Consider the following 57,671-nt stretch of genomic DNA (forward strand, 5'->3'; position numbering starts at 1 on the left):
TCCCGTTTCCACCGGTTGCTCCCACCGCGCCACTTGGCGTATCAAAAACCGCCGAGGCTCTAATCGCTGCCGGATGAAAGTTCAGTGGCAGGTCAGTCGTCTTGCTTGTCGTAGTGAATAGCCCCGGGTTTCGTAGACACCCTCGGGTTAGACTTTCTGCTGCTTCTCGAACTCGATTGGCGACAGCATCCCGTTTCTGACGTGTTTGCGTTTCGGGTTGTAGAACATTTCGATGTAGTCGAACACGTCCTGGCGTGCTTCATCGCGTGAACGGTAAACCCTGCGACGTATCCGTTCTCGCTTGAGAAGATTGAAGAAGCTCTCGGCCACCGCATTGTCATGGCAATTGCCGCGACGGCTCATCCATTGCCCGGCAAGCGATACAAAGTATCGCTGAGAGGGGAGTGAACCAGATTGTGTTGCTTGAGGAACGAGGCCCAGTCCATGCTGGTGAACTGCGAGCCTTGGTCCGAGTGGATCAGCACCTTGTCCTTCGGTTTGCGTCGCCACACCGCCATGAGCAGAGCTTGTAGAACGACATCGGTGGTCTGGCGGCTTTGCATTGCCCAGCCGATCACACGACGGGAATAGAGGTCGATGACGACCGCAAGGTAAGCGAAGCCCTCGCAGGTTCGGATGTAGGTGATGTCCGTGATCCAGCCTTGTCCGGAGCCGCTACGTCAAATTGCCGGTCGAGCGTGTTGTCGATAGCGACGGCAGGCCTGCCGCCATAGATGCCGGGACGGCGCTTGTAGCCGATCTGCGCCTTGATCCCGGCGAGACGCGTCAGACGCGCGACCCGGTTCGGGCAGCACATCTCTCCCTGATCGAGAAGGTCGTCGTGCAGCTTGCGATAACCGTAGACCTTGCCGCTTTCTTCCCATGCCTTCAGGAGCAGATCGGTCTGTCGCTTGTCCTCGTTGGCTCGCCTGCTCAGCGGGTTCTTCAGCCAAGCGTAAAATCCACTCGGCTGAACCCGCAGGACACGGCACATCGTCCGCACCGAAAACTGCAAGCGATGCAGGGCAATGAACGCGTACTTCACTTTGCATCCCTGGCGAAATACGCGGCCGCTTTTTTTAGGATGTCTCGCTCCTCGGTGACGCGAGTCAGTTCCTTCTTCAGTCGCCTGATCTCCTCGGCCTCGTCGTTGCCTTTGCCGTTCGACGCAGCAAACTTCTTCTTCCACTCATACAGGGAATGCTGGCTCACGCCGAGGCGCTGAGAAACCTCCGCAACCGGATAGCCTCGTTCCGTGATCTGACGCACGGCGTCGCGCTTAAAATCTTCGCTGAAATTCGATTTGCTCATGATGCTCTTCCTGCCTCAAAATTAGGAAAGAAGGCGTCTACAAATCTCGGGGCTATTCACACTGCATGGCGATAACATCTATTTGTGGCCTATGAAAATCGAAATGTCTCCAACGTCCCTTATGGCGGCGAAGCGCTTCCCATCGTCAACATTCCGGCTCCAACGGGTCGCCGTTGATTTTCGTCTGAGAACTTCGTCGGTTTCGGCTTTCGATGACACCCCACACAAGCGACGCAAGGATCATTCCACTAAAGAGCAAAACTGCAATTGGGACTATCGCCATCAGCAAAAGACTGTCACGCATCCTCGGCTTTCCTACCACGGATATAATCCTTTTTGTCTCGTAGGTCTTTATGACCGATTGTGGGCCCATTGATCTTCAATTGTATTGTAGGCGCTCGTCACCCTGTTCAGTTCGCAAAGAGCTAATAAAAGCAATTTACAATTTGCACGGCGCCTATTGCCCTTTGTCGGTTATCTCAACCGCCAACTCTTTGAAAGGGTGAGTTGGCGCACCGCGAAGTTCGTCTTCCTGGGTAGCTTAGCGTACTCGCGGACGACTAGAGTTCACGAACGGCTGGTCCACAACGCCTACTGCATCAAACTTAGCGGCGAGAGCTTACGAAAGCAGCGTCGGGCACCATCCGACGCTGGACCGCACGACAATCCAGAACCATTCAAATAGGTCCTGTTGACAAGGCATGGCAGCCATATCTTTGGGGCGGCCATGGCGAGGAATGCTGAGAAGGATTTTCGGGTCTTGTCGTATCGGGTCGCAACGCGACGGAAGTGCTTGAGGAGGTCGAACATCCGTTCGGTGCGGTTCCGGTCCTTGTAAGCCCGGAAGTCGCAGGCAGGCGCGTTCTTTCGGTTGGCCTTGGGCGGAATGACCGGCCTGACCCCGTGCATCAAGAGTTGTTCACGCAGGAAGTCACCGTCGTAGCCTTTGTCGGCGATGAACAGCCTCGGCTTGCCAACAGGTGTCGCCAGCGATGGCGTTGTAATCAGAGGCCTCGCCACCTGTCAGGAAGAAGCCAAGACGGCGTCCCTAACCGTCTGCTCGGGCGTGGATTTTCGTCGTAAAGCCGCCGCGTGATCGATCAAAAGCCTCAAAATAATCCCCGTTTAGCGCCCGCAGCCTGCGAATGGCCGCGAACCGTGGTGCTGTCGATCCTGTGTTGCCAGGCAGCCATCAGTCCCAGTTCAACGAACATTTCAAGCAGAGCATTCCAAATTCCTTGTTCGGCTCAACAGCGGAAGCGCACCTACATAGAGTTCCACTTGCCGTAGCGTTCTTGCATGTGGCGCAGGGGCAACCGACGCGAATAACATGCAGCATACTGTCCAGGTACATCATCGTGCGAGGGCCGCGATTCACGGCCACGTTCGGTGGGCAACAGCCCCTAGATGATCCCCCATGCATATCCGTAAGGTCGCCGCGAGCCAAAACCGCCTCCTAAAGGGCAGTCTTGATGATGTGGATGCCCCTGCATCGACCGGCGTGGCTTATTATGCTGGCCGGCTGTTGGAAGCAGGAAATGGAGCGTTGAACATGACTATAATGACGATTGGCCTGGATCTGGCAAAAAGTGTGTTTCAGGCGCACGGCGTCGATGAGGCCGGACGTACGGTGTTGCTGAAGAAGCTGCATAGGAAACAAATGCTGCCCTTTTCTCAAAGCTACCACCTTGCCTGATCGGCGTGGAGGCGTGCGGCACTGCGCATGATTCGGCCCGAACCCTTGCAGCGACGGGGCATGAGGTTCGCCTTATTCAGCCGTGGTATGTGAAGGCCTATGTCAAGCGTGGGAAGAGCGATGCGCTTGATACCGAGGCAATCTGCGAAGCCGTGCAGCGACCGACAATGCGGTTCGCGCCGACAAAAACGGTTGAGCAGAAGGGCATGTTGATGGCCCGCCGCGCCCGCTCACTGCTCGTGCGTCAGCGGTCCATGGCGGCGAATGCGCAGCGGGGCCATCTGGGCGAGTTTGGCCTTGTATATCCCCGACTTGCTCATCTTGCGACGCTAGGCGAGCAAGCACTGGCCGATCGTGACGCATTACCACCTTACGCCCGTACCCCACTTGAGACACTGATCCGGCAGATCGTGGCACTAACGGGCGAGATCACGACGCTCGACCAGCAAATCGCCATCTGGCACGCGCAAAGCGAAGCCAGCCGCAGGCTCGCGGCAATTCCCGGTATCGGTATCGGGATCGTCACGGCAACGGCCATAGCGGCAAGCGTGTCCGACCCCGACCAGTTCATCTCGGGCAGACAGATCGCCGCCTGGCTCGGGCTGACCCCGCAGGAACACTCGACTGGTGGCAAAACTCGGTTAGGCGGGATGTCGAAGCGGGGCGATTGCTATCTTCGCCGGTTGCTTGTCATCGGGGCTACCGCTGTAATGCGCCACACCAAGGAAAAGACGACGCCTATGGCGAACTGGATCAGAAAGCTCATGGAGAAAAAGCCGTTCCGCGTTGTCTCCGTTGCGCTCGCCAACAAGCTTGCCCGGATCGCATGGGTCGTACTGACAGAGGAAGGAAGCCTATCGATCTGACGCACAGGTCGCATGAAACAATAAAGATCACCCGAATTGGTAGCGGTAGTCGATGATGAGTAACGATCGAGCCAATGGCGAGGCCAACCCTTCTGATTCAATGCGCTAAAAAAGTGCGCCATCTTGATCAGGGACCTCACCGACGGATTTCCATCAGGGCCAGCAGCGTATCCAAGCTACCAAACAAGCCGGACATATGAAAGCACCGATCAAAAACCCTTGCCATACGGGGCGTCCACATATGAATCATGCTTCTGCTGATTTGGGAACTTGTCAACAGGGCCTAGCGACCCCTGGGGAGGGTCGACTGGCCGGCTTCAAATCGGAATGGGTGCCGGGCTTCATCGGAATACGTAGTCACAGGGCCTGATGGGGCGTGCTTCGTCATTAAACTTTCAATGGAACACATTTCAGACGAATATTGCCAAGATGGTGACCGAAATGTTAAAAGCACATTATGGCTAGATTGAAGGAAGTACCGATTTCATCTCGTTATATCGCGCGCGCTGCATACGATTCCGAGCAGCGCGTCCTTGAGCTACAGCTGGCTGATGGCACCAAACGAACGCACCGACGGGTTCCGGAGTGGAAAGTCGATGGGCTTCGGAGCGCGTCTTCTCCAGGTGAATATTATCTGGATCATCTGGCGCCGATCTATCAACGCTACTGGTTCCGGAAAGCACTGATCGGAGCCATGCCTGTGTTGATGTTGTTCGGGGCCATTTTGTTGGTGCTGCTGAGATAAACCCGTACCGACAGCAAGGCATGGGCCCGTGCTGACTAAGCAGAGGTGTAACTCGACGCGCCGATTGCGGCGGCGTTGTATTCCTGTCGCATCATCGGCGAGAGCAATGCTCCAAGCATGTTGGTTTCCACGCGGAACTAAGCCGGTTCGGCGCATAAGGGGGTGCGGACGAAAACTTGGACCACCAAGGAGGTAGTTCATGTATTCCTACGCAGACAGACTTCGAGCGGTTGAACTCTATATCCGGCTTGGCAAGCGGCTTAACGCGACCATTCGCCAGCTGGGTTATGCCCACCAAGAATGCGCTGAGGGGCTGGAAGCCGACACGGCGCATGGTCTGCTTTCAGCAATTGAGCTCGCCGGAACGTGCTCGACTACATTAAGATGTACTAAAGCACGAAACGCCAACATATGTGCAACGGAATGCTGTTTCCGGTTAAGCTCGCGGAGCAGGTGAAAATTTAACTCGATGGTATCTAACAAACTCGTCGCTATTCACTGCGGCAAAAAAACAGGCTTCTGGTCGTAACGATCAATGTTAAGCATCGTGCCACGGTCAGATAAGCGATCTTTAGCAGCCTCGCAGAAGGGAATGCCGCGCTCAAGCTCGACCCAAAGGAGCGTCGTCAGGTACTTGAACTCTACGGAGCGGTTAACCTGCGCCGTAAAGTACCATACATCCAAGGCATAGCGTGCGAGTGGATTGCGTAGACCTTCAGCGACATCCCGGAGGGCGCTTATCTTTGTCACTATTTCCGCGACATCCTCAGCCGAAACCTGTTCCAGGAGGTTCCACCCGTAGAGGTCCTCAAACTGGTTTCTTGCGTCGGTGACAAGCGCCAGGAACTCCCCTTTTTCCGAGTTTGACAGGGAACCTGCTTTACGCACCAGGTCCTCGTACTCGGTCTGTATTCGCTCCTTGCCGAAAAGCCAATTTAGCAAACTCACGGTCGTATTTCCTTAATCCTGGACACTATTCCCTCTCGTCAGGTCGCTTAACAGTAGGGTCGTCTAAATTACAAAGCAGCCTCACCAGAACATTACCCTGCGTTCTTCAATCTGGTGTTAATACCTGACTAGAGATTGCCCGACATTGCAAAAATACCAGTGCCCGATGAATTTGACTCACGGGATTCCGTTTTCAGGCAAATCATGATTCAACGTGGCGGAAGGAGATTTCGCCATGGGAACGGCCCTCAGCATCCGTCAGGATTATACTGCTGATGATCTGCGTCAGCTTGCCAGAAAGAGCCGGGACGCGGACTGGTCTCGGCGATTGCTTGCTTTGTCGGTGATCTACGAAGGCGGTTCGCGGAACCAAGCCGCCTCTATGGGCGGGGTCGGTTTGCAGATAATCCGCGATTGGGTCGAGCGCTTCAACCAGCACGGTCCAGACGGCCTGAAGACCGGAAAGGCCAAAGGCCGTGAGCCGCTGTTGAACGACAAGCAGCGCAAAGGGCTCATCGAAGTCGTCGAGAAAGGTCCGGTTCCCTATCTCGATGGTGTCGTGCGCTGGAGACTTGTCGATCTGGTGCAATGGCTTTGGCAGGAGCATCGTATCTCGGTGAGCCGCCAGACGCTTGGGCGCGAACTACAGGCGTTGGGCTATCGCAAGCTCACGGCTCGGCCGAAGCATCATGCACAAGACCCTCAAGCCATTGAGGATTTTAAAAAAGCTTCCCCGCCGCAGTGGCAGAAATTGTCGCCGGAGCAGCCCGAGGTAAACGAGTAGAGATTTGGTTCCAGGATGAGGCTCGGATCGGCCAGAAGAACAAGATCACGCGCCGCTGGGCCAGACGCGGAACGCGGCCTTCAGCACCGCATGATCAACGCACAAGATCGGCCTACATCTTCGGTGCGATCTGCCCGAAGCTCGGCAAGGCGGCGGCGCTGGTCATGCCCTGGTGCGATACCCATGCCATGACCCAGCATCTGAGCGAAATCTCCCGCCATATCGCTGACGATGCGCACGCCATCCTCATCATGGATCAGGCTGGCTGGCACATGTCCAACACTCTCATCGTGCCCGAGAACATCACCATCCTGCCATTGCCGCCGAAGTCGCCCGAACTCAACCCGGTCGAAAACCTCTGGCAGTTCATGCGCGACAACTGGCTCTCAAACCGCGTCTTCAAATCCTACGACGACATCGTCGATCATTGCTGCGATGCCTGGCGAAAGCTCGAAAGCCAGCCTTGGCGCATCATGTCCCTCGGCCACAGAGGGTAGGCGCATGAGTTCTGATCATTGAGCGTTGGTATAAGACGACGGAAGCACGACGCGTGCTTCCCGACAGCATTATTGTTTTACCGTTGCCGATGCGCAGTTTTTGGACGCCTCAGTTTTCGTTGTTCGGATGAGAAACACCAGTTTAATGACAGATATTCGCAACCATCAATTCCAGAACAAGAGGCGCTTTCGCAGCAGAAAGGTCACAGACGAATTCAGGTTGCTCGATTAAAACAGCAGGAAGCAGCAGCCGCTATGCTTACATGGCCAAAGATCGACGTCGGCGTGGCTTCAATTGATGTACCAGTTCGTGCCACTGAGATCGATGTCTTCCCAGGTCCCGATCACGTATCCTGGCCGTAAACACTGGAGTCTTAAGAAGGCTTTGTCCAATCGATACACGTTACCAACCAAAGCATAGGTCGCAAATCGCATAGGAAGCTGAGTGTCCGCGGGAACTGAAAATGTCGGGACATCTTTTCCATCGGGCCGGAGGCCGATTTTCGTCTCGACGACATCAGGCTGCTGAACGCGGAGCTCAAGAACGCAATCTGACACATCCTTGGTGGACGCGTTCCAAACGTTTACATCAACGACGTAGTGCGTCGTATAGGTTCCGGTAATATAGCCGATAATGCTATCCTGTCGCTTATCGAGCCAGAGCGCTGCTGACGCAATAACCGGTGGCTCTAGGCGTGACATCGCGTTCAAGTCGTCCTCAGCCCTGGAATTTGGCCTTACTGGGGCTAGAAGAAGAGCGGCCAAGAGAGCCCCGCACGGTATCAGCCATAACCTTGAAACCATCTCTAGCGTCCCCACATGGTCGGAGCATCGCAAGCAACCGTCCAACATCTCTCAAGTGTTTTCTCAAGCGTGGCTGTTCTTGTGCATGGAAATTGTTGAAGGCCTATGCCGAGCTCTTGGTGTCGCGTTAAAACATAGCAGATAGCGGCTGTCCACTCCCGGCGCCAGCTATGGCTTGTCCTCGCCAAGTTTTCGATAGCGGATCGACAGTCAGCCTCCCCGGGTAGAACGCCTTGGTCGAGCCTTGTTGCGCATCCTCCCGCGGCCACTTCGAGGCGTCTTCAGCATGGCGTCGGATGGCACCTCATTCCGGTTGTGCAGTGCACGTGATGGGCAGTTCGTGCGCTCCAGGAAGGCAGCTGCGAAGCAAGTGAAAGCATGCAGCACGGGGGAGAAGAAATCCTACGGCTTTTGAATCGGTCTGGCAGTCAAGAGCAGGACTTAATTGCACCCGATGTTCGGTTAATAGCCGAACATCGAGGGCAGCCAGAGGACGGTCGACGGAACAAAGGTGACGATGGCGAGCGCGGCAATGAGTGCCACCAGGAATGGCAGGAGATCCGCCACGATCTCACCGATAGGCACGTCGCCCAGCCTCGAAAGGGTGAAAAGCAGCATCCCGAACGGCGGCGTGACCAGGCCGATCATGATGTTGATGGTGATGAGCACCCCGAAATGCACGGTGTTGATACCCAGCGCCTGAGTGGTCGGCAAGAGCAGCGGCACCAAGACAAGGATCAGAGTTCCGGTGTCGATCAGGCATCCCAGAAGCAGGAAGACAATGTTGACCGCGAGCAGGAATTCCAGCCGGCTGAAATCCGCGCCGATGACCCAGGCCGCCAGCAGCTTGTCTAACTGCTCGGCGGCGATAGCATAGTTCATCAGGAAGGCGCCGGCGATTAGCAGCATCACCGTCACCGAAGCTTGCATCGACTCTTTCAGCACGCCCCAAAGCCGTGCAAGTCCGAGCGCCCGATAGGCGAGGGAGGCAATCAGCATTGAGTAGATGGCAGCGATCGCCGCGGCCTCGGTCGGCGTGAAGGCGCCGGACCATATGCCGCCCAGGAGCACGACGGGGATCGTCATCGGCAGGGCAGCTCTTCCCAGCGACTTGGCGAGCGGGCGCATGCCGGCCCAGTCGCGATGGGGCATGTCGGAACGGCGAGCGACGTAGCTGACGGCAAGCATCAGGAAAACTGCCATCATCAGCCCCGGCACGATGCCACCGAGAAAAAGTGCTGCAACCGAGGCATTGGCATTCAGCGCATAGAGCACCATGGGGATCGATGGCGGGATGATCGGGGCGATCGTGGCCGAGGCAGCCGTCAGCGCCGCAGCGAAACCGCGGCGGAAGCCGCCGACATCGCGCATCATCTTGAGCGAAATCATGCCAGGACCTGCGGCATCGGCGATGGCGCTACCGCTCATGGAGGAAAAGATCACGGCCACCAGAATAGTAACATGGCCAAGCCCGCCGCGCACATGACCGACCGCCATGTCGGCCGCGCGCCAAAGCCGTTCCGAAATCGTGCCGGCGCTCATCACATTGGCCGCAAGGATGAACATCGGTACGGCCAGCAAGACATAGCTGGTGTTGAGCGAGTTCATGATCTGATCAGTGGCGATGCCGAGATCCTGCCCCGACATGGCGAGATACACGAAACCGCCGCCGATCATGGCGATGCCGAGCGGAACCTGCGCCAGGGACAGGGCGACGAAGGTCACCAGCAGAAAAATGAGAGGGGTCGTCACAGGGCCTCCTCGCTGGCGGACAGGCCGGCCTTGGTGGACTGGAAACCGGAGAGAACAAGGATGCCGCGCGCCAGGAGCGCCATGCCGGCCGCGCCCTGGAACAGCACGAAGCAGAAATAGGTGAAGCTGAGCGGCAGCCGCATGGCGGGGGTTACCTCACGACGTAGGAACATCACGTAGTCGAGCGTGGTCGGCAGGGCATAGAGAAAGATCGCCGCGGCGACCAGCGAGCCTAGGCCTACTGTGAGCCGGTTGGCCCGCCCCTTGAGGCGGGCGGTCACCAGGTCGACGGAGATGTGTTCGCTCGGCGCGACCGCGAGGCCCGCGCCGAACATGATGACCCACAGGAACAGGATGACGGCGATTTCGTCCGCATTCCTGGAGGGAACGCCGAAGATATAGCGGGATGTGACGCCATACGCGAATGCGACCACCACGAGCCCGAACAGCGCGGTGGTCACCGCTTCGCAAGTCACGCGGATCCAGCGGCCCGCCGTGAGCATGGAGGAAATGAGGCTCATGGCGCCGCTCCCGTTGGTTTGTTTCTACTTCGCCATGGCCTTGGCCATGAGGTCGGCATCCCAGGCCTTGGCGAGGTCGGATGCGCCGTAGACGGCATCGGCCTTGGCCTTGAACGGCGTTAGGTCTACTTTGTTGATCTTCAGGCCCTTGCTCTCCATCTCGGCCAGCACCTTGCCCTCGTCGGTGGAGCGGCCGGTATTGTTCTGGTCAGCGGCAACCTTTGCGGCGGCGGATACGGCGGCCTGTTGCTCCAGCGTCAGTTCGCTCCAGAACGGCTTGCCGATCGAGAAAAACACGGGCTGCACCAGATGGGCCGTCAGCACGATCTGCTTGGTGACTTCGTAGAACTTCGCCGCGTTGGTGATCGTCAGGGGATTTTCCTGGCCGTCAATGGCGCCGGTCTGCAGGGCGACATAGACCTCCGGCATGGCGAGCGGCGTGGGGGTAACGCCGAGGCTTTCGCCAAGCAGCAGCCATTCCGGCGACGACGGCATGCGCATCTTCACACCGGCCAGGTCCTCGGGCTTGCTGGCGGGACGATCCTCGCGCAAGTTGAGCTGGCGGGTGCCGAGATAGGCGGTGGACAGGATCTCGATATCCATGTCCTCGCTTACGGCCTTCTTCAGGGCCTCGCCGACTTCGCCGCCCATCACGCCCATCATCTGATCATAACTGCTGAACAGGAAGGCGCGGTTGAGGAAGCCGAAGCTCGGGATCTGCTGGGCGATCTCGAAGGTGGTCATCGTGCTCATTTCGAGATTGCCGCGCTGGAGTGCGGGCACTTCCGTTCCTTGCCGGAACAGACTGGAGGCCGGATAGACCTCAACCGTTATGTCGACGCCCGCTTTTTCGAGCTCGGTCTTGAAGGTCTCGCAGGCCTTGGAGAGGTAATCGGAGGCCGGTGCGGCCGTCGACAGCCGGATGCGCTTGTCGGCGGCCATGGCGGCTGAGGTTGCGGCAACGGTGGCACTGGCAACAATGAGGGCTACAATGGATGTCTTGAAGTTCATCTGGTTTTCCCTTCTGGCTGATCATTGAGCCGGCATCCTCTTGTCGGGACGTTCCGGCGACGAGGTATCTGCTAGTTCTTGATTGAGACTCTGAGGCGCCCGATGCCTTCGATCTCGGCTTCGATGCTGTCGCCGACGGCCAGGAACTCCTTGCGCGGCACGCCGACGCCCGCCGGTGTGCCCGTCAGAATGAGATCGCCGGGCTCAAGCGTCATGATCTGCGAAGCGCGGGCGATCTGTTCGGCGATCGAGAAGATCATCTTCGAGCTGTCGCTGTCCTGCTTCAGCACGCCATTGACCCAGAGCTTCATGGCAAGCTGCTGGGGGTCGCCGAGGCTGTCTGCCGGCACGATCCAGGGACCGAGCGGGCAGCAGGTGTCGTTGCCTTTGCCCGCCACCCAGTCCAGCTTGTAGAACTGGTCGGGCGCCTGATTGGAATCGCGCGCGGAAAGATCGATGGCGACCGTGTAGGCGCCGACATAGTTCAGCGCGGTCTCGGGCGTGACGTAGCGCGCCGTCTTGCCGATGACCGCCGCGAGCTCGATCTCCCAATCGAATTTTTGGGTGTCGCGCGGCATCTCCACCGTCCGCCCGGCGCCGACGACCGCCTGGCGCGGCGGCTTCATAAAAAAGAACAGGCGCTGGGTTTCCTTCCTCACGTCGGGAAAGCCCATCTCCGCCATATGGTCATAGTAGTTAGCGCCGGCGCACAGGATCTTGCCGGGATAGAGAAGGGGCGCGAGCAGGTCAGCGCTTCCTGCCGCGATCGATTCGACGCCCGAGGTGGCCGCACCGTCCGCCAGCGCCGCCAGCAGCGACTTCGACCCTTCCCAGTCTGCAAACAGGGCCATGACAGAGTCCGGCGCCGATCGCCCGAGCGCGACAGCAAGCGGAGCCAAGGGATAAAGGCTATCCGCGACGCCGAGGCAGGCCGTGTTGCTGCCTGCCGCTGCCACATTTGCCAGAAACCAAGATTTTGGGCTTGCGTCCGCCATAACTCTCTCCAAATGACTTGCGATAAAGTCAGAATGATTTTATAAAATCCTGGTGTCAATACAAAATTCGAGGTTGATTTGGAGCCCGCGTTTTTCGACCAGGAGACCAGCACCGCTACACAGGCGGAGCGTGCCTACCTGAAACTGCGCTCAGAGATCCTGCATGGGGAGCTCATGCCAGGGCAGCGTCTGCGCGCCAACGACCTGCAGGCAAAGTTCCAGTTGGGGCTGACGCCGATCCGCGAGGCGCTCATGCGGCTGTCGAGCGAGGGCCTTGTTGATGCGCAAACGCATCGTGGTGCTGTGGTGGCACCCGTGACGCTGAAGGAATTGGCCGACCTCATGGCAACGCGTCGCCATATCGAGCGGCTTTGTCTGTCCATGGCTATCGACAATGGCGACCTCGCCTGGGAAGCGGAGATCATCACATCGATGTATCTCTTGGCCAATACACCCCTGCCCTCTGATCTCGACGACCTCGGCGCGGCGACGACTTGGGAAGCCCACCATCGGCGTTTCCACCGGGCCTTGGTCGCCGCCTGCAATTCGGAATGGATGATGCGTATCTGGTCAACGCTGAATGACCATTCGGAGCGATATCGCAAGATCAGGCTTCTGCATCACAAGGCGGAGGGTGCCCGCGTGCGCAACGTGACCGCTGAGCACGAGGCCCTGAAGGACGCGGTCATCAGGCGAGATAAAGCGCTGGCGGCCCGCTTGATGGACGAACATCTGACCCAGACGGAGCTCGCAGCCGCGGTGCTCCTGGCCAATGACCAACAAGACGAGAAGGGAAACCAGCCATGATCATTCGCTCAGCGGTCCTGGAAGGCGAAGTCGCGCCCGAACATGTGGAGGAATTCGACAGCCGCATGCGCGGCATCGTCTTGCCGGCTATTGCGCTCTATCCTGGCCTCATCAAAGTTGAACTCCGCAAAATTGCCGAACCGGAAGCCGGCGCCCCTCCCGTCTACATGATATTCGACCTGCATTTTCCAAGCCTTGCCGCGATGCATGCAGCCTTGGCCAGCGATGTGCGTCAAGCCGTGCGACACGAGATTTCGCAAGGCATGAGCCTGTTCAAGGGCCGGGTATATCATACCGTCCTGCAACAGATCGAGCAGAAGGGAGGCTCGAGCAGCTGAATGAGACGACCTGTTGACCACAGGTATGTTTTCGAGGAACCGAATGCGTTAAAGTTCATCACAGCAATTGTCCGCAAGCGAACGCTCAAGTTGCCATTGCTATAGATCGACAGCGGATCGAGTGCCTCATGCAGCGAAGCCTGCCCCGCGACTTTTGCAGCGGATGATCGGGGCAAAAACGATCACCTCACGATCCAGCTACCGCCGCCTGATGAGCCCGCTCGAATGCGCTCATCAGGCGACCATAATCGCTCAGTCGTCAAGCCGAGTGGGCTGACGTCTCCGAACTGAGGACAGCAACGCTATAAAAATTATTAAGAGAGCGAACTCTGCAAGAAACAGAAAAAGCAGGAGCGGCGCCTGGATGCTCACCTGCCTGTAAAATATGGACCCGCTCCGAACGGGAGGCGAAGATATCCATGCGTCGAATATGTGGTAGACCCACCAAACCACAGCTAAAAACAATGATAATACAACGACCATTGACAGAATTTTTACATATTGATTAAGCCGCATTTCTCACCAATTGCCTCTCAGGTGATTGATCTTAGTGTACTGGAGAAGCTTTTTGCGCCTATGGAGTACCTATCGCTTAGAGCGAGCATGTCGGCTCAACCGGAGTTGGCTGCTTCTTGCATCAGCTTCAAATCCGTTTGATGCACAATAGCCGACCGCTCGATCAGACAATTAGAAAGATATATTTGCTGCGCATCGCTCGCAAGCCATTAGCCACCGTTGTACAGGGTATCATGGCGAGCGGAGTACGGCTCTTATGTTCTGCAACTGCCGGAAGATGCTCTATTGTCTCATCATTGCATCATATCCTTCAAAGCTTCGCTCGAGGGTAGGCTCCTGAAAAGTGCCCCTCGATGAAGTGGGCTGTCGTTTTCAAGTACATTTCAGCTTGCTTTTCCAACTTGCACCGAACCAGTAAACCCCACAAGGCTTTGCGTGTATGAGATTTTCTACCGTGCAAGCGGACGCCGTTGGAATGGATGCGTGGCTCAGGCCTCGGGCAAACCCTTGAGCTCTTCCAAGAAAGGACGCCGCGATTGCATTTGGGATCGACATTTAAAACCAGTTGATTTTTACATTGCATAGAACAGCAACAGCGATCGGCATCAAGGCAGACGTTTCGGTTGCCGCTGGCCTAACTCGCTTCAAATGATTGAGGACAGACTGAGACCTCCGATTTTTCCAGTTAACAGGCCACTCGCTCTCACGCATTGTCGCGGTCTAGCATTGCTGGGTGAGAAGGATGAATAATCTTCTTCTCCAACACCTAATCACTGTGTCGCCTTTGGCCAGCCTCTCGCTTCCCGGTGTTCTGGCAGCGTTGGCGCGAGACGAGATCGAGAGCTTTCCGGCCCTGCGGCCTCATCAAGCCCCTGCCTGGCATATGTTTCTCGTGCAGTTGGCGGCACTCGCACTTCACAAGGCTGAGCAAAAGGATATCCCAGAACGGGAAGACGAATGGCGGACGCTGATGCGCGGCCTAACCCCAAGTTATCCGGGCGATGAGCCGTGGTGTCTGGTGGTGGATGAGTGGTCGAAGCCTGCCTTTCTGCAAGCGGCCGTGCCTGATGGTGTAAAGCTTCGAAACGATGTCGCGACTGCCGACGGGCTGGACCTTCTGATCACCTCACGCAATCACGATCTGAAACAGATGATTGCGCAAAACGGAGTTGCAGAGGATTGGCTGTTTGCCCTTGTCTCTCTGCAAACATGTGAAGGCTATGGCGGTGCCGGCAATCAGGGCATTGTCCGCATGAATGGCGGATCGTCGTCGCGCGCCATGTTGACCTTGGCGCCTTTGGCCACAGTCACGACAATGGCCGTGCGGCCTGGCGAGTGGTTTCGCCGGGATTTGCGGGTTGTACTGGAAACGCGTGAGCGTGTTCTTGAGAATACCGCACTACCCTATGCCGATGACGGGATTGGCCTAACCTGGCTGGAGCCGTGGGCGGAGGGGGATCAGCTTCAACTAAAGGATCTCGACATCTGTTTCATCGAAGTGTGCCGCCGGGTGCGACTGCTGAACCGTAACGAACGGATCATGGCGGTCAAAGGTACATCTCGCGAGACCCGTATCGCCGCCAAATCGGCTAAAGGCAGTCTAGAAGATCCCTGGGCGCCTATCCACAAGGCGGAAAACAAGAGCCTGACCATTGGGGACGAAGGCGAATTCGACTATCGAACGCTGACCCAACTGCTGTTTTCCGGCGAATGGGTACTGCCGCTTCTGGCCAATCGCGCATCATTCGAGGGGGCAGATACCCCGCTTGCCCTTGTTTCACAGGCGTTGGCACGCGGTAATTCAAAGACAGGTGGTTTTCGCTCCCGCATTATTCCCCTAGAAAATCGGCATCTCATCGGGAGCTGGGGATCTCCGCAATCGCAGGAAACCCTGCAGAAGATCGCGCGGGAGCAGATCGGCGCGATTGATCGCTTTGACAAGGCTTTGGCCTATTCGCTGGCGCTCGCGGCGGCCTCCGGCGAGAAGGAGCGCATCAGCCCAGACAGCTATGCGCACACCATATCGGCCCGGAAGGCACTAGATCGCTTCGTTGATGCCATCTTCTTCGGGCATCTCTGGCAGCGCTTCGAGGTTGAGGAACGCGACGGGTCCGCGCAAAACACTCGTGGGCTCGCCTTCGCCCGCCGCCTATGGGAGCAGACACAATCCATTTTCGAGCAATTTCTTCCGGATATGCCCTGCCCTTCGCTCTATCGCTTAAGGGCCGAGGTGCGCGCGCGGCTAGCGCTTCGCTCCAAAAACCTGCGGCAACACTACCCCGAATTGTTTACGGCTCAGGATGCCGAGGAGGTGACTGAACATGCCTGAGGTTATCCAGACAAAAGATGAAGATCTCAAACCCATCATCGCCACCCTCGTCAGCGAGATGATGAAACTTGGCCCCAGCAACTTGGCACGGCTGCGGCGGATGGATGTGGAAGGGCCGGGCGAGCTGGAATTCTGGCGACTGGTCCGGGATACCGATATTCTTGGCGATACGGCAGGCATGCAGATTGTGAAACTCCTCGCATTGCTAGCGCCGCGTGGCGAATCGGCATCAAGGACAAGGTTTCACCAACTCGACCAGCCGCTGGGTAAGGTGCTCGCCGAAGCTAAGTTCTCGGAAAAGCGACTTGCAAGCTTCATGGCCCTGCCTTTTGAACGGCGTGGAGAGGCGCTCGAAGTCATTGCACGCGTCATCTCGCGCGACATGAGATTCGGCGTGAACTGCGTCGATTTCGCCCTCTTGCTCTTCTTGAACGAGGTTTGGCCACTACGCCGGCTCGCGACCGCGTACTACGTCGCATGCGACCGCAAGGCTGCCTTCGAGGATAGGGAGAAAACAAATGAGTAAACCGCGTTTCTTACAAATTCATACACTCCATACCTATACCGCAGCCCTGCTTAACCGTGATGATACGGGCCAGGCCAAGCGCCTCGTCTATGGCGGCACGACACGCACGCGCATTTCCTCCCAAAGCTTGAAACGCCATTGGCGCAAGGCGGAGCAGGACCCGCATGCCCTGGCGAAGGTAGTAGGTTATGTCGATTCCTTTCGCTCGCGCGAACTGGTGACGCAAAAGGTCATCATGCCGCTACGCGGCCGTTTCGCCGATGAGGTGGTGGATGCGCTGGAGCCGGCTTTCCAGAAACTCGTCTACGGCGACAGTGGCGCCAAAGGAAAAAGGAGCCGCCAGACCCTTCTGCTTGGTGAGCCGGAAACGACTTGGCTTGCCGCACGCGCCGAAGAGATCGCGATGTCGGCCACCGATGGCAAGGCGGCGGAAAAGGCCGTCGCGGAGTGGGCGAAGGACAAGAACTTCAAAGCAATGACCGAGGGCGCTAGCCTGCCGGGCGGACTGACCGCCGCTCTCTTCGGCCGTATGGTGACATCTGATCCCGCTGCGAATATCGATGCACCGGTGCACGTGGCGCATGCCTTCACCGTGCATCCAGCAGAGAGCGAAATCGACTATTTTACAGCCGTCGACGATCTGAAACGGGATGATGACGACAATGGTGCCGATATTATTCATGAAACCGAGCTGAACTCGGGTCTCTATTACGGCTATGTGGTGATCGATCTGCCGGAGCTGATCAAGAATTGCGGCGACGATCGAGAACTGGCGGCCCGCGTCGTGCACAATTTCCTCTATCTGATTGCGGAAGTCTCGCCGGGTGCCAAGCTCGGTTCGACGGCACCTTATGGTCGGGCCGAGCTCATGCTGGTCGAAGCGGGGGATCGCCAGCCGCGCTCGCTGTCAACAGCATTTCGCGAGGCTGTCGGCCACAGCTTTGCCAAGGGGCGTGATGCCTTGGCGCGGCAGCTCGTCGCTTTCGATGAAACCTACGCCACCGGCGAAGCGCGCCTCCATCTCAGCATTGAGGGCCAGTTGCCTGGCATCGACAAGACGCCGCTTTCGGAGCTGGCGGTCTGGGCCGCCAAGCAGGTGAAGGATGCGCCGGATGCCGACGACTGAAAAGCGCTGGCTCATCCTCAATCTTGAGGCACCGCTGCTTGCATTTGGCGGTGTGGTTATCGACCAGATCGGCACTACGCGTGACTTTCCGGCGGCCTCCATGCTGACAGGTCTGTTTGCAAATGCGCTTGGCTGGACACGCACCGAGACGGAAAAGCATCAGAAACTGCAGGATCGGCTGGTCTTTGCCGCGCGCATGGATCGAGAGATGCCAGCCGGGATTCTAACCGACATGCAAAACGTGCAGTTGGAAAAGAACGACAAAGGCTGGACCACCTGGGGGACTGTGGAAGGCCGCGATGGCGCCAGCTATGGCGCGCCGCATCGCCGCAAGCGGGATTACCATATGGACGCACGCATTGTGATCTCCATGAGGCTCGAACCTTTTGAGGAAGAACCGGATCTTGTGATGCTGGCCGAGGCGATTTATCGCCCAGCGCGGCCGCTGTTCATCGGCCGCAAGCCGTGTCTTCCATCCAGTCCGATCCTGGCCGCACGGCGGGACGATTGGTTCGTTGATGCTCCGACTGCCTATGCCGCACTGTCTCGCCAGCCCGCCGCCGACGAGCGAAGCCGGAGTGGCAGACTGCGTGCCTTCTGGCCGCCGGGAGAGGGGCCTGAAGACGGTCAGGCGGTAACCCGCATCTACGATCTGGCAGACCTTCGGAATTGGCGAAGCGGCCTACATGGCGGTCACCGCAGGGTTATCGAGGGTTTCGTAGTCTTGGAAGGGGGCTCATGAGCGCGCTACATCTGACAAGCCTGCCGATAGACCTGCGAGAGTTTCGTCGGCTGGCCGCGTTCCGCGGCTTTGGTGCCGATGAAGGTCGCGCGTTGCACCATTTCCTCAGCGAAACTTTTGGCAAGAGTCTGCTGAAGCCATTCCGGCTGATGCCGGTACCCAGGGGGCATGAGGCCACCCTTTATGCCTATACCGAAGCTCCCGAAGAGGTGTTGCGCAACAATCTGCAACTCGCGGCACCTGAGTACTTGAACGCTTTGGGAACATCGCATCTGGCGCTGCGGGAAATGCCCGGGAACTGGCGCGAAGGCAGACGTCTCGCTTTCGATCTCAGGGTGCGGCCCGTTCGGCGACTTCTAAAGCCACTGGAGGGCTGGAGCCGGGAAGAAAGCAGACGGGGCCTGAAGGGGGAGAACCTGCGTGGCCCGATAAGGAAAGGCAGCGAAGTAGATGCCTTTCTGATTGCCCGGCTGCGACAATTCCCTCACGGTTTACCGGAGGATGCGGAGACCGGCGAACTTTCCAGGGAAAATGTCTACTTCGGCTGGTTGGCCGAGCGCTTTGAGGGCGCTGCCGTGCTTGACCGGCATGGGACGAGAATGACGCGCTTTGCACGCCACCGGGTTCAGCGCAGAGATCGATGCGAGACGGAAGCGTTCTCCGAAGGACCGGATGCGATCTTTCATGGCGAACTGACGGTGGCAGACGGGCAAGCGTTCCAAAAGCTTCTCGCATCCGGCATCGGACGACACACCGCCTATGGCTTCGGAATGCTGCTGCTGCGTCCCGGAGGTTCCTGACATGCTCGTCGGTCATTAATGCTGTAACACTCTTCCCGCATCCATAGATATCCGCGCAGTGCCCCCGCGTTCGCAATCGCATCTGGGATTATGTGGCGGACTGGCGCGGCCACCTGCGGAGGGCAGTATTGTCATAACCTGGGCCGAGTGCGCGCACCCTTGTGGGCTTTGACTGGCACCGCTCGGAGCGTCAGCCCAGCAGATTGTCGCTCACGGCGCTATTTTGCTCATTCGCAGGGCGATCCGCGATTCAGACGCGTGATCGCTAGTTCTTTGATATTGTCAAGGTATTCAGCCAGTTCACGCTATAGTTCCTCCGCAGCAGCATATATGGACACAATAACAAAATCTGCATATACTGTTACCGGGTTCCTCGGTAGCCGCGGGGATAGACCTGATGTTGTGTGTTTCAAGTGATGCAGGTTGATGGTTCCTCCGCAGCCGCGGAGATAGTTAGCGACTTCAGACGATGGTCTAGCCCGCGCCGCAGCCCGGACAAATACCCACATCTAGATGTTTGATCCCAGATTTTGATGGTGCATTTTTCTCAAAGGCTTGGAGAGATTCGCTATAGGATCAATCAGAAGACGGTTGCCAAGTGGCGCAAGCGTGCGTCGATCATCGATGTTCCGACCGGTCCCAAGGAGCCTAAGTCGACGGTCCTTTCTGTGGAGGAAGAGGCCGTCATCGTTGCATTCCGACGCTATTCACTTTTGCCGCTTGATGATTGCCTGTACGCGCTGCAGCCAACGATCCCGCACCTGACGCGGTCTTCGTTGCAACGCTGCCTGCAACGCCATGGCATAGGCCGCCTGCCGGAAGTCGAGGGCGACGAGTCTCCAAAGAAGAAGTTCAAAGCCTATCCGATTGGCTACTTCCATATCGATATCGCCGAAGTGCGCACCGAACAGGGTAAGCTGCACATGTTCGTCGCTATCGATCGAACCTCGAAGTTCGCATTCGTCGAGTTGCACGAGAAAGCGACGACGGCGGTCTCAGGCGGCTTGCTGCGCAATCTCATCAAAGCCGTGCCTTACAAGATCCATACCGTTCTCACCGACAATGGCATCCTATTCACCACGCCAGGTGCCGGTGGTTCCGCCGTTCCCCTCATCAAGGAGGCCATGGCCGCTGGCGAAATCTTCCGGGCACATGCCTTCGAATATGCCTGCGCCAAAGCCGATATCGCACATCGCACCACAAAGCCGAAGCATCTCTGGACCAATGGTCAGGTCGAGCGACCATCAAGGAAGCAACCGTCAAACGCTTCTATTATGAGAGCCACGATCAACTCCGCCAGCATCTCGCCGACTTCGTCTCCGCCTACAATTTTGGACGACGATTGAAGACCCCTAAAGGCCTCACGCCATATGAGTTCATCTGCAAATGTTGGACAAAGGAGCCCAGTCGATTCACTCTTGATCCAACCCATCAGTTCCCGGGACTAAACAGCTAGGTCCGCCAATCTTGTCTTGCGGTCTGAATTTATTAAACCGTCCGCCCGCCGTCGACATTGATTGTAACGCCGGTCACCAGTCGGGCGAGGTCGGACGCAAGATAGAGGGCGGCACCAGCGACATCGCTGGGGCGGATGATTTCGCCCATCGGGATCTGGCTGGCGAAACTGCCGACGACCTCCTGCACCTCTCGGCCATGGCTAAAGCCCGACAGCATCGGCGTTTCCGTCGCGCCGGGATTGATGCCGTTGACGCGCACCCTGTCCTTAGCCAGCTCCAGTGCCAATGCCTGCGTGGTCGCGATCGCCGCCGCCTTGGATGCGCTGTAGGCTGCCAGCCCCGCCTTTGGCCTGACCCCGACAGTCGAACAGATGTTGATGATGGCGCCGTTGCCCGAGGCCTTCAGGGGCGCGAGAAAATGCTTGGTCATCAGGAACAGCGAACGCACGTTGACGTTCATGATACGGTCCCAGGCCTCAACGGTCATGGTTTCGATCGCGGTAGAGGATTGCGGCACGCCAGCGCAGTTGACGAGGATATCCAGCCCGTTACCGGTCTTTGCAACACTCTTGGCCAGATCCGCGACACTCGCCTCGTCCGAAACATCGCAATGCCAGCCGCTGCCCACCGGGCAGGACTGCGGTGCCTCGCCCCCAAGCAGCGATATGTCTGCCACCACCACCTTGGCACCGCTGGCCTCGAAAAGCTGGGCGATGGCGAGCCCGATGCCGGAAACGCCGCCGGAAACGAGTGCGGTGCGGCCCTGTAGCAGCGTCGGCGTGAGGTGTGCGGGGAAATCGGGAAGCGTCATGGTCAGGCCTTGTGGAAGTTCATCGCGTGGATCTCGGTGAACTCCGCGAGACCGAGTTCTGAATTCTCCGTACCGATGCCACTCTGCTTGATGCCACCGAACGGCATGTGGCGACGGCCAAGCCGTGACTGGGCGTTCTTGTTGATGAAGGTCATGCCGGCCTCGAGCCTGCGGGCGAAGGACACCCCGCGCTCGAAATCCGAGGTCCATACCGACGAACCCAAGCCATATTCCGTGCCATTGGCCAGCGCAACCACATCATCCTCGTTGTCATAGCGCATCACCGGAAGAACCGGGCCGAACTGTTCGCAGGTCACGATGTCGAAATCAGGATCGGGATCCCGCACCAATGTCGGGCGCATGTAATTGCCTTCGTCCCAGATCTCGGGCGAGACGGGGCTGCCGAGTTCGAAAACTTTGCCGCCCGCTTCGCGTGTCTTCTGCACCAGTTCCTTGAGATAGCGGAGCTGGGCCGGGTTGTTGATTGGCCCGAATGTCGTCTGCGGGTCGAGTGGATGGCCGACACGCATCTTGTCGAGAACGGACGAGAGCTTGGCGAAGAAGTCGTCGTAGATCGCTGCTGGCACGTAGAGACGTTTGATGGCAAAGCAGAATTGACCGGAGCGGTGGAATGCGCCGGCGACCAGCGTCGGCATCTGGCTGTCCAGGTCGAAGTCGTCGAGAACGATCGCGGCATCATTGCCACCAAGCTCGAACTGAACGTTCTTCAGCGTGTCCGCGGCGATCTTCATGATCGCTTTGGCCGCAACGCCGCCGCCAGTAAAGGAGATAAGCCGCACCTTGGGATGGGCTGCGAGCGCTGCGCCGGTTTCCGCGCCGCCATGCACGACGTTGATGACGCCAGGCGGGAAAAGCGGGGCGAGCTTTTCCATCAGCAATGCCACGCCTGCGGGCGCTGTCGGCGGCGTCTTGATGACCAGCGTGTCACCGGCCACCAGGGCCGGGGCAAATTTGCGGATCAGCAGCACGATCGGGGCGTTCCACGGAACGATCGCGGCGACAACGCCGATCGGCCGGTGCTCCAGCCGCACGATCGAGGTCGCATCCTCGATCACGGTCGGCTTCAGCGCATTCTGCGCCGCCTCGACATTGTCGCGCGAAGCGAACGCCGCGCCGCGGAATTCCATGGTGATCTCGGCCGGCAGCATGCCTGTCTCGCGAACCACGACGCCGACAAGTCCGTCGAGCCCCTTTTCCGCCTCCGCCTCGATGATGTCAGCCGCGCGCAGGACGGCCGCCGCCCGTTCCCCGACAGGGACTGCGGACCAGATCTTCAGTGCCTTGTGGGCCGCCTCGACAGCCTCGTCCACGACAACGGGATCGGCGACGGCGACACGGGCGACCACGTCGGCATGGCGGCCGGGATCGCACACATCGAAGCGCTCGGCGCCCGCCTTCCATTGCGCGGCGATCAGGTTGTCGATGGTGAGGGTGTGAGCCGTCGTCATCGCTTTGTCCTCACTTGTGGTAGTTGAGTGCATGGTATTCGACATATTCGCGCAGACCGATCGGCGAGCTCTCGCGGCCGATGCCGCTCTGCTTTACGCCGCCGAATGGAATGTTCTTCTGGCCGAGCCGCGACGTGCCGACATTGTTGATGAAGGTCATGCCGGCCTCGATGCGGCGTGCGACCGCAAGCGCCTTGTCGAAATCGGCAGTCCAGAGGCTGGAGCCGAGGCCGAGTTCGCCCGCATTGATGCTGTCGATCACATCGTCAAGATTGTCGTATTTGACGACCGGCAGCAGCGGGCCAAACTGCTCCACCTGCACCAATTCCGCCTCCGGATCGATATCCGAGACGACGGCCGGCCGCATGTAGTAGCCATTGCTCCAGACGCTGTCGCCGGCCACCTTGCCAAGCTCGTGCACCGTGGCGCCGCTTGCCTTGGTCCGCTCGAGTAGCCCCTGGAGGAACTCGAACTGGCCCTTGTTGTTGATCGGGCCAAAGTTGACACCCGGATCCAGCGGATATCCCACACTGAACTTGTCCGTTTCCGCCTCAAGCCGCGCAACCACCTCGCGATAGAGACTTGCGGGAGCATAAACGCGCTTCACGGCAAAGCAGAACTGGCCGGACCGCCGGAAGGCGCCGCCGATGATTTTCGCGATCGCATCGTCGAGATTGGCATCGTCGAGCAGAATGGATGGGTCGTTGCCGCCAAGCTCGAATTGCACGCCCTTGATGCTGTCAGCCGCAGCCTTCATGATGTGCCGGGCAACCGCACCGCCGCCGGTGAACGAGACCTTGCCGACCATCGGGTGGGTGGTGAGTGCATGGCCGACCTCGCCACCGCCATGGACGATGTTGATGACACCCGGTGGCAGCAGCGCCGCCGCCTTCTTCAGCAGCATGCTGAGCCCGATCGGTGCGGTCGGCGCAGGCTTCACGACGACGGTATTGCCGCAGATCAGTGCCGGGGCCACCTTGCGCATGGCGAGGATGATCGGGGCGTTCCACGGCACGATGGCCGCGATGACGCCGATGGGCCGCTTCTCGACGCTGACCCAGCTCTCGGCATCGGAAACCTCGTGGGGCTTCAGGAATTCGGCGCCGGCCTCGGCATTGTCGCGCACGATATTGGCGGCCATGCCGATCTCGGCCTTGTTGGTCGCGACCAGCATGCCGGATTCGCGCGCCATGATCTCGACGACGCTGCCGGCCTCGGCTTCCAGCAGGTCGGCGATGGCGCGCAGCAGGGCCGCGCGCTCCTCGTAACTTGTCGCCCGCCAGCTGTGGAACGCCGCATGGGCGGAACGTACAGCGGCATCGACCACCTGCGCGTCGCCTTGGGCGATCATTCCGACCACATCCGTCACCCGGCCCGGATCGTGCAACGGCGCATATTGACTGGCGCTCACATCCGCATTGTCGATAAGATGATCAAGCTTGACGGGGGAGAAACTCTGCATGGGGATACGATCCTCAACCATCAATCGATGGTTCGTTCGATTTCATAGGCGGGGATCGGCGAGAGCGCCGAAATCCGCGCGCGCAAATCGGGGCCAATGTCAAATCCAACGGCCTCGACATAGTTGGCAATCTGCTCGACCGTTTCCGCCCCGATGATCGGCACAGTGACGGCGGGATGAGAGACGGCCCAGGCAACAGCCAGCATTGCGGGGTCAACGCCGACCTCGTCGGCAATCGCGCAGAAGTCCGCGGCGATCTCGAAGTTGCGCTGGTCCTCGTACCGCTTGAGATAGCGGGCCTCGGCAAGACGACCGCTGCGCTGGCCGATGGTATTGGCATTGGCGCGCGTCAGCAGCCCGCTTGCCAGCGGCGAGAACACCATGACGGCAAGACCCATCGCCTCGGCCAGCGGGAATAGCTCGAACTCGGCCTGGCGCTTGACGAGGTTGTACATCGGCTGCACCACGTCGAAGCACGCCAGCGCCTCGCGCTGCGAAATTCCGATCGCTTGGGCGATGCGCCATGCCGCCCAGTTAGACACGCCGGCATAGATGATCTTGCCCTGGCGCTGCAGATCGTCGAACGCGCGCAGCGTCTCTTCGGGCGGCGTGACGGGATCGTAATGATGGGCGAAATAGACGTCTATGCGATCGGTCTTCAGCCGGCGCAGGCTGTTTTCGACCTCCTGAATGATATGGCGCCGCGACAGACCAGATCCGTTGGTATCCGCCGACATTGGACGGCAGACCTTCGACGTGATCACGACATTGTCGCGGTCCTCCCCCATGAGGTCGCCGAGAATAGCTTCAGCCTTGCCGCCACCGGCATAGGAATTGGCGCAGTCGAAGAAATTGACGCCGAGATCTCGGCAATGAGCATACATCGAACCGGCTGTCGATGCATCGCTATAGGATCCGAATGACATTGTGCCGAAGCAGATGTTGGAGACACGGGTGCCCGTGCGACCGAGTTGAACGTATTTCAAGCCTTCTCTCCCGCTATGACCTGCGCAAGGCCAACACGGCATCGCATGCCGACATCAATAAGTCAATAAGCTATCTTTTTAGATTTTATCTTAGCGGAGCTTGAAATCGATGCGCACGCGATCACCGCGATATGTGCCGTCCGCAATGAGGACCAGTTCGCCATCCGCGTCGACTGCGCAGCGCTCGACCCTCGCTACTGGATGCCCGATGGGGATATCGAGCTTTTCCGAGGCGTACAGGTCGGCGCTGCCGATGGTCAACGTCTGCGTGGCGTCGGTTATAACAAGGCCGGGCACGTCGGCCACCAGCCGCAATGCCGTCTTGCTTCTATAGGCTTCTGGCGAAATGAGATTGGCGACCCGCTCGGCCACATAAACGTCGGCCAGAAGGAAGGCCTCGCCTTCCCGGGTGTGCCGGCGCTGAAGATGACGGTAGGCGGCAGCCGGACGGCCGATCGCAAATTGCCGATTTGGCAGATGGATATCGTGCTCTTCCGACAGCACTTCGATCAGCGCGTTCTCGCGCGCGATGAGCATGCCGCTCCAGTCGGTCTGCACCTGGCACCACAGGTCATTTGCCGGACGTTGCTTGACGAATGTTCCCTTGGCCCGATAGCGCTCGATCATGCCTTCGGATTCGAGGATACCGAGCGCCTGCCGGATCGTCATGGCCGCGACGCCGCATTCCTTGGCGAGCACCTCGACCGTGGGAATCTGTCCTCCGACAGCCCACTCACCTGTTTCGATGCGCCGTCGAAACAGTGTAGCGAGCTGGATGTATCGGGCAACAGCGCTCTTGTTCAGCGCGTCTACGGTGCGGGCCGGATCTGACATGGGCAACATGCTCTCCTGGGGGCGACCCCGTAACATTCAATATGCTAGCATATGTCCCTTTTCGCGCCGATTTCCAAGTGCTCCTTTCACGCATCCACCAGTTGCGGCATGGCGGTCAGGCCTTCCGGCTGCGGCGCACCGCGCAACAGATCCGGTGCAATGGTCGCCGGCAGCGGTATGCGATGCGTGTTGAGCGTCAGAGCCACCATGGAATAATAGCCGACCAGCGCCGTCAGTTCGACAGTTCCTGTTTCACCCCAGCGGGCAAGCACGGCGGCATAGGCTTCGTCGGAGACGAGGCCGAGGCTCAGCATTTCCAGGGTAAAGCGATAGATCTCGCGGTCTTCCTCAAACTGAAGCGGCGGCAGCTGACATTCGCGGATCGCCTCGATGATGTCGCGTTCCAGACCCGCGGCCTCGGCAGCGGTCCGATGGATGGTCCATTCGAGTTCGCTGTTCCACACGCGGGCTGTCAGCAAGACAGCGAGTTCGGAGATGCGCGGCGGCAGTTGCGTGTAATAGCGCAGGATCTCGCCGAGCTTGCTCCAGCGTTCCGCGAGTTCCGGGTTGTGAAGCGCTGCCCTGAGCGGCCCTACAAGTTCGCCGCGCCGGCCGTTGACGATACCGTCGAACACGCGCTTCTGCTCCGGCGTCATGCCGTCCTTGTCGGGAAAGGAGATGCGCGGTCCGGATGTGATCTGAGGTTCGGTCGGCATCATGTGCTCGCTCCTTCGGTGAGGCCAAGAGAGGTGAGGATTTCCCGGGTGTGTTCGCCCAGCATCGGCGGCGGGCGGTCGAACGAAAGCGGATTTTCCGCAAAGCGCATGGGACTGACGACCTGCTTCACCGAGCCGGCGAGCGGATGCGGCAGATCCCGCAGCATCTCGCGATGGCGCACCTGCGGCTCTTCGAACACCATGGGGATGGTATTGATCGGCCCGCACGGCACCTTCGCCTCGCTCAGCCGTCCGAGCCAGTGGTCCAGCGGCATCCGCGCCAATCGTTCGCAGATCATCGGGTGAAGGTTCGAAAGGTTGGTCACACGCTGCGCATTGGTGGAAAATCGCGGATCCATTGCCCATTCCGGCGCATCCAGCACCTCGGCAAAGCGGGCGAACTGTTCGTCATTGCCGATCGCGAGAACGAGATGCCCGTCAGCCACTGCAAATACGTCCTGAGGCTGGATGTTCGGATGGCGGTTGCCGCCACGCGTCGGCGTCTTGCCGGATACGAGGTAGTTCATCGCCTGGTTCGCCAGCATGGCCACCGAAACATCCAGCATGGCGATGTCGATGATCTCGCCCTTGCCGCTCTCTGCCCGGTTGGCAAGCGCAGCCAGCACCGCGATCGTCGTGTACATGCCGGTCATGATGTCGATGATGGGGATGCCGACCTTCTGCGGACCGCCGCCCGGCAGGTCGTCGCGTTCCCCTGTCACACTCATCAGCCCGCCCATGGCCTGGATCATGAAGTCGTAAGCGAGTTCCTGGCGACGAGGGCCGGTGGTGCCGAAGCCGGTGATCGAGGCATAGATGAGGCGCGGATTGACCGCCCTGAGATCGTCGGGGCCGAGGCCATAACGGGCCAGCGTGCCTGCCTTGAAGTTTTCCAGCACGATGTCGGCGGTCTTTGCCAGTTCGCGCACCACATCCTGGCCCGCGGGGGTGGCAATATCGATCTCGATGGAGCGCTTGCCACGATTGACCGACAGGTAGTAGCCGGACTCCTTCGTGGGATTGCCGTCGCTGTCCTTGAGATAAGGAGGCCCCCATTTGCGGGTGTCGTCACCTTCGCCGCTGCGCTCGACCTTGATGACATCGGCACCGAGATCGGCGAGGATCTGTCCGGACCAAGGTCCGGCCATGATCCGGCTCAGATCGAGCACCCTGATATGGGAAAGTGGTCCGGCCACGGTTCAGTCCTTTCGAAAAGTCAGGTCCATATGCGGACCGTCATCGGCTGCGAGGTCGTTGAGGACGGCGGTCGCGGCCACGGACGGGCGTTCCGACATGGCGCCCTCGTAGGCCGCGAGCTTCGGGTGAGTCTGCCGCCATTCACTGTCCGCGAAACGGAAATCGAGCTGCCCCAGAGCACAGATAATGGCGATCTGGCCGAGGCCCACCGACGTTTCGGCAAGATGCCCCGCCTCGGTTTCCAGCAGCGCCATCGCGGCACGTATCTTGGCGCGATGGGACATAACCACCTGGGGATCACCGCCGGCCGCCGCCTGACAGGCGATGCGCCACAAAAGCATGTTTTCGATCAACCCGTCGCCGAGTGCCTGCCAGCGCAATTGGGTCAACCGCTCGATGCCGGTGCGTGGCAGGATGTGTTCGCCGCTTGGCGTTGCCAGCGAAAGCCAGTCACAAATCACAGCGGAATCGAAGATCGGCGGCAGGCCGGGCACCAGAAGCGTCGGGATCTTGCCCAGCGGATTTTCCGCCATGATCGCCGGATTGGGATCACCCCGCGGCACGGCGACGGCACGGACAAGTTCGACCTCTTCGACGAGCCCGAGTTCGTGAACCACGATCATCACCTTACGGACGAATGGCGATTTGGGCGACCAGAGCAGCTTCATGGACGATCCTCCGGCTCGGCGAGCAGCGCCTGCTCGAGTATGACGTTGAAGGCTTCCGGCCGCTCGAAATTCGGGATGTGCCCCGCGTCCTCGATCGTCGCAAACGTTGCTCCGGCAATCGCATCCTTCATCGCAGCCATGGTGGCCGGCATGATGCCGTCCTCCGCACCGGCAACGAGGCGCACCGGCACATCGATGCGATCAAGCACGGCCGAGAGATCATACGATCTCAGCACGCCGGCACATGCGATGAAACCCGCCGACGGCGTCGCGGCGATCATGGCACCGAGCCGGTCGGCCATCGGCAGGCCGTGCCGCGACGGCCGCAGCCAGCGCCTTACTGTCTGCTCCGCCAGCGGGCCCATGCCCTGCTCGCGGGCAAAGGCAATGCGCTCGTCCCAGAAGGCCTGTCCGCTCGCGGCACTGCGTGCCTGGCCATCGACCAGAACCAGTCGGGCAAAAGCGTGCGGCCGCGCCGCATAGCCCGCCAGTCCGGTCGGCACCCCCATCGACAGGCCGACATAGCTGCAGCGCGTAACCGCCGCTGCGTCGATCACCGCGAGCAGGTCCTGGCCGAGTTGCTCGAAATTGAGCGTGGAGGGCGGAAGGGCCGAAGCGCCATGCCCGCGTTGGTCGTAGCGCAGCATATTGAAGCGGCCTGCGAGCGCCGCCACCTGGTCATCCCAGATCGTGAGGTCGGTCATCAGCGAATTGCCGAACACGACCCATGGAGCCTCTGCGCCGGCGAAATCGATCCGGTAGTTTAGTGTCGATCCGCCCGGAAGAACGCAGGTTGCCATATCAGCGCCCTACCCAGACCGGCGCACGCTTCTCGACAACGGCGCGGGTGGCCTCGCGGGCGTCCTCCGTGGTCATGAGAGCCGTGGAATAGCTCTGCTCCAGCTGGTATCCGTCTTCGGTCTGCATGAATTCGACCTTGTTCAGGGCCTCCTTGGCCACGCGCAGGCCGATCGGCGCCTTGGAGGCGATGATCTCCGCAAGGGCCCGCGCCCTGGGTGCCAGTTCCTCCTGCGACACGACTTCTTGGACGAAGCCGCATTGCAGGGCTTCGGCGGCACTGATCGGGAGGCCGGTGAAATACATGCGGCGTAGCAAGCCCTGCGGGATATGGCGCATCATATGGGCCGCGCCACCGCAGCGGCCGACATTGATCTCAGGCGTGGCGAAACGGGCATTTTCCGAGGCGATGCGAACGTCGCAGCACGAGGCCAATACGGCGCCGGCGCCAAGCGCCGGACCATTGACCGCAGCTATCACGGGCACCGGTGCATGGCGGACGGCGGCGAAACAGCGCCGGACGGTGCGCGCCCGTGCCGGATCCTGGTCGATCGTCGCTGCCAGAAACTCGTTCAGATCAAGGCCGGCGCAGAATGCCTTGCTGCCGGTTGCGGTGAAGATCACGCAATTGATGTCGCTCCAGCCACCAATCACCTCGAATGTATCGGCAATCTCGGCATAGTCGGCAATGGTGATGGCATTGACCGGTGGCCGGTCAATGGTGATGGTCGCTATTCTGTCGCTTTTTTCGACGATAATGGCCATTGTTCAACTCCTCATGATTGGTTCGTTCAGGTGAGCCCGGCAACCAGGGAGTCGACATCACCGGGCTTGAAGCCCGTGCCCTCCGCTTCCGCAACTCGCTGCAGCATGGCCTTCCGCTCCGCGGCGTTGAGATGGGCCGCCCACCAGACGGGTCCGCCGGTCCAGCGGGGAAAGCCGTAGCCGTGGATCAGGGCGACATCGATGTCGGAGGCTTGCCGTGCAACGCCTTCCGCGAGCAACAGCGCGCCTTCATTGACCATGGCGCACAGGCAGCGCGCCCGGATCTCGTCATCGCCGATCGGGCGCGCAACGATGCCTGCTGCCGTGCGCGATGCTTCGATATGGAATTCGATAGCAGGATCTGGCTCAGCCTTGCCGGAGGCGTATGTGTAATAGCCGGCGCCCGCCTTGCGTCCCAGCCGGCCGGCTTCGCATAGCCTGTCGAGGATATCGACATATCGCATCGCCGGATCGCGTGTGGCGGCCTGGGCTTTGCGCATGCGCCAGGCAATGTCCAGACCCGAAAGGTCTGCTACGGCGAAGGGACCCATGGCCATGCCGAAATTGCGCATAGCACGATCGACCGCTTGCGGTGTCGCACCGTCCTGGACCAGAAACTCGGCATGACGCCGATAGGCGTTGTATATGCGGTTGCCGATGAAGCCGTAGGCGTTGCGGGCGATCACCGCCTGCTTTCCGAGCCGCTTTGCTACGGCAAGCGCCGTCGCCACCGCCTTGTCGCCGGTAGAGGCACCCTTCACGATCTCCAGCAGCTTCATCACATGGGCGGGCGCGAAGAAATGCAGGCCGAGGAACCGCTTTGGATGGGGCACGTCTTCGGCCATGGCGTCAATATCGAGATAGGAGGTATTGGTGGCAATGACCGCATCCGCTGATGCAACTGTCCCCAGCCGCCTCAGCAGTTCGCGCTTCACGGTGATATCCTCGAACACCGCCTCAATGATGAGGTCGGCGGCGACCACATCGGCGAGATCGGCGGAGCCTGTGAGCGCCGCCGCCTGACGGGCCACGCCAGCCTCATCAAGCCGCCCCCGCGCCAGATCCTCGGTTCTGAGACCCGCGATCCGGGCGGCTCCCGCGGCCAATGCTTCGTCGTCGCGCTCCACCAGCACCACCCGATAGCCGGCGGACAGGAAGGAGTGAGCAATGCCGGCGCCCATGGTGCCGCCGCCAATAACCGCAACGACCCGCACGTCGGCAGCTGCGGCATCGGCGTTATCCGGCCGAGCGGCATCGCGTTCGGCAAAGAAGGCGTGACGATAGGCGAAGGCTTCGGGCGAAACCCGGATCTCCTGGAACACGGCGCGCTCCTCGGCCAAGGCCTGCCGGAATGGTTTGTCAGCCGACATCAGCACCAGATCGGCAGCCTTGACGGCGGCGGGCCGTCCTTTGGCACGCGCCACGACTTCAGCCCGGATCCGCAGTGCTTCCTCGCCGTCGCAAGGTGGTAGAGGCATGTCCGCGACGCGGCGCTTGCCGCCCAGCGCGCGCAGGGCAGCGATTGCATCTTCGACCAGGTCACCTGAACTGATGGCATCGATCATGCCCAGCGACAGCGCCTCCGGCGCCTTGACCCGCCGGGCCGACACGGCCAGTTCGAGGGCCACCGGCACGCCCGTCAGCCGTGGCAGGCGCTGTGTCCCGCCGGCGCCTGGCACCAGACCCAATCCCACTTCGGGCAGGCCTACCACGGCATTGCTGTCGGCGATGCGCAGGTCGCAACCGAGGCTCAGCTCATAACCACCCCCAAGGGCCGCGCCGCGAATGGCCGCGGCAACGGGGATCGCAAGATTTTCTATGGCTTCAATCACGGCCGGCAACTGCGGGTCCGACAACGGCTTACCAAATTCACGGATATCCGAGCCGGAGATGAAGGTCTTGCCGGCACCGACCAGCACGACCCCTGCTAGGGAGGCGTCTGCAGCGATCTCGGCGAACGCGGCGATCAGCCCTTGTCGCACGGCGTGGGAACCGGCATTGACCGGGGGGTTGTCGATGGTGACAACCGCAAACGTTCCAATTTTCCGCCGGTCTATCAAGAGCAGAATGTCCTTGTTATGAGAATAAGCTAGCTTTATATATTTTATTGATTTGCTGCCTGTCAATCACCGGAAGGGTCAACCGCATGGGGACAACCAACATAAGCGAGACGGATGAACTGCGGATCGTATCGACCGCGGCCGGACAGGTGGGCTACCGCGTCGGCGGAACAGGCCCCCTGGTGCTGCTGATCGCATCGACCGGGCGCTGCTGCGAGGAACTTCGGCCGCTTGCCACCGCGCTCAAGTCGCAGGGCTTTCGCGTTGCGAGAGCCGAACCCCGCGGCATCGCACCCTCGTATGGACCGATGACGGGCGTGAGCTTCCACGATTTCGCCGCCGATTTCGCTGCCGTCCTTGCCCATGAACTGCAAGATGGCGATCAAGCGATCGTGGCCGGCCACGCCTACGGCACGTGGATCGCCCGCACAATCGCCGCGGATTTTCCCGCACTTGTCAGCGGCGTGGTCCTGCTTGCCTCCGGCGCGAAAGCCTGGCCCGCCCATCTGAGTGCGGCCATCACCGCCATCAATGATCCCCAAACCTCCGACGACGACCGCCTCGCGGCGCTGCGGCTCGGCTTCTTCGCTGACGGTAACGATGCCAGCGAGTGGCTCGGCGGCTGGCATCCAGAGGTCGTGGCCAGCCAGCGCGCGGCGCGCGCCAACACGTCGCAGGCGGACTGGTGGGGAACCGGCGTTGCGCCAATCCTTGACCTGATGGGCGGTGTCGACCCCTTCCGCCCCAGCGGCAGCGAGGACGAGCTGGTCAGGGAATTCGGCAGCCGCGTGACGGCGGAAGCGGTTGCGCAGGCCAGCCATGCGATGCCCGCGGAAAAGCCCAGGGAGGCCGCCGAGGCCATCGCCCGTTGGTGGTGCGGCCTTAGCGTAACAGGCTAGACGAATACGGGCGGTGCTCAGCTGACTTCCAGCCATGTCTTGCGCACCGCCTCGTTTTCCTGGAATTCGGAAACCGTTCCCGAAAATACGATTTCGCCGCGCCCCATGACGAACACCCGGTCGGTGAGACGCATGACCATGGCAAGCTTCTGCTCGAGCAGCAGCAGTGCCAGCCCGCGGCGCTTCATCTCCAGGATGACCTCCGCCAGAGCCTCCACCACCTTCGGCGCAAGGCCTTCGGTCGGCTCGTCGATCAGCATCACCTCGGGATTGGTCAGCAGGGTGCGGAACAGCGTCAGCATCTGTTGCTCGCCACCGGACAGGAAGCCTGCCTTGATGTTGCGTCGCTCGCGCAGCCGCGGAAACACGTCGTAGAGTTCGTCCATGGCCCAGGCCGGACGTCCCGCCTTTGCCGGATGCATGCCAATGCGCAGGTTTTCCTCCACCGAGAGGTTGCGGAAGATTTGCCGGTCCTCGGGCACATAGCCGATGCCGCTGCGCGAGATTTCGTGGGCAGGCATCCCGGCAAGATTGACGCCGTTCAGAACCACCTCGCCGGCCATTGGCGGCAAGAGACCCATGACCGCCTTGCAGGTTGACGAGCGACCGGAACCGTTGCGGCCGAGGATCGTGGCGATCGAACCACCAGGCACGGACAACGAAACGCCGTTCAGAACCTTGATGTTGCCGTATGCGGCATGAAGCCCGGTGATGTTCAGCATCAATGTTCTCCCTCCCCGAGATAGGCTTCGCGAACCCTGGCATCGGCACGGATCTCTGCCGGCGTGGCAGTCAGGAGAATGCGGCCGTTGACGAGAACCGAGACGCGGTCGGCCAGGGTAAACACCACATCCATGTCGTGCTCGACCATGACCAGCGTGCGGCCGGCCGTCATCTCGCGAATGAAGGCGATGATATGCGAGGTTTCCTCGCGTGACATACCGGCGGTCGGCTCATCCAGCAGGATGACGTCGGCGCCCGTGCCGACCGTCATGCAGATCTCCACGGCACGCTGCTCCGAATAGGCCAGTTCGCCAGCATTCGTCTCGGCCTGCCGGGTCAGTTTGGCACCGGCGATCAATTCCTCCGTCTCCCGATCGATCGCATCCCAGACGCGGCCACGGCGGAAGAAACTCCAGCGCTTGTCGAACTTCCCCATCACCGAAAGGCGGATGTTTTCACGCACCGTGAGCTTGTCGAAGATGTGGGTGATCTGGAATGAGCGGCCGAGCCCGGCTCGATTGAGCCGATGCGGCACGAGGCCGGCGACGGAGGCGCCGTTCAAGGTAATGCTGCCCGACGTCGGCGCGAAGGCACCGGAGATCAGGTTGAACAGCGTGGACTTGCCAGCGCCGTTCGGGCCGATCAATGCGTGGCGCTCACCCCTGGCGATGTCGAGATCAATGGCCTCGAGCACATGAACCTGCCCGAAGGACTTGGCGATGGCGGATAGGCTGAGCGTTGCCGGGCCTGACATGGCTGTCGTGTTCATTTCTCTGCTCCTGCCTTGGCCGCGACGAGGTTAAAGAGCGCCGGGCGGCGAAGGCCACCTTGGGTGAGTGCAATCCCGATCCCCCCGACAAGGGCGACAATCCCTATCAGCCAGGGCAGCGGCGATAGGGGGTCGAAGCTGAAGCCGAGCACATGCACCGGCGGCCAGGCGCCCTTGCCGGTGACGATCTGCGCCCGGTATTGCTCCGAGCAGATCTCGCCGGTAACCTCGATCAGGAAGGTGATGCCCACCAGCACGAGAGCGAAGGAGATGAGGCCCATCAGGTCGCCCATGCCGAGCGCCGCCTTCTCGCCGGCCTTCACCGCCTTGATACGATCCATGATCGCACCGCCGATTCCCTGCGGGGCATACATGACGGTCACAACGAATGCGATGCCGAGATAGAGCATCCAGAAATGCGAGAAGCTCTCGCCGAAATACGCAAAGCTTGTCGTCAGCGCCGCGCCGATGACAGGTCCTAAGAAGACGCCGGCGCCGCCGATGATGGTGTTGAGCACGACGAAGGCCGAGCCCGCGCCTTGGAATAGCACCATGGATGCAGATTCGTCCGAGACGGCGAGCAGGCCGCCGGCTAGACCGGAAACGGCAGCGGAAATGGCAAAGACCAGCGTCTTTACCCTGTGTGTATCGTAGCCGAGAAACCGAACGCGCAGTTCCTTCTCACGGATCCCTCGAACGACGAGGCCGAACGGGCTGCGCTGCAGGCCGTACAGCACCGCCATGACCACCAGCATCCATGTGAGTGTCAGCCAGTAGACCGAGTCCGTGGACTGGAAGGCGAGCGCACCCCAGTCTGACCGCATGGAACGCAGACCCGCCTCACCACCGAACAGCCCTTCCCATTTCAAGGAAATGGCCGAGACCAGTTCGGCGATCGCCACTGTGATCATGGCAAAATAGACGCCGGAGCGAATGGTGGCGAACCAGCCGGCGACCAGGCCGAAGGCAAAGCCGGTGGTCGCGCCGACCAGCGGCAGGAGCGGCGTCGGCAAGGCGGAGCCAGCCTCGATCGCGTTCATGGCATAGATCGTGGCGAAGGTGCCGATGCCATAATAGGCTGCATGCCCGAAGGATGGCAGGCCCGTCTGCCCCCAGAGCAAATTGAAACCGAGGGCGAAGATCGAGGCGATCATGATCTTGATCGCCAGGTTCATGATGGCGAGATTGCTGAGATAGGGCAAAAGCAGCAGCAGGAGGCCCGCGACGATTGCGAGGATGTAGATCAGGGCTTTCATCGTCAGACCCTCTCGTCGCCGGCAATGCCCTGCGGACGGAACATGAGCACCAGCAACATCAGTATGAACGGGAGGACGCCGGCGGCGCTCGACAGCGGCACCGCGAGGCTGGTCCGCGCGAATTCGTCGGAAACGATCCCGACCGCGGACAAGATCTGGCCGAAGGTCAGATCGATATAGATGACGGCGCTGACCAACAGGCCGATCAGCAGCGAGGCGATCAGCGCCCCAGCCAGCGAGCCGAGACCCCCGACGACAACGACCACGAAGACGATGACGCCGAGTTCGGTCGCCATGTTCGGGTTTGTGGTGTAGTAGGCTCCGCCCATCGCACCGGCAAGCCCGGCCAGGCCCGCGCCGACGGCGAACATGGCCGAGAAGATCAGGGACACATTGTAGCCGAGCGCCTGGACCATATCCGGATTGAGCACCGCCGCGCGGACGACGAGCCCCATGCGGGTGAAGCGCAGAAGGCAGAAGATGATCGCGAACATAACGATAGCCGTCAGGCCTATGAGGATGCGGAAGAATGGATAGGCGGCCTCGCCGATATGGAATGCGGTGAAGCGCAGCGTCTCGGGCACCGAGTAGCCCACGGCATAGGGGCCGTAGAACAGCTTGACCATTTCCTCGAAGGCGAAGAACAGGCCGAATGTCAGCAACAGTTCCTGGACATGGCCGAAACGCCTGACATGCCGCAGCAGATAGCGCTCGCACAGCATGCCGATGGCTGCCACGCCAATGGTGCCGAACACGACACCACCCCAGAAGCCGAGAAAGCCCATGGCAGTGTAAGCGAGATAGGCGCCCAGCATGTAGAAAGACGCATGGGCGAAGTTGAGAATACCCATCATGCCGAAGATGAGGGTCAGGCCGGAGCTGATCATGAACAGCAGGAGTCCGTAGATCAGCCCGTTCAGCAATGCCACGAGGAGGGTTTCCATGAGGCCATCCGGTATTGGAAATCAGGTCGGGAGGGCGGCTCCACGAACCGCCCTCCAATCGATGTCAAAGCAAGGCGTGGGCAATCAAGGCCGCTTCATCTTGCATTCGGCGCTGACTGGCATCGATGTCTCGGCGGCGCTCAGCACCTTGACCGGCTTGAAGCCCATGTCGGTGCCATCCACCTTGTCCTTGGCATCCTTTGAGACCACCGAAATGACCAGCGGCAATTGCACCTGATGGTCGTCGGCTCGCATGGAAAGCTGGCCGAGCGGCCAATCGACCTTCACGTTCTCAAGCGAGGTCACGAGAGCGTTGATCGCCGGCTGTTCACCCTTGGGCAACGCGGCAACCGCAGCCGTCAGCATGTTCAGCGTGAGAATGCTATTGTTCATGAAGGCGACCGGATCGCGGCCGGCCGCAGCATTGAACGCGGCGCGATATGCCTCGCCTGCTTCACCGCCAGCTTCAGCATTGAAGATCTGGGCGTCGTAGTTGCCGAGCGCCGCGGCACCAGCGGCGGCGATGTTGCCGGGCTCGTCAAGAAACATGCCTGCAAAACGCGCCTTCAGGCCGGCGGCGGCCGCCGCCTGGAGGATCAGCGTTAGGTCGCTGCCGCCGCCGGCCGTGAAAATGGTTTCCGGTTCGGCCGCACGGGCCTTTTCGATGAAGGGCGAGAAGTCCTTGATCTTGAAGACGTCATGACGATTGGTGCCGACCACCTCATAGCCGTAGGCGGCTGCATTCTGAACCGTGGCGGCCTCCATTTCGCGGCCCATGGTATAGTCGGGCTGAAGCGAATAGATCTTGGAGCCTAGGGTGCCCTCACCCTTCATGACCTTCGCGAGAGCGTTCTGGCGGATGAAAGGAGTGGTGGTGAAGCGGAACGAATAGAAATTGCAGTCCGCGCCGGTAAAGTTCGAGCCTTCGGCGCCGACGATCAGCAGCATGGCCGGATCCTGCGGGTTGCGCTGGTTCCAGCGCTGGATGTCGGCAAGGTTCTGTGCAGCGAGCGGCGAGGTGCCAGCGCCGATGAACACGCGCGCACCATCGGCGATCGCCTGCTTGAAGCGATCGGCGGCGCCCTGGGTGGTGCCTGCGTCGTCATAGACGCTGACGTCGACCTTGTGCCCATCGCCGGCGGCGTCGTTGAAGGACTTCGTGACGAAATTGATGGTCGGATCATACATCGCGCCGATAAAGGCGAGCGGACCCGTCTTCGGCGTCAGGAAGGCGATCTTTACCGTTTCGGCGGATGCAGCGCCGACACTGATAGCAAGCGCCGAAAGCGCGACGGACGTCATAAGACGCAGGGATTTCATCGAGTTCCTCCACGGGGTCAAAAAAGCTGCAGCCACCGGTCCGTGTCCGACCGGCATGACCCGATCCTCCTCAGACGGACCGAGGCTTTCAACGATATCGACGCTACGAAACCGTCGGGTATAAGTCAATATACTATATTTATGATTTATAGGATCGCTCATGCTGGTTCGCCTGCCATGTCGACAAATCCGGGCAATGCCTCGATCCGCATCAACCAAGCCCGCAGTGCCGACAGGCCAGCAGTTTCTATCTGCGCCTCATGGGCAAGAGCGACATAGGGATAGCAGGCGATGTCCGCGATCGTGGGACGATCCGCGACAAGCCAGGATCGATCGGCGAGCCAGAGGTCGAGAATATCCACCGATGCCCTCGCCACGGCGTTTGCCGCAGCGATATCGATAGGCGTGCCAAGCATATGGTAAAGCCGAGCCGCCTGCAGGCCGTTGGAGAGCTCCTTGGCGGCGAAAGACAGCCACTGGGAAATCTGCCCGATTTCAGCGGCATCACGCCCGGCCCAGTCGGGGGCATAGCGGGCCGCTATATAGGCGAGGATCGCCTGGCTGTCGAACAGCACCGTACCCTCGTCTTCCAGCACAGGAATCTGGCCGCGCGGGTTCAATCGGAGAAATGCGGGGGTCTTGTGGCCGCCAGCCGCCACATCGACGGGAACGATCTCGCAGGGAATGTCTAGCAGCGCCAGGAAAAGCCTGATCTTGTAACAGTTTCCCGAAAACGGATGGTTATGCAGGCGCATCATTGCGGCATCCTGAGCACCGGCTTGATCGCAGCGCCTGAAGCCGCATCCGCCATGGCGCGATTGATGTCGGTGAAATCGTAAAAGCGGATCAGCCGCTCGAATGGAAAGAGACCGCGCCGCCAGAGCGCGATTAGATGCGGGATGAAGGTGCGTGGATTGCTGTCGCCCTGGATGACGCCGCGGATGCTGCGGCCATAAAGCAATGTCTGCGCCGGAATGGCAATATCCGATTGGCCGGATGCCGCCCCGGTCATCGCGCAGGTTCCCCGCATTCGCAGGCACTCGACCGCCAGCCGAACCGTGTCCGGTCGGCCGACGCATTCGACCGAGTATTCGGCTCCGCCGTGGCCGGCGATATCGCGCACGGCCGCGACGATCTGTGCCGGATCCCTACCCGAAAGCCCATGGGTCGCTCCAAGTTCCCCCGCCAGCGCCAGCCTTTCGGCATTGGTATCCACGGCGATGATCGGTTCGGCCCCGGATGCTCGCGCCGCCATGATCGCCGCCATGCCTACGGCACCGCAGCCGACGACGACCAGGGAAGCGCCAGGCTGCGGCTTCAGCACATTGAACACCGCCCCGGCGCCGGTCTGCAGCCCGCAACCGAGCGGACCGAGGATTTCGAGCGGAACGTCGGCGGGAACGCTCACCAGATTGCTCTCGGAAACGATGACCTTGGTGGCGAAGGAGGACTGGCCGAAGAAGGCCGCGGCAAGCGGCCGGCCGTCGTCGCATCGGAATGGAGAAGTACCGTCCGGTCTTGCGCCGGAAAAATTCAATCGACGCTTATCATCGCAGTAGGCGGAAAGGGCCGACAAGCAATTTGGGCAGGCTCCGCAACTGCGATAGGTCAAGACGACTGGATCGCCTGTGGCAAAACCCGAGACCGAAGCGCCGACTTTTTCTATCACGCCCGCCCCTTCATGTCCCAGAATGCCTGGCAATGGAAAAAGAAGGGCCCCAGCCCGTGCCAATAAATCAGTGTGACAAATGCCGACCCCCACGATCCGCACAAGCACCTCCTCCGGCTGCAGTGTGTCTGGTGTCACCGACTGAAGGCAAAATGGATCGCCCGCCGAATTCACAATGGCCGCTGTCACATCGCTCAATCTAGTCTCCTCGCTTCCCGCAAACAGCGCTAAGATGAGACTGAATATAAGTCAATGTTCTATATGATTAGCGAAATCAATTTCGTGGGCGGGGATATCTTTTGACGGCAACTGTCAACCGCTGAAGGCTGACGAAGGGGAGGATCGATACGGGCCGCTTCTGCACCTATGTCCGGGATGACCGGCCGTTTGGCGGGCTGTCACCGCCTGCGGCTTTGTTCTACGCATATCGAGACCGAAGACAGCAGAATCCCGAATGCCACCTGAGGAGCTTCTCCGGCATTCTGCAGGCGGATGCCTATGGCGGGTACAATCCGCTGTTCAAGGTAGATCGGGATCCCGCGACTCTGTGCCAAGCACTTTGCTGGGCACAGAGTCGCCGCAAGTCCTTCGTGCTCGCCGACATTGCCACGAGCGTTAAACGTGGCAGCAAAGCCGCGCCGCTCTCACCAATTGCATTGGAGGCCGTCAAACGGATCGATTCCCTTGTTCGACATCGAACGGGAGATCAACGGACGGCCAGCTGCTCGGCGACGTCATCGCGAGCACCTGAGGGGTGACGGCTTCAAGACCCTTGTTGCAATGGCAACCAGACTCACTGTGACCATGGCCGATGATTCGCTCAACCATGTTTTCGACGGTCATCATCGTATCTGCCGATACGCTCCGCGCATGTTGAGCCTGCTCGATCTGCGGGCTGCGCCGATCGGGCTCCCGCTTCACGAAGCGGTGAGGGTGGTAGCGGCCTAGATCACGAAACTGTGCCCTGCCTTGGCCGCTGCATCGATTGTCGCAGGCTGAAAAGGCGCTAAATATCATGTTCAATCATCACACAACCCGGGAAGGAGATCAGTATGCCTGATATCGGTTTCGAGCGCCGAACATTGCTGGCCTTTGGCGGTGCCTTTGTGATGGCTGGGGTTAATGGCCTCACGCTGCCCGCCCGCGCTGCAGGTCTTGCCGCGACGCCGTCTATGCGTGGGGGGGCCAACAACTACAGGCCCGGCGCACCGATAGTCGAGCGCATCGGCGGCGGCGGTTTCTGGATGTCGGGCACAGTGCGCCGTGCCAGCGATGGCGCCCCGCTGGCGGGTCAGCGCATCCAAATCTGGGCCCACACGACGGAAGGCAGCGAACGCGACCTGCACAGCCACGGCGCCACGCTGACCGACGCCAACGGAGCGTTTCGGCTCGAGATGCCACAAATCGTGCCGGCACTCGGACAAGCACATGCGCATCTTGCCTATGACGGCGGCGACTACGAAACCGTCTTTCTCCGCCCCTTGCTGAAGAGTCCGAAGGACACCAGCCTTGAGGCACACTTCATCCTGCAGCAGGCCTGATCCGACTTGATGCATATGGCCCGCGCCTTCCTGACCTGGACCGGACTGGCGCTTGCGCTCGCCCTGCCCCTGACCTTGGCAGCGATGAGCGAATATTTGGCCTGGCGCGACCCGGTCTACATTGGCGCCGGCTTGGCGGGGGTGTTGGCTCTGTGCCTTCTGTTGCTGCAACCCCTGCTTGCCCGCAGCTGGCTGCCCGGTTTGCAGGTGCTGCACGGCCGTCGTGTCCACCGTGCGGTGGGCGTCATTTTGGTCATGGCCGTTGTGGCCCACGTGGCCGGCCTGTGGATCACCAGCCCACCAGACATCATTGACGCGCTACTGTTGCGCTCGCCCACCCCGTTTTCTGTCTGGGGCGTGACCGCCATGTGGGCGCTCCTCGCAGCCGCGCTGCTCTCGGTATTGCGGCGTCGCCTTGCGCCGCGTGTCTGGCGCATCGGCCACATGAGTCTTGTCAGCATCGTGGTGCTTGGCACCGCAGTCCACGCGCTCTTGATCGACGGCACGATGGAGACGACGTCTAAGACCGCGCTTTGTGTTTTGGCCATTGCGGCGACCATCGCGGCGGTAGTGACCCTGTGGCTGCCTTCAAGAAGGCGAACGTTGACAAGCAAATGAGTTTCCGGAGCTTTTAACAGCTGAGAGAGCAGATCCGGGCATTATGCCGGGAAGCGAGCCCGCCTCAAGCTTTTTTTCGTTTCCGTGGTCCGATCCTTCGTCGGACCTTGGGTTCGAGATCGAACGGTACCGTCTGTAGGCAGCCCGTGGTGCCGGGAACCGTCATCTTAATGAGCTAAGCCTCCCAGCTCGCTCCGCAAGCCATAGCAACAGTCCAAACTGCTCCAACCATGGAGACGAACCGCACTCATCACGAGCTTGCGGCTGTCCTCACCTTGTCCCAGACCGCTACCGTATCGGTGCGATCACTGCCAAATACCCGTTCTCGATGATCAACACGTGCGTTTCCTATCTCCAATTATCCATTAACTGCACAGCTCATCTTCAACTGATATTGCCTGATAATCTTGCATTATCGGTCATATTTCTCATTAAAGAGGAAGTGCGCAAATCACCGACGAAAACAGTGTCAATCACGCTCAGGAAAACGCAGCCCCGCCACATGGCACCGCGCTTTCCGCTGATGTTTCGGAGCCCACGTTCTCAGCCGGGCTGCCCTCGCCTTGCCGAGGCCAACGCCGGCGTGCCGGTGCATCTACAGGAGCTCAATGATCGCGCCCGGAACTACGTCGAGGCGGCATCGTCCGTCAACACGCGTACCGACCGGAAACATATTACCGCCAAGTGCCGCCGCAAGAACCTATGAGCACTCCCCGCCCGGATCCCCAGGTCGTCGGCCTCTACATAACCGCCTGCGCCTCTGCGACGGCGGAACACGGCATGAAGCCGAATGCGGTCTCCACTATCGAGCGGCGCCTTGCCGCCATCGGTTGGAACTGAGCCCAACGAGAGGCATGCCGCTCGATCGCAAGGATCGCGCCATAGCGACCGTGATGGCCGGCATCCGCAAAAAGCAGAACGCCCCGCCCCGGCAGAAAGAAGCAATCCTCCCTGAAGATCTGATCGCCATGCTGGAGCAGCTCGACCGGGGGTCGCTCCGCGGCCTGCGCGGCCGGGCGGAGCTGCTGATCGGCTTCGCTGGCGGCCTGCGCCGATCCGAAATCACCGGCTTAGACCTTGGCCGAGACCAGACGGAGGACAGCTGCTGCTGGATCAAGATCCTCGACAGGGGCCATGCTGGTGACGCTGCGCGGCAAGACCGGCTGGGGTTAGGTAGAGATCGGCCGTGGGTCCTCCGACGCCACCTGCCCCATCGCCGCCGTCGAAACCTGGATCAGATTCGCCAAGATCGCCAAGGGTCCCCCCTTCCGCCGCGTGACCGGCCAGGGAAAAACGTCGGGCCGAACCGCTTGAACGACCAGGAGGTGGCACACCTCGTCAAGAAGACGGCGATGGCCGCCGGTATACACGGTGCTCTTCCGGAGAAAGAGCGGGACCTAAAGCCTTCTGGACATTCGCTACGTGCCGGCCTCGCCTCGTCGGCCGAGGTCGATGAGCGGTATGTGCAGAAGCAGCTCGGCCATGCCTCCGCCGAGATGACCCTTAGGCATCAAGGCGGCGGGATCGTTTCTGCGTCAACTTGACGAAAGCGGCTGGGCTTTAGCTCCCTCCCCTGCCGACGGGTCCCTCAGATCTTTGAACCGTGACGGGAGCGCTCCGCTATACTGGAAAGATCGACTTTCTTGCCCGCCACATCCGCGACGATCTTCAACGTGCCACCGAGTGATTCGACATAATCGCGCAGAGTCGACAGCTTCATATCGGCGCGCTTCTCCAGTCTTGAGACGTTGGTCTGCTTGAAACCGGTCCCGGCGGACACGTCTTCCTGCGTCCGTCCGGCGAGCGCCCGCAGTTCACGCAGATTGTGCGCTGTGACGAGCTCGTCGGCGCGCTTTGCTACAGCGCGCTGTTCATCCTCAGACAGCGTCTGTATTAACTTATCGAGATCATCCATTTCTCTTCTCCAACTGGCTCAAATACTCGTCGTACCGTCTATCCGCCAGATCGATCAGCCGTTTATAGAAGAGCTTCTGGCTCACACCGCTCTTCGCACCACCACAGAGGACAACGGCCTTTCGCTCCGGATCGAAGGCGAAGGCAAATCGCCATTGCACCTTCAACACCTTGACGCGCAGCTCTTTCATGTTCGCGTGCCTGGCCCCCTCAAGGGTATCGACCTCAGGTCGTCCTAGTCGAAAGCCTCTTTCGCGCAGCAGTACCAGATGCGCGAGCAATTCGACCCGAACATCGGCTGGAAGGTCTGTGATCTCGCCTTTGAAGCGGTCATGAAACACGACCTTCCATTCCGTCATTTCATATCCTGAATGATATAGATACTTTGGGATATATAACCCGTATTTCCCCTCAGGGCAATACTGGCGTTTCCTTCGGAAATGCGGACAAATGATCATTATCTAAGACTTAGAGCGAAGCGTTCAGCCGACTGATCTCGCTTGAACGCCTCCCCGACCAGATCGATGAACGCCGAGGAACAATCTCGATCGATCAAATACCAAATCGCCATCACCAAGCTGCAACTAGAAAAGGATATCAATGACTTCGACTTCACAAATACGCCCGGTCAATGAAGGGCTGGTGCGTCAACTCGCGACCGGAGCGTTCCTCGCTGAGCAGCACAACATCGTTTTGGTCGGCGGGACCGGCACAGGAAAGTCCCACCTGCCCATCACGCCTGCTCGTGCCCTGATCCGCAGCGGAGCACGGGACGGTTCTTCAATGTCTTCGATCTCGTCAATCGGGTTTAGACAGAAGCACGCAATGGCAAACAGGGGCGGCTTGCCGACTTCATCACCAGGCTCGACTTCGTCATCATGGATGAACTCGCCTGAACCGCGCCGAGTTTGCCGGAGGCTCCAACTTCTAAGAGAGTGGAGCCATTATGAGCAAGACAACAAACAAGTTTTCACCTGAAGTCCGTGAGCGCGCCATCCGTATGGTGCTGGATCACGAAGAAGAACATTCGTCGCGGTGGGCGGCCGCTTCATCTATAGCGGCCCCTTCAAGCGATGATCTCGTTCATCGACGAACACCGTGGTGTGTCCGGGGGCGAGCCGATCTGCAGGCTACTGCCGATTGCCCCATCAACCTATTACGAGAACGTCGCCAAGCGACCGGACGTGGATCCCCGTCGATCCGTGTTCGCCGCGATATCAGCCTGAAGATCGAGATACGTCGAGTGTTCGAGAAGAACGTCCGCGCTTATAGCGTTCGCAAGGTCTGGCGGCAATTGAAGCGTGAAGGCTTCGATGTCGCCCGATGCTCACTCGCAAGGCTTATGAGGTCGACTGGCCTGCAGGGCGTCATTCGCGGAAAGCCGATCCCGCACGACATTCTCGGACAAGACGGCCCCGAGCCCGCTTGACCCGGTTAACCGCCAGTTCAAAGCCCCAGTGCCCAACAGGCTGTGGGTTTCTGATTCTACCTATGTCGCCCTCCCGGGCCGATTATTTGCCCTTCAACGGCGATAACTCCCTGTGTTACAGAAGAAAATCAGGCAAAAACGGCTGACAAGACGCACCCTGTCCGTCAATGCGAACAAAATCTACCCTTGAGGAACTCCAAGTTGTTGACCGCAGCTTGCCAGCAACAAGCCGCTCTTCGACCTGTGCGATCATTGAGCTTCAAAAGCGCCATAAGCATCGGCCCGAGTGAAAACTCGCCACGCTCGGAACGTCTGGTGAGATCCGGAAGATAGCCGCCGGCAGATGTTATAAAGTTCGATCGTTCGAGAATGCAGGCCATAACCACCGCTGCATTTTGCGGCCCCATCGCGTTTCACGCCTGCTCGTAAGCTGAGGGGCTGACGCCCAGCATGGTGCGCACCACGCAGCGGCTTTGATCAGTTCGCTCCAATTTTCTACACGGCCGCTGGGCCCATAGTCGGCAAGCTGCGCGCAGGCCCGAAGTACCATCCCGAACGGGAAGGCCTTTATTGGCTCAGGCGTGGCTTTCTCTCGTCCATTCGCTCCGCTTTTGGCTTGAGGTTCGTCCTCCAGGCTTCCGCCCTGCTCTCGTCCAGAGCTAGGTTCAAATTCATGGATAGATCCGGTATTTGAATTCTGTATATGCCGTTCATTCTGGACGCCGTTGGCATGCATATTCTCAGATTTTAGCAGCATTTCCAAGATGTAGAGGATCTCTGCCCGAAGCAGCCGCATTTCATCGAGTGCAAATTCGATCTGACCCCATCATTGTCTGGTGACAGCATACCACTCTGCCGCGAAAGAGTTGGTCGGCTTTAGCCTATCCGACCGGGCCCGGCACCGCAAATCCGAACATCAATCAACCCGCCCAACCTTTAGCCGTTTCAACGGCTGTTGGTTTTCGGACTTTTCGTCGATGTCCTTTGGCTTTCTGTCGGCCTCCATCATTCGCCATTCGCGCTCTAGGCGTTCGATTACGTGAACTGGGATTGGTTGCTGTTGCATCGGTGCCTCCAAAAAAAAGCTCCGCTGGCGTATGCCAATGGACTGACGGAATGCAACGCAATGCTGATATAAAGGTTAGCAGGTAAGCTTAATCACAAATCAGATAGCAAGCATAACCTGCGAGCAGTTTGATGAGGCCACAGTTGGGAAGCTCGCGGCGCATGCCGTCAGGTACGAATTCTGAAATACATTTCTGGCCAAAGATAGTTGATGCCCGAATAAATGATAACATAGTGACTGTCTGAGTATTTACTCAGACGTTCCAAATTGTTCGATCAGCCGGCGGTATCGCTATTATCTTCGATAATCTTGCTCTGTCCCTGGAACAGAGGGTGCCACCAAAACGGGAGTTGATGCCAGGTGCAATTGGCCACATAATCGCAACAGTTTCTGGCTATCTTCCGTATATGCGCATCCAGTTATACATTATATCGGTCCTAGTTAGCCTCATCATGTGGTGCGGCGTAGTCCATTTGATGCGAGACACGTACACCATAGCCCATAGCTCAGGCTTTATAACACATCTGCATTTCAAAACGCTGATCAGGCATAGTTTAGGCGCATTTATCTAGCGGTCTGATACCTACCGGTTGGGTTGTGTCATCTCCACCCGACATCCGATACACGGATCGTGTGAATGCTACGAATCCAGCCATCCATTGGGGTCGATCCCTAACTTGTGCAATTCGGTCGGATGCACCCGCCGCGATATGTGTTTGGTCACCGTAGCCGCTGGCGTTCTTTTGGCATTTTCATCTTCATTTCGGTGGGTAGGTTGCTTTTCGCTCATTTTAGCCTCGCTATCGCAATCATCGCACTGCAGCAATAGCATATGTTTTCGTCAAAAACACCGCCAGTCTCCGACATCCAGTGTGGCGCGTGACTATGCCGGTGCCCTGCCATCGATGCGCACTGCCGCCCAATTCGACCTGACAGTCGGCAGAAGCAGAAAGGGTCAAAGCACATACCTGAGGACGCCTCCGGATGCGCAACAAGTATCTTTGTGTGACGGCGTCTAAATTCGGAGCGGACATGGGTTCAGCTTCTCCTGCGGTAAAACACCGCCGCCAGCCAGTACGGAATACGCGAGCCGCTCCACTTCAGGCTTACGTGCTGCCAGCAATTTTTCCTCGATCTGGTTCTCCGAGTCCCATTCTACCGTCGGCCATACGATCTTCAGACCTTCATTGCTGCGCGGGTATTCACTAGACTGGCTGCCTATACGGCCCTCCGTGCTTCAGGATCGCCCAGGCGATGCGAGCCATCTTGTTCGCCAGCATCGGTGGCAGTCGGTGCAGAATGCTGGCCAGCCAAGCGCATAGATTGATCTTCCCCCGCCTCACCAAGGAAACGACTGCACTGGCGCATATGATCGCCAGACGTCCGTTCGCCCATTTTGGATATTCTGTAGGAGGAGCAAGGGAGCAATGAGCGTCAGGGCTGAATCAAACTAGCCGACTTGTCCGGAGAAACGGGGTGCACTTCAGGTGTCAAGCGGCCGCCGGAATGATGCAAATTTTGGACGACCATGATCACAGCGAGTTAGCTTGGCGCAAAGGCTTCATAAAGCGTTAACGTCAGACTTGCCAAGGTAAGGAGCGCCGTCAACAGCAGCACGACCACCAAGGTGATTTCACCGCGGCTCATGACCAGCCCAGCACAATCATTTGGCTCTCACAAAGCGGCCGGTGCAGCGCCTTGGCTCGCGGTCCGTCTAGCCGTGAGCTCGATCTCCACCGGGTCTTGCGAAATCGGTGGCGTCCCGCCTGCGCGAGACACGGCAGGCGCCCACCTCTGCATTCTTTGATCTTATCAGAGCAAACTTCCTTCATGTTCGCGTCACAATTCTCGCTGGCTACCTTTGCCCTACCGTCTCTTTCGTCTTGCGATAGATACCATCATCCTGATGCGGTCCACCACGACACTGCTTGGTGCCGAGAGCCACCGACCTGATTGCGGATATAAGCTTCTTCCTAAGATTGAGCGTTGTTGAACTGGTGGTATCTGTTCCTGGATCGGAATGGCGGTTTTCGTGAAACACCGCGACTGTCTTTCCCGCTTGATCGCGCAATAGCAGTGTCACACAGACATCGTCGCCATCCAGATGGTCATCATTTGACAGCCTGGTTCGTATAGTCAGGTCGTTCATCGTCGACGTCAGCGAGACCGTCACTGTCTGCGGCCGCTTCCAATCCCATTTCAGCGAGAGTGGAGGACAAGATGCCTTAAGACAGGTCTCAATGGACTGTGTCTTCCAAACGTAGTCTTTCCATTCCCCCGCGTTGACGCTCGGATCACTCCCAAGCAGCCCAATAGCCAAAGAAAGTGTCGTAAGGCCATCAGCCATTGGATACTCCATTCGTTTCACCCCGAGTTAGGAAATCGGGCTTTCGTAGAGCTTGCCATCGTTCGGTTCCGTACGCGTATGCCCCAAAGAACTCCTCCCGGCTGAGCCCGAACGCGCTTTCGTCGTCCAGAAACTCATGCCGATCGCCTGTCAGTTCCTGAGCTTGCCCGGAGAAGCGACATGATCATCGGACCGAGTGAGAACTCCCCTGCCCTCGCTCGGCGCGTCAGGTCGCGAAGATAGCCACCTGCCGAGTTGATATGCCCTGCCCTCTCCAGGATTGCAGCCATGGCGACCGCCGCGTTCTCCGGCCCCATCACCTCGCATGCCTCCTGATAGGCTGAGGGGCTGACACCAAGCATGGACCGAACCACGACCGCAGCACCCATCAACTCACGCCAATGGGAAATTGCGCCGCCGGGCCCATAGTCGGAAATCTGCGGGCAGGACTTCAGCACCATTGACAGCGGGAACGGTTTCATCTGATCAGGCTTTGCCAACGGCTGGCCAACCACTGCGGCTGCGGCTTCTGGCTCGAAGGCGTCGCCCTGCTCTTTGTCAGAGCGAGGTTCAAGCTCATTCATGGATTCGGATTTTGAATTCTGTATGTGCCATCCATTTTGAACAGCATTGCCATCCATATTCTGACAATTGATCTGATTTTCCAGGAGGTTGAGGATTTCAGAGCGCAGAAGCTGCATCTCGTCGAGAATTGCTTCCACCTGGTGGCGGACAGGATTGCGCGGAAGGCGCCCGACAATGCCGACATACATGTCCTCGATCGCCTCCCAGTCGCCATCAGCCCCCTCCGCCATTGCAGCGGAAATCAGCTTGCGTACATCACGGCGGCAGATCGTCAGCGCCTCTTTGGCTCGACGGAACTGCAGGCGTTCGGCAGCGACTTCCTGTGCCAGGCTCGCAAGTTCCGCAGCGCGAGCCAAGAGTGGAGAAAGATCGAATCCGAAGGCTTGCTCGATATCGCCACCTTTGTCCCGGTGAGCGTAGCGCTTGCCGTTCGGACTATCTCTGCGCTGGATGAGCCCGGCTTCGACCAAGGCCGCCAGATGCCTGCGCAAGGTCGTTCCCGTGATGCCATGCGCTCTGACCGAGAGCTGAGCATTCGAAGGGAAGACGACCAAGCCATTATCGCAGTTGAGCTCGCTCTCCGGATAGAATGTCAGGAGAGCGTCGAGTACCGTCAGTGCCCTGTCCTGGAGACCGAGGCGTTCGCGTGCTTCGCAGGCGTCGCGAAACACCTTCCACTTTTCGACAGGCCGATTAGAACCCGTCTCGGCCGTCTGCAGCTGCCTCTTCACGAGCGCAAGCTTCGCCGGCCGCCGCCCAAAGGGCGTCGTCACACTTTCCGTCTGCATTTCCCTACCTTTCGAAAGGCAATAGAAAAATGCTCGCCGCAACGACGTCAAAGACTCTTGACTGAGATTCTGAGAAGTGCGATTCTCTCAACCGACCAAAGTGGAGAAGGCTCTTCGGAATTCGTTTCGGAGGGCTTTTTCTTTGCCGATTTGCTTCACTCGTGAAACAATCTAGCGGCTCAACTCATCTTCAATCTCCCTTGCCATTCTGGGTTTGAAACTCTTCATAAAGCTCATCGAGTCTCGCCGAGACAAACTGGGCAAACGCCGGAACTGTTTTCTCTTCGAAAACGATGGAGGTTTTGCCCTGCTTCGCTTCGATCACTACAGCCCGCGTACCCGTCGGAGTTCTCCAAACGTCCGTAGACTTAGATCTCTTCGTGCTTGCCTTAACACGCCCTGACAACTCCCCCAGCAGGCCGCTGAGACGTGCGTCGCTGTCTAGCCGCTGTTCTACATAGCTCCTTAGAAGCTGATCGGCCCTTTCGGCCATGGATGGGTTCGCCAGATGTTCGGCAAGCGCCATCCATCTGGCGCGTCCTGCCTTGGGCGCAGGACCGATCAAGTTCACAACACTGTCGGGCAATCGCCGAGCCACTGCGATGTATCTGCTCACATCGGCTTTATCTGTTACGAGAGCAGAAATGATAGTGGCGCGGTCGCACCCACCGTCCTCCAGATTTCGTGCAAAGAAGGCCTTTTCGATAAAGGAAAGATCTTTCCGATCCAGATTCTCCCGGCCTTGGGCGATATAAAGTTCGCTGTCAGAAAGGCTTTTGACAATGGCTCGTACAGGACGCCCAAGCTGCTCAGCCGCTCTCAGGCGACGTCGCCCATAGGCAATTTGAAACCGTCCCGCCGTTTCAGGATGCGGGCGAACAAGGATTGGCACCTGTTGCCCATGTTCGCCAATACTTGCTACCAGCGCCTCAAAATCAGGGTCGATTTCAAGCTGTATGCGATCAGCGATCTTTGACCTATCAATCGCAGACGGATCGAGGGAAACGACCGGCTCACCTTCGGCCAATTGTTGCTGCAGCTTGGTTACCTGCTTTGCATTTTCCGCCATCTCATGGAGTGAGGACCCCATTGCCGATATTGCACCTGTGCGCACCCGATCAGGAGACCTAGCCGGAGACGACGCGGTGACGATCGGTTTTTTCATGAAGAGGTTGTCGATGGAATCTTTGCGGCTCATGCGCTTGCTCCAGGATGAGGACGCCGATCAATTGGTTCGTTGTTGGGAGCTCCCAACAAACTCGGATCAATTCTCCGGGAAGGCTTGCCAGATGCAATTGTTGGGAGCTCCCAACAAACCGCGAGATCACCATATAGCCAAGCGTGTTGGAGGCTCATGCTCTCCCCCATGCTTGTTTAATCAAGGCCTCAATTTCCGAGTTTACCGCTTCTAACGATTCCATAGCCCGATCATAAGTTGAACGCGTCATGTTCTCGCGACCAATTTCATAAAGGGTCTGCTTGGTCAGGCCAGCGTCCGATATCGCTGCAGACTTCAGCATGGGATTCGTCAATACATGGTCATCAAAAAGATTACGAAGCAGAGCTGCGACCTTCGTTTGAGGAGCGTCTTGGGGCTCATATCTGGTCAACAGATAGCGGATGAAATCATACCTGAGTTCGCCGCCAGCATCCCGCACTACGCCGAGCAAATCACGGGTCATCAAAAGGAACTGACTCATCGATGATATGTCGAGCATCTGCGGATGAATCGTAATGATCATCGCGGTCGCCGCGCACAATCCACTAAGCGTCAGAAAGCCGAGCTGCGGAGGACAATCAATTACGACAACGTCGTAATTGTCAGCAACCTCATCGAGCGCCGCAGCCACTCGCGCGAAGAACAGCGTTTCGCCTGAAGCTCCAGCACTGAGCGCTCTGGGCGTTGTGTGCTCAAACTCCATCAGTTCCAGATTGCCTGGGACGAGATCCAGGCCGTCGAAGTAAGTTGGACGGATAACCTGCGAAAGTGGGCGACGCTCCTCGTCGTAGCGAATGGCAGCATAAAGCGTCTGGTTTGATGCGACATCCACTTCCGGAAGAACACCGAGCAGTGCCGAAAGACTGGCTTGCGGATCGAGATCGACAGCTAGAACGCGATAGCCCTGAAGAGCCAGAAATTGTGCCAAATGAGCTGTCGTTGTCGTTTTGCCGGACCCGCCTTTAAAGTTGGTGACGGCAAGCACTTGCAGATGCTCATCTAGGCGACGATGAGGGACAAATTCAATCGACTCTCTACCGCGTGTCGTTTGCGCGAGCATGCGACGAATCTGGTTGATCTCGCTGAGATTGTATAGGCGCCTGCCGTTGCTAGTGGTTTCTGGCTGCGGTCCTTCACCAGCCAGCGTCATTTTGCGTAATGTGGAATCGGATATACCCATCAGACGAGCAGCTTCGCCCGACGTGAACTTACGCAGTACCTTATGTGAAGTCGGCGGAAACAATGCTTCGCTCATAGACTGAAGCTGAGAGCTCAGGAGTTCAGCCTGCGCCCCGATCGTTTCATCAGCACTTGGAAGGCTGAGTCTGCTCACGTTATTTGACACGCTCACGATGATCTCTCTTATCACGGATTTAACGCCGAAACGGCCTATTTGCCGTGACGATACCTGTAACCGATTTCTTGGCAAGGACTTAATGGTTAACGAGACCATCATGGATGGACTGCGCTCCGCAAGCTCCTTAACAGATTACGCATTTGTTACAGTATCTTAGCAGAGCCCATTTGGCCTTTTTGTTCCTCATTCGTTTTACTGTGAATCCTGCAAATTGCCGAAGCCGCAAAGCAGTCAATTTTGCTGCCAACCGGATGCAGTAGCCGTGTCTATCGCGACTCAGGCCGATTCTCATTTGTAGAATCCTACAACTGCCGCTCGATTCCGATCCGTGCACATATCTCAATCAACTGAACAGCGACGGAGATATCCATGCAGGTATTAGCGATCTCGACACCTCGAACCGAAGACGAAGCGAGACTGCTCTCGGCCCAGCACGCGCTCCGGGCCAAAGTCTTTGCCGACCGGTTGGGATGGGATGTCGATGTTGACGACGGGATGGAAATTGATCGTTTCGATGCTTTGCGCCCAACATACATTCTCGCTGTTGGGGATACCGGTCGTGTCCATGGCTGCGCACGGCTCCTACCCGCAACGGGGCCGACAATGGTCCAGGAGATTTTCCCGACACTTCTTCCAGATGGCAGGCTATGTGCGCATGCCGCCATGATCGAAAGCTCACGCTTCTGCGTCGATACGCAATCGCAAGAATCGAGTGTGCGGAGCTCGATCAACGACGTCACGCGAGCAATGTTTGCTGGCATCATTGAGTGGTCAATCGTCAACGGCTTTAGCGACATCGTCACCGTGACGGATCTGCGGTTCGAGCGGATCCTGTCCCGTGTCGGATGGCCTCTGCAACGACTGGGAGCACCTCAGAAGATCGGCGTCACCACGGCGATCGCCGGCACTCTCCCTGCAGATCGACTTTCGTTCGAGCGGTTACAGCCGCCGCACTATCGATCACCCATTGGCACTTCCCTCCGCAAGGCCGCCTGAGGACAGCCACGTGACCCAGCTTCTTTCCCATCCAAGACTTGTACGCAAACTCCAGGAGGCGCTGGGCGATCAGCTATGCGTCGCGCTCGACGACAGCAATGTCGTTGAGATCATGCTCAACCCCGACGGCAAGCTGTTCATCGAACGACTTGGCCACGGCGTGGCGCCTGCCGGCGAGATGTCATCCGCCGCGGCGGAAACGATCATCGGCACTGTTGCTCATGCGTTGCGGTCCGAAATCGAGACGGATCAGCCTATTATCTCCGGTGAGCTGCCAATCGGAGGCCACCGGTTCGAGGGTCTTTTGCCTCCGATCGTGGCGAGACCTGCTTTCACGATCCGGCGACGCGCATCACGCCTTATTCCTTTGGATGACTATGTGCGGAGCGGCGTCATGACGGATGTTCAGGCGGGCACGATTCGAAGCGCGATCGCCTCGCGCTTGAACATTATCATCTCGGGCGGGACAGGCTCCGGGAAAACGACGCTCGCCAACGCGGTGATCGATGAAATCGTACGGAGTGCGCCAGAGGATCGACTCGTGGTCCTCGAAGATACGGCGGAGATCCGGTGCGCCGCCGAGAACGCCGTTCTTCTCCACACGAGTGACACCGTTGACATGGCTCGGCTACTCAAGAGCACAATGCGCCTTCGACCAGACCGCATCGTCGTCGGCGAGGTTCGCGACGGGGCCGCCCTCACACTGCTCAAAGCCTGGAACACAGGACATCCGGGCGGGGTGGCAACCATTCACTCCAATACCGCCATGTCGGCACTCCGACGGCTTGAACAACTCACGGCAGAGGCAAGCCAACAGCCAATGCACGAGGTCATCGGTGAGGCCGTTGACCTCATCGTTTCCATCGAGCGTACGCCCCGCGGCCGGCGGGTCCGTGACATCATCACCGTCGAACGTTTCGCCAACGGCGAATACGAAATCCAGTCCGAGCATCTTACGGAAGAACAGGAAGCCCGCCATGTTGCGTAAAACCAATGTTTTCGCTTTCACAGTCTTCGCGGCTCATTTTGCCTTTATGGCACCGGCGATGGCGAGTTCAGGCGGCGGCAGCCTCCCGTGGGAAGGCCCTCTTGAGCAGATCCAGCAATCGATCACAGGTCCTGTAGCAGGCTACATCGCGCTTGCCGCCGTTGCGATTGCTGGCGGCATGTTGATCTTTGGCGGCGAACTCAACGATTTCGCGCGACGGCTCATGTACGTGGTCCTGGTCGCCGGCATTCTGCTCGGCGCGACGACAATCGTAGGTCTCTTCGGCGCAACAGGCGCCTCGATCGGCATTTCGGCGAAAGTGATCTCCAGCTTCCCAGTCCTCAATGCAGGGGAGGGGAGACATGGCTGACGCGCTGTCGAGACTGCAACGGAACCGGATTCATCGCGCCCTCTCACGACCGAACCTGCTGATGGGCGCCGACCGGGAGCTGGTCCTGATCACGGGCCTGGCCGCGGTCATCCTGATCTTCGTTGTCCTGACGATCTATTCAGCGCTGTTCGGGTTGGCCATGTGGATCGTCATCGTCGGTGCGCTACGGATGATGGCGAAGTCCGACCCGCTGATGCGGCAAGTCTATGTGCGGCACATTTCTTATCAGCCCCACTACAAGCCGACCACGTCACCGTGGCGGAAATACTGAAGGTGGCATCATGGTAGCACTGAAACGTTTTCGCGCCACCGGTCCGTCCTTTGCAGATCTCGTCCCCTATGCGGGCCTTGTCGACAATGGCATTCTTCTTCTGAAGGACGGCAGTCTGATGGCTGGCTGGTACTTTGCCGGCCCGGATTCCGAAAGCGCGACCGATGTCGAGCGCAACGAGCTCTCGCGGCAGATCAATGCCATCCTGTCACGCCTTGGCAGCGGCTGGATGATCCAGGTTGAGGCAATCCGGGTCCCGACTATCGACTACCCAACGGAAGATCGTTGCTACTTTCCCGATCCTGTAACGCGGGCGATCGACGCCGAGCGTCGCGTGCACTTCGAGCGTGAACAGGGGCATTTCGAAAGCAAGCATGCGCTTGTCCTGACATACCGACCGCTTGAATCCAGAAAGACAGCCTTATCCAAATACATCTACTCGGACGAGGAAAGCCGCAAGAAATCCTATGCAGACACTGTGCTCTTCGTCTTCAAGAACGCGATCCGCGAGATCGAGCAATATCTGGCGAATGCACTTTCAATCAGACGAATGGAAACGCGCGTAGTCCCTGAGCGAGGAGGGTATCGTGTAGCGCGCTATGACGAACTTTTCCAGTTCGTTCGCTTCTGCATCACCGGTGAAAACCATCCAGTTCGCCTTCCAGAGGTGCCAATGTACCTGGACTGGCTTGCCACCGCCGAATTCGCGCACGGGCTGACGCCAAAAGTCGAAAGCCGGTTTCTCGGTATTGTCGCAATCGATGGTCTGCCGGCTGAGAGCTGGCCGGGCATCCTGAACAGTCTTGACCTGATGCCGCTGACATATCGATGGTCGTCGCGGTTCATTTTCATGGACGCCGAAGAGGCAAGGCAAAAGCTCGAGCGAACCCGCAAGAAGTGGCAGCAGAAGGTGCGGCCCTTCTTCGACCAGCTGTTCCAGACGCAGAGCCGCGCCGTCGATCAGGACGCGATGACCATGGTGGCGGAGACCGAGGATGCGATCGCACAAGCGTCGTCGCAGTTGGTCGCTTATGGGTATTACACGCCCGTCGTCATCCTCTTCGAACAGGAGAGAGATGCGCTACAGGAAAAGTCCGAAGCCATCCGCCGTCTTATCCAGGCGGAAGGTTTCGGCGCACGCATAGAGACGCTCAATGCGACCGACGCTTTCCTCGGCAGTCTACCGGGCAACTGGTACGCCAATGTCCGCGAACCATTGATCAATACGAGCAACCTTGCAGACCTGATCCCACTCAACTCGGTCTGGTCAGGCAGCCCTGTTGCACCGTGCCCGTATTATCCTGCGAACTCCCCACCGCTGATGCAGGTCGCAAGCGGCTCCACGCCTTTCCGGTTGAACCTCCACGTCGATGACGTCGGCCACACGCTGATATTCGGGCCCACCGGCTCCGGCAAATCGACGCTCCTGGCCCTAATCGCCGCGCAGTTCAGACGCTACGAATTCGCCCAGATCTTTGCGTTCGACAAAGGCAATTCTCTTCTTCCCATGACCCTGGCGGCCGGCGGGGATCACTATGAGATCGGCGGGGATCATGAAGGGGAGGGGAGGGCGCTGTCGTTCTGCCCGCTCTTTGATCTTTCAACGGACGGCGATCGCGCTTGGGCGAGCGAGTGGATCGAAATGCTTGTCGCCCTGCAGGGGGTGACGATCACGCCAGACCATCGCAACGCGATCTCTCGGCAGGTAGGGTTGATGGCGACTGCGCCCGGGCGATCGCTTTCGGATTTCGTAAGCGGCGTTCAGATGCGCGAAATCAAGGATGCGTTGCATCACTATACCGTTGATGGGCCGATGGGCCAGTTGCTGGATGCCGAGGAAGACGGGATCACATTGCGGGCCTTTCAGTGCTTCGAAATCGAGCAGCTGATGAACCTTGGCGAACGAAGCCTTGTGCCGGTCCTCACTTACCTGTTCCGCCGCATCGAAAAGCGACTGGACGGCTCACCGAGCCTCATCCTCCTTGATGAGGCCTGGCTGATGCTGGGCCATCCGGTTTTCAGAGCCAAGATCCGGGAATGGCTGAAGGTTCTGCGCAAAGCCAATTGCGCAGTCGTCCTGGCAACACAATCGATCTCGGATGCGGAGCGATCTGGCATTATCGACGTGCTGAAAGAATCCTGCCCGACAAAAATCTGCCTACCGAACGGTGCCGCACGCGAACCAGGCACACGGGAATTCTATGAGCGGATCGGCTTCAACGAACGCCAGATCGAGATCGTGTC

General features: G+C 59.1%; 49 protein-coding genes, 11 pseudogenes and 1 other annotated feature (1 of these 61 running past the window's edge). Of the genes and pseudogenes, 26 read left to right on the forward strand and 34 right to left on the reverse strand.

Annotation, left to right across the window (positions count from 1 at the left end; translation table 11 throughout):
- Nucleotides 1–147: 147 nt before the first annotated feature.
- Both B9A97_RS22855 and B9A97_RS30240 read right to left on the reverse strand, forming a co-directional pair.
- Nucleotides 148–1,311: pseudogene (locus tag B9A97_RS22855) on the reverse strand (IS3 family transposase).
- A gap of 591 nt (nt 1,312–1,902) precedes the next feature.
- On the reverse strand, nt 1,903–2,220 hold the full coding sequence (locus tag B9A97_RS30240) for a transposase (protein WP_244564333.1): 318 nt from the start codon (nt 2,218–2,220) through the stop codon (nt 1,903–1,905).
- Nucleotides 2,221–2,863: 643 nt separating this feature from the next.
- On the opposite strand from B9A97_RS30240, the pseudogene B9A97_RS22865 reads away from it, so the two are divergent.
- From B9A97_RS22865 to B9A97_RS30370, 3 genes and pseudogenes are all read left to right on the forward strand, one after another.
- A pseudogene (locus tag B9A97_RS22865) lies at nt 2,864–3,889 on the forward strand (IS110 family transposase).
- A 441-nt stretch (nt 3,890–4,330) separates the two neighbouring features.
- Nucleotides 4,331–4,618 (forward strand): KTSC domain-containing protein, encoded by a 288-nt coding sequence (locus tag B9A97_RS22870; protein ID WP_084368142.1) that lies wholly within the window; start codon nt 4,331–4,333, stop codon nt 4,616–4,618.
- A 199-nt stretch (nt 4,619–4,817) separates the two neighbouring features.
- Nucleotides 4,818–4,935, forward strand: a pseudogene (locus B9A97_RS30370) (integrase); the annotation flags it as partial.
- Between the two features lie 178 nt (nt 4,936–5,113).
- Here the strand turns inward: B9A97_RS30370 and B9A97_RS22875 are convergent.
- Nucleotides 5,114–5,566, reverse strand: coding sequence for a hypothetical protein (locus tag B9A97_RS22875; protein WP_084368143.1), 453 nt, complete (start codon nt 5,564–5,566; stop codon nt 5,114–5,116).
- Nucleotides 5,567–5,801: 235 nt separating this feature from the next.
- On the opposite strand from B9A97_RS22875, the gene B9A97_RS22880 reads away from it, so the two are divergent.
- A protein-coding gene (locus B9A97_RS22880) for an IS630 family transposase (protein WP_143530673.1) occupies nt 5,802–6,847 on the forward strand; the annotation gives its coding sequence in 2 pieces (ribosomal slippage) (nt 5,802–6,317 and nt 6,320–6,847; 1,044 coding nt in all).
- A gap of 1,266 nt (nt 6,848–8,113) precedes the next feature.
- Here B9A97_RS22880 and B9A97_RS22890 read toward each other — a convergent pair.
- The 4 genes from B9A97_RS22890 to B9A97_RS22905 all read right to left on the reverse strand — a co-directional run bounded on the left by B9A97_RS22890 (nt 8,114) and on the right by B9A97_RS22905 (nt 11,786).
- Entirely contained in the window at nt 8,114–9,403 is a 1,290-nt protein-coding gene (locus B9A97_RS22890) for a TRAP transporter large permease (protein WP_084368145.1), read from the reverse strand.
- Nucleotides 9,400–9,924, reverse strand: coding sequence for a TRAP transporter small permease (locus tag B9A97_RS22895; RefSeq protein WP_084368146.1), 525 nt, complete (start codon nt 9,922–9,924; stop codon nt 9,400–9,402). Before B9A97_RS22895 ends, B9A97_RS22890 begins: the two co-directional genes overlap by 4 nt.
- Nucleotides 9,925–9,948: 24 nt before the next feature.
- Nucleotides 9,949–10,935, reverse strand: coding sequence for a DctP family TRAP transporter solute-binding subunit (locus B9A97_RS22900; RefSeq protein ID WP_084368147.1), 987 nt, complete (start codon nt 10,933–10,935; stop codon nt 9,949–9,951).
- Nucleotides 10,936–11,006: 71 nt separating this feature from the next.
- Nucleotides 11,007–11,786, reverse strand: a complete 780-nt coding sequence (locus tag B9A97_RS22905; protein WP_210189723.1) for a fumarylacetoacetate hydrolase family protein — start codon at nt 11,784–11,786, stop codon at nt 11,007–11,009.
- 222 nt (nt 11,787–12,008) lie between these two features.
- Between B9A97_RS22905 and B9A97_RS22910 the strand changes: the two genes are divergently transcribed.
- The 8 genes and pseudogenes from B9A97_RS22910 (at nt 12,009) to B9A97_RS22950 (ending at nt 20,570) form a co-directional block, all read left to right on the forward strand.
- Nucleotides 12,009–12,737, forward strand: a complete 729-nt coding sequence (locus tag B9A97_RS22910) for a GntR family transcriptional regulator (RefSeq protein WP_084368149.1) — start codon at nt 12,009–12,011, stop codon at nt 12,735–12,737.
- A complete protein-coding gene (locus B9A97_RS22915) occupies nt 12,734–13,075 on the forward strand; it encodes an EthD domain-containing protein (RefSeq protein WP_084368150.1) in 342 nt (113 codons plus the stop codon). Before B9A97_RS22910 ends, B9A97_RS22915 begins: the two co-directional genes overlap by 4 nt.
- 1,258 nt (nt 13,076–14,333) lie before the next feature.
- Complete coding sequence (locus B9A97_RS22925; protein WP_084368152.1) at nt 14,334–15,920, forward strand: hypothetical protein; 1,587 nt, start codon at nt 14,334–14,336, stop codon at nt 15,918–15,920.
- Nucleotides 15,913–16,446 carry a hypothetical protein gene (locus tag B9A97_RS22930; RefSeq protein WP_084368153.1) on the forward strand — a complete coding sequence of 178 codons (534 nt, stop codon included), beginning with the start codon at nt 15,913–15,915 and terminating at the stop codon, nt 16,444–16,446. The genes B9A97_RS22925 and B9A97_RS22930 overlap by 8 nt, the downstream gene beginning before the upstream one ends.
- Nucleotides 16,439–17,572 (forward strand): type I-E CRISPR-associated protein Cas7/Cse4/CasC, encoded by a 1,134-nt coding sequence (gene cas7e, locus B9A97_RS22935; protein WP_084368154.1) that lies wholly within the window; start codon nt 16,439–16,441, stop codon nt 17,570–17,572. The genes B9A97_RS22930 and cas7e overlap by 8 nt, the downstream gene beginning before the upstream one ends.
- Nucleotides 17,559–18,314: a type I-E CRISPR-associated protein Cas5/CasD gene (cas5e, locus tag B9A97_RS22940; protein WP_084368155.1), complete on the forward strand. Its 756-nt coding sequence runs from the start codon at nt 17,559–17,561 to the stop codon at nt 18,312–18,314. The genes cas7e and cas5e overlap by 14 nt, the downstream gene beginning before the upstream one ends.
- Nucleotides 18,311–19,114, forward strand: coding sequence for a type I-E CRISPR-associated protein Cas6/Cse3/CasE (locus B9A97_RS22945; RefSeq protein ID WP_084368156.1), 804 nt, complete (start codon nt 18,311–18,313; stop codon nt 19,112–19,114). The genes cas5e and B9A97_RS22945 overlap by 4 nt, the downstream gene beginning before the upstream one ends.
- Before the next feature lie 533 nt (nt 19,115–19,647).
- Nucleotides 19,648–20,570: pseudogene (locus tag B9A97_RS22950) on the forward strand (IS481 family transposase).
- 32 nt (nt 20,571–20,602) lie between these two features.
- Here the strand turns inward: B9A97_RS22950 and B9A97_RS22955 are convergent.
- From B9A97_RS22955 to B9A97_RS23005, 11 genes are all read right to left on the reverse strand, one after another.
- On the reverse strand, nt 20,603–21,382 hold the full coding sequence (locus B9A97_RS22955; protein ID WP_084368157.1) for an SDR family NAD(P)-dependent oxidoreductase: 780 nt from the start codon (nt 21,380–21,382) through the stop codon (nt 20,603–20,605).
- A 2-nt stretch (nt 21,383–21,384) separates the two neighbouring features.
- Complete coding sequence (locus B9A97_RS22960) at nt 21,385–22,851, reverse strand: aldehyde dehydrogenase family protein (protein ID WP_179145370.1); 1,467 nt, start codon at nt 22,849–22,851, stop codon at nt 21,385–21,387.
- Between the two features lie 10 nt (nt 22,852–22,861).
- Nucleotides 22,862–24,313 carry an aldehyde dehydrogenase family protein gene (locus B9A97_RS22965; protein ID WP_179145371.1) on the reverse strand — a complete coding sequence of 484 codons (1,452 nt, stop codon included), beginning with the start codon at nt 24,311–24,313 and terminating at the stop codon, nt 22,862–22,864.
- A gap of 20 nt (nt 24,314–24,333) precedes the next feature.
- Nucleotides 24,334–25,299: an aldo/keto reductase gene (locus B9A97_RS22970; protein WP_084368160.1), complete on the reverse strand. Its 966-nt coding sequence runs from the start codon at nt 25,297–25,299 to the stop codon at nt 24,334–24,336.
- A gap of 90 nt (nt 25,300–25,389) precedes the next feature.
- Nucleotides 25,390–26,133: a GntR family transcriptional regulator gene (locus B9A97_RS22975; RefSeq protein WP_244564329.1), complete on the reverse strand. Its 744-nt coding sequence runs from the start codon at nt 26,131–26,133 to the stop codon at nt 25,390–25,392.
- 86 nt (nt 26,134–26,219) lie between these two features.
- Nucleotides 26,220–26,852 carry a carboxymuconolactone decarboxylase family protein gene (locus B9A97_RS22980; protein WP_143530675.1) on the reverse strand — a complete coding sequence of 211 codons (633 nt, stop codon included), beginning with the start codon at nt 26,850–26,852 and terminating at the stop codon, nt 26,220–26,222.
- Nucleotides 26,849–28,045 carry a CaiB/BaiF CoA transferase family protein gene (locus B9A97_RS22985; protein WP_084368161.1) on the reverse strand — a complete coding sequence of 399 codons (1,197 nt, stop codon included), beginning with the start codon at nt 28,043–28,045 and terminating at the stop codon, nt 26,849–26,851. The genes B9A97_RS22980 and B9A97_RS22985 overlap by 4 nt, the downstream gene beginning before the upstream one ends.
- A gap of 3 nt (nt 28,046–28,048) precedes the next feature.
- Nucleotides 28,049–28,714 (reverse strand): glutathione S-transferase family protein, encoded by a 666-nt coding sequence (locus tag B9A97_RS22990; protein ID WP_084368162.1) that lies wholly within the window; start codon nt 28,712–28,714, stop codon nt 28,049–28,051.
- The gene (locus B9A97_RS22995; RefSeq protein WP_084368163.1) at nt 28,711–29,514 is read right to left on the reverse strand and encodes an alpha/beta fold hydrolase; all 804 of its coding nucleotides are present in this window, start codon (nt 29,512–29,514) and stop codon (nt 28,711–28,713) included. Before B9A97_RS22995 ends, B9A97_RS22990 begins: the two co-directional genes overlap by 4 nt.
- Nucleotide 29,515: 1 nt before the next feature.
- Nucleotides 29,516–30,277, reverse strand: a complete 762-nt coding sequence (locus B9A97_RS23000) for an enoyl-CoA hydratase-related protein (RefSeq protein WP_084368164.1) — start codon at nt 30,275–30,277, stop codon at nt 29,516–29,518.
- Between the two features lie 26 nt (nt 30,278–30,303).
- Entirely contained in the window at nt 30,304–32,337 is a 2,034-nt protein-coding gene (locus B9A97_RS23005) for a 3-hydroxyacyl-CoA dehydrogenase NAD-binding domain-containing protein (RefSeq protein WP_244564330.1), read from the reverse strand.
- A gap of 86 nt (nt 32,338–32,423) precedes the next feature.
- Between B9A97_RS23005 and B9A97_RS23010 the strand changes: the two genes are divergently transcribed.
- Entirely contained in the window at nt 32,424–33,236 is an 813-nt protein-coding gene (locus tag B9A97_RS23010; protein ID WP_084368165.1) for an alpha/beta fold hydrolase, read from the forward strand.
- Between the two features lie 17 nt (nt 33,237–33,253).
- On the opposite strand, the gene B9A97_RS23015 is transcribed toward B9A97_RS23010, so the two are convergent.
- From B9A97_RS23015 to B9A97_RS30245, 8 genes and pseudogenes are all read right to left on the reverse strand, one after another.
- Complete coding sequence (locus tag B9A97_RS23015) at nt 33,254–33,958, reverse strand: ABC transporter ATP-binding protein (RefSeq protein WP_084368166.1); 705 nt, start codon at nt 33,956–33,958, stop codon at nt 33,254–33,256.
- Nucleotides 33,958–34,713, reverse strand: coding sequence for an ABC transporter ATP-binding protein (locus B9A97_RS23020; protein WP_084368220.1), 756 nt, complete (start codon nt 34,711–34,713; stop codon nt 33,958–33,960). Before B9A97_RS23020 ends, B9A97_RS23015 begins: the two co-directional genes overlap by 1 nt.
- A gap of 11 nt (nt 34,714–34,724) precedes the next feature.
- Nucleotides 34,725–35,984: a branched-chain amino acid ABC transporter permease gene (locus B9A97_RS23025; RefSeq protein ID WP_084368167.1), complete on the reverse strand. Its 1,260-nt coding sequence runs from the start codon at nt 35,982–35,984 to the stop codon at nt 34,725–34,727.
- A gap of 2 nt (nt 35,985–35,986) precedes the next feature.
- Nucleotides 35,987–36,928 (reverse strand): branched-chain amino acid ABC transporter permease, encoded by a 942-nt coding sequence (locus tag B9A97_RS23030; protein WP_084368168.1) that lies wholly within the window; start codon nt 36,926–36,928, stop codon nt 35,987–35,989.
- A gap of 84 nt (nt 36,929–37,012) precedes the next feature.
- Complete coding sequence (locus tag B9A97_RS23035; protein WP_179145372.1) at nt 37,013–38,248, reverse strand: ABC transporter substrate-binding protein; 1,236 nt, start codon at nt 38,246–38,248, stop codon at nt 37,013–37,015.
- Nucleotides 38,249–38,406: 158 nt separating this feature from the next.
- Nucleotides 38,407–39,006 (reverse strand): glutathione S-transferase family protein, encoded by a 600-nt coding sequence (locus tag B9A97_RS23040; RefSeq protein WP_210189724.1) that lies wholly within the window; start codon nt 39,004–39,006, stop codon nt 38,407–38,409.
- Nucleotides 39,003–39,785 carry a zinc-binding dehydrogenase gene (locus tag B9A97_RS23045; protein ID WP_244564334.1) on the reverse strand — a complete coding sequence of 261 codons (783 nt, stop codon included), beginning with the start codon at nt 39,783–39,785 and terminating at the stop codon, nt 39,003–39,005. The genes B9A97_RS23040 and B9A97_RS23045 overlap by 4 nt, the downstream gene beginning before the upstream one ends.
- Nucleotides 39,786–40,106 (reverse strand): annotated as a pseudogene (locus tag B9A97_RS30245) (alcohol dehydrogenase catalytic domain-containing protein); the annotation flags it as partial.
- 143 nt (nt 40,107–40,249) lie between these two features.
- On the opposite strand from B9A97_RS30245, the pseudogene B9A97_RS23050 reads away from it, so the two are divergent.
- The 6 genes and pseudogenes from B9A97_RS23050 to B9A97_RS23070 form a co-directional block, all read left to right on the forward strand.
- A pseudogene (locus B9A97_RS23050) lies at nt 40,250–40,643 on the forward strand (transposase); the annotation flags it as partial.
- Nucleotides 40,630–40,847: pseudogene (locus B9A97_RS30250) on the forward strand (hypothetical protein); the annotation flags it as partial. The pseudogenes B9A97_RS23050 and B9A97_RS30250, both read left to right, overlap by 14 nt.
- A 122-nt stretch (nt 40,848–40,969) precedes the next feature.
- Complete coding sequence (locus B9A97_RS23060) at nt 40,970–41,458, forward strand: peptidase associated/transthyretin-like domain-containing protein (RefSeq protein ID WP_084368171.1); 489 nt, start codon at nt 40,970–40,972, stop codon at nt 41,456–41,458.
- A 9-nt stretch (nt 41,459–41,467) separates the two neighbouring features.
- Nucleotides 41,468–42,076: a ferric reductase-like transmembrane domain-containing protein gene (locus tag B9A97_RS23065; protein WP_084368172.1), complete on the forward strand. Its 609-nt coding sequence runs from the start codon at nt 41,468–41,470 to the stop codon at nt 42,074–42,076.
- A 702-nt stretch (nt 42,077–42,778) separates the two neighbouring features.
- Nucleotides 42,779–42,916 carry a hypothetical protein gene (locus B9A97_RS29890; protein ID WP_179145373.1) on the forward strand — a complete coding sequence of 46 codons (138 nt, stop codon included), beginning with the start codon at nt 42,779–42,781 and terminating at the stop codon, nt 42,914–42,916.
- A 14-nt stretch (nt 42,917–42,930) separates the two neighbouring features.
- Nucleotides 42,931–43,620 (forward strand): tyrosine-type recombinase/integrase, encoded by a 690-nt coding sequence (locus tag B9A97_RS23070; RefSeq protein WP_179145374.1) that lies wholly within the window; start codon nt 42,931–42,933, stop codon nt 43,618–43,620.
- 44 nt (nt 43,621–43,664) lie between these two features.
- Here the strand turns inward: B9A97_RS23070 and B9A97_RS23075 are convergent, their stop codons facing one another.
- Nucleotides 43,665–43,991, reverse strand: a complete 327-nt coding sequence (locus B9A97_RS23075; protein ID WP_084368174.1) for a helix-turn-helix domain-containing protein — start codon at nt 43,989–43,991, stop codon at nt 43,665–43,667.
- Nucleotides 43,984–44,349 (reverse strand): type II toxin-antitoxin system RelE/ParE family toxin, encoded by a 366-nt coding sequence (locus B9A97_RS23080; protein ID WP_084368175.1) that lies wholly within the window; start codon nt 44,347–44,349, stop codon nt 43,984–43,986. The genes B9A97_RS23075 and B9A97_RS23080 overlap by 8 nt, the downstream gene beginning before the upstream one ends.
- Nucleotides 44,350–44,508: 159 nt before the next feature.
- Between B9A97_RS23080 and B9A97_RS30040 the strand changes: the two are divergent.
- Together B9A97_RS30040 and B9A97_RS29550 are read left to right on the forward strand one after the other, a co-directional pair.
- Nucleotides 44,509–44,880, forward strand: a pseudogene (locus tag B9A97_RS30040) (ATP-binding protein); the annotation flags it as partial.
- A 56-nt stretch (nt 44,881–44,936) separates the two neighbouring features.
- A pseudogene (locus B9A97_RS29550) lies at nt 44,937–45,489 on the forward strand (IS3 family transposase); the annotation flags it as partial.
- Nucleotides 45,013–45,138 (forward strand) — a sequence feature (AL1L pseudoknot). Its footprint overlaps the pseudogene before it by 126 nt.
- A gap of 157 nt (nt 45,490–45,646) precedes the next feature.
- On the opposite strand, the pseudogene repC (B9A97_RS23095) reads toward B9A97_RS29550, so the two are convergent.
- From repC (B9A97_RS23095) to repA, 6 genes and pseudogenes are all read right to left on the reverse strand, one after another.
- Nucleotides 45,647–46,236 (reverse strand): annotated as a pseudogene (repC, locus tag B9A97_RS23095) (plasmid replication protein RepC); the annotation flags it as partial.
- Nucleotides 46,237–47,690: 1,454 nt separating this feature from the next.
- A pseudogene (locus tag B9A97_RS30255) lies at nt 47,691–47,801 on the reverse strand (IS110 family transposase); the annotation flags it as partial.
- A 539-nt stretch (nt 47,802–48,340) separates the two neighbouring features.
- Nucleotides 48,341–48,832, reverse strand: coding sequence for a hypothetical protein (locus tag B9A97_RS23100; protein ID WP_084368176.1), 492 nt, complete (start codon nt 48,830–48,832; stop codon nt 48,341–48,343).
- Nucleotides 48,833–48,966: 134 nt separating this feature from the next.
- Nucleotides 48,967–50,205, reverse strand: coding sequence for a plasmid replication protein RepC (gene repC / locus B9A97_RS23105; RefSeq protein WP_084368177.1), 1,239 nt, complete (start codon nt 50,203–50,205; stop codon nt 48,967–48,969).
- 190 nt (nt 50,206–50,395) lie between these two features.
- Entirely contained in the window at nt 50,396–51,403 is a 1,008-nt protein-coding gene (gene repB / locus B9A97_RS23110; protein WP_084368178.1) for a plasmid partitioning protein RepB, read from the reverse strand.
- Nucleotides 51,404–51,557: 154 nt separating this feature from the next.
- Entirely contained in the window at nt 51,558–52,775 is a 1,218-nt protein-coding gene (repA, locus tag B9A97_RS23115) for a plasmid partitioning protein RepA (protein WP_084368222.1), read from the reverse strand.
- 375 nt (nt 52,776–53,150) lie between these two features.
- Between repA and traI the strand changes: the two genes are divergently transcribed.
- The 5 genes in view from traI to B9A97_RS23140 are tightly spaced (at most 10 nt apart) and all read left to right on the forward strand, a layout consistent with a single transcriptional unit that may run on beyond the window.
- The gene (gene traI / locus B9A97_RS23120) at nt 53,151–53,777 is read left to right on the forward strand and encodes an acyl-homoserine-lactone synthase (protein WP_084368179.1); all 627 of its coding nucleotides are present in this window, start codon (nt 53,151–53,153) and stop codon (nt 53,775–53,777) included.
- 10 nt (nt 53,778–53,787) lie between these two features.
- The gene (trbB, locus tag B9A97_RS23125; protein ID WP_084368180.1) at nt 53,788–54,765 is read left to right on the forward strand and encodes a P-type conjugative transfer ATPase TrbB; all 978 of its coding nucleotides are present in this window, start codon (nt 53,788–53,790) and stop codon (nt 54,763–54,765) included.
- A complete protein-coding gene (locus B9A97_RS23130) occupies nt 54,755–55,135 on the forward strand; it encodes a TrbC/VirB2 family protein (RefSeq protein ID WP_084368181.1) in 381 nt (126 codons plus the stop codon). The genes trbB and B9A97_RS23130 overlap by 11 nt, the downstream gene beginning before the upstream one ends.
- Nucleotides 55,128–55,427, forward strand: coding sequence for a conjugal transfer protein TrbD (locus B9A97_RS23135; protein ID WP_084368182.1), 300 nt, complete (start codon nt 55,128–55,130; stop codon nt 55,425–55,427). The genes B9A97_RS23130 and B9A97_RS23135 overlap by 8 nt, the downstream gene beginning before the upstream one ends.
- A gap of 10 nt (nt 55,428–55,437) precedes the next feature.
- Nucleotides 55,438–57,671, forward strand: partial view of a conjugal transfer protein TrbE gene (locus tag B9A97_RS23140; RefSeq protein ID WP_084368183.1) — the 5' portion only. It continues 223 nt past the right edge of the window; the window shows 2,234 of its 2,457 coding nt (coding positions 1–2,234); the start codon lies at nt 55,438–55,440; the stop codon falls past the right edge of the window.

Origin of the sequence: Rhizobium sp. RU36D (assembly GCF_900176345.1) — a bacterium.
Lineage (GTDB): Bacteria > Pseudomonadota > Alphaproteobacteria > Rhizobiales > Rhizobiaceae > Allorhizobium.

Coding starts and splice junctions, on each gene's coding strand:
- B9A97_RS22870 (WP_084368142.1), top strand. CDS start 4,331: ATGGCTAGATTGAAGGAAGTACCGATTTCATCTCGTTATATCGCGCGC.
- B9A97_RS22995 (WP_084368163.1), bottom strand. CDS start 29,514: ATGGCAACCTGCGTTCTTCCGGGCGGATCGACACTAAACTACCGGATC.
- B9A97_RS22965 (WP_179145371.1), bottom strand. CDS start 24,313: ATGCAGAGTTTCTCCCCCGTCAAGCTTGATCATCTTATCGACAATGCG.
- B9A97_RS22990 (WP_084368162.1), bottom strand. CDS start 28,714: ATGAAGCTGCTCTGGTCGCCCAAATCGCCATTCGTCCGTAAGGTGATG.
- B9A97_RS23000 (WP_084368164.1), bottom strand. CDS start 30,277: ATGGCCATTATCGTCGAAAAAAGCGACAGAATAGCGACCATCACCATT.
- B9A97_RS23010 (WP_084368165.1), top strand. CDS start 32,424: ATGGGGACAACCAACATAAGCGAGACGGATGAACTGCGGATCGTATCG.
- B9A97_RS23030 (WP_084368168.1), bottom strand. CDS start 36,928: ATGGAAACCCTCCTCGTGGCATTGCTGAACGGGCTGATCTACGGACTC.
- B9A97_RS22900 (WP_084368147.1), bottom strand. CDS start 10,935: ATGAACTTCAAGACATCCATTGTAGCCCTCATTGTTGCCAGTGCCACC.
- B9A97_RS23060 (WP_084368171.1), top strand. CDS start 40,970: ATGCCTGATATCGGTTTCGAGCGCCGAACATTGCTGGCCTTTGGCGGT.
- B9A97_RS22915 (WP_084368150.1), top strand. CDS start 12,734: ATGATCATTCGCTCAGCGGTCCTGGAAGGCGAAGTCGCGCCCGAACAT.
- B9A97_RS22905 (WP_210189723.1), bottom strand. CDS start 11,786: ATGGCCCTGTTTGCAGACTGGGAAGGGTCGAAGTCGCTGCTGGCGGCG.
- repC (WP_084368177.1), bottom strand. CDS start 50,205: ATGCAGACGGAAAGTGTGACGACGCCCTTTGGGCGGCGGCCGGCGAAG.
- B9A97_RS22960 (WP_179145370.1), bottom strand. CDS start 22,851: ATGACGACGGCTCACACCCTCACCATCGACAACCTGATCGCCGCGCAA.
- B9A97_RS29890 (WP_179145373.1), top strand. CDS start 42,779: ATGAGCACTCCCCGCCCGGATCCCCAGGTCGTCGGCCTCTACATAACC.
- cas7e (WP_084368154.1), top strand. CDS start 16,439: ATGAGTAAACCGCGTTTCTTACAAATTCATACACTCCATACCTATACC.
- B9A97_RS22955 (WP_084368157.1), bottom strand. CDS start 21,382: ATGACGCTTCCCGATTTCCCCGCACACCTCACGCCGACGCTGCTACAG.
- B9A97_RS23015 (WP_084368166.1), bottom strand. CDS start 33,958: ATGCTGAACATCACCGGGCTTCATGCCGCATACGGCAACATCAAGGTT.
- B9A97_RS23035 (WP_179145372.1), bottom strand. CDS start 38,248: ATGAAATCCCTGCGTCTTATGACGTCCGTCGCGCTTTCGGCGCTTGCT.
- B9A97_RS23135 (WP_084368182.1), top strand. CDS start 55,128: ATGGCTGACGCGCTGTCGAGACTGCAACGGAACCGGATTCATCGCGCC.
- B9A97_RS22895 (WP_084368146.1), bottom strand. CDS start 9,924: ATGAGCCTCATTTCCTCCATGCTCACGGCGGGCCGCTGGATCCGCGTG.
- B9A97_RS22975 (WP_244564329.1), bottom strand. CDS start 26,133: ATGTCAGATCCGGCCCGCACCGTAGACGCGCTGAACAAGAGCGCTGTT.
- repB (WP_084368178.1), bottom strand. CDS start 51,403: ATGAGCCGCAAAGATTCCATCGACAACCTCTTCATGAAAAAACCGATC.
- B9A97_RS23065 (WP_084368172.1), top strand. CDS start 41,468: ATGCATATGGCCCGCGCCTTCCTGACCTGGACCGGACTGGCGCTTGCG.
- B9A97_RS22945 (WP_084368156.1), top strand. CDS start 18,311: ATGAGCGCGCTACATCTGACAAGCCTGCCGATAGACCTGCGAGAGTTT.
- traI (WP_084368179.1), top strand. CDS start 53,151: ATGCAGGTATTAGCGATCTCGACACCTCGAACCGAAGACGAAGCGAGA.
- B9A97_RS23070 (WP_179145374.1), top strand. CDS start 42,931: ATGCCGCTCGATCGCAAGGATCGCGCCATAGCGACCGTGATGGCCGGC.
- B9A97_RS22930 (WP_084368153.1), top strand. CDS start 15,913: ATGCCTGAGGTTATCCAGACAAAAGATGAAGATCTCAAACCCATCATC.
- B9A97_RS22980 (WP_143530675.1), bottom strand. CDS start 26,852: ATGATGCCGACCGAACCTCAGATCACATCCGGACCGCGCATCTCCTTT.
- B9A97_RS23080 (WP_084368175.1), bottom strand. CDS start 44,349: ATGACGGAATGGAAGGTCGTGTTTCATGACCGCTTCAAAGGCGAGATC.
- B9A97_RS23075 (WP_084368174.1), bottom strand. CDS start 43,991: ATGGATGATCTCGATAAGTTAATACAGACGCTGTCTGAGGATGAACAG.
- B9A97_RS23040 (WP_210189724.1), bottom strand. CDS start 39,006: ATGATGCGCCTGCATAACCATCCGTTTTCGGGAAACTGTTACAAGATC.
- B9A97_RS22925 (WP_084368152.1), top strand. CDS start 14,334: ATGAATAATCTTCTTCTCCAACACCTAATCACTGTGTCGCCTTTGGCC.
- B9A97_RS23130 (WP_084368181.1), top strand. CDS start 54,755: ATGTTGCGTAAAACCAATGTTTTCGCTTTCACAGTCTTCGCGGCTCAT.
- cas5e (WP_084368155.1), top strand. CDS start 17,559: ATGCCGACGACTGAAAAGCGCTGGCTCATCCTCAATCTTGAGGCACCG.
- B9A97_RS23020 (WP_084368220.1), bottom strand. CDS start 34,713: ATGTCAGGCCCGGCAACGCTCAGCCTATCCGCCATCGCCAAGTCCTTC.
- B9A97_RS23025 (WP_084368167.1), bottom strand. CDS start 35,984: ATGAAAGCCCTGATCTACATCCTCGCAATCGTCGCGGGCCTCCTGCTG.
- B9A97_RS30240 (WP_244564333.1), bottom strand. CDS start 2,220: ATGCACGGGGTCAGGCCGGTCATTCCGCCCAAGGCCAACCGAAAGAAC.
- B9A97_RS23100 (WP_084368176.1), bottom strand. CDS start 48,832: ATGGCTGATGGCCTTACGACACTTTCTTTGGCTATTGGGCTGCTTGGG.